The following is a 57,671-nucleotide window of genomic DNA, read 5'->3' on the forward strand; positions in this document are numbered from 1 at the left end:
CGCGTGGGCGTCGGGCAGACTTTCCCGGGCTGCCGCCGGGGCGCCGGCCGGCAGTCTCACCGTCGTGGCGTATACGAACGTGACCAGGCTGCCCAGCATTGCCACCGCGATCACCGAGCCCAATTCGTACGACACCTCCTCGACGGACGAGGCCATACCGGCCCGGCGGGCCGGGACGTTCCCGACGATCGCCGTCGAGGCGACCGCCATGACCGAGCCGAGCCCGGCCCCGGTGACCACCAGGCCGAAGACCAGCAGCGCGAAGCCGGCGGACAGACCCACCGCGACCAGAACCACCCCGCCCGTGGCCAGGGCCAGGCCCCCGGCGATCATCGGACGCAGACCCGTGCGGTGCAGGAACGCCCCGCCCAGCAGCGCCGTGGGCAACGAGCCGAGGGCGGCCGCGGCCACCAGCAGGCCCGCCGCCAACGGTGTGAACCCTTCGACCAGTTGGAACCGCTGGGTGGTGACCAACTGCAGACCGCCGACGGCGAACATCGACAGCCCGGCGGCCAGCACCCCCGCGGTGAACGCCGGGTTGCGGAAGATCGCGAAGTCGATCAGCGGGTGCGCGAGGCGCTGTTGGCGCCGGACGAACAGCCGGAAGCCGATGATCGACGTGATCGCCGCCACCGCGACCACTGCCGGGTTCGGCGGGCGGTGCCCGAGCTCCTTGATCGTGAAGACGGCGCCGACCAGGCCGGCCATCACCTGCACCGAGGACAGCAGATCCCAGGTCTTGCCGGGGTCCGGCTGGTCCCGCGGCGCGAGCGACAGCACCGCGACGACGGCCACGATCACCACCGGCACGTTGACCAGGAACACCGAACCCCACCAGAACGCTTTCAGCAGGGCGCCCCCGGCGATCGGGCCGAGCGCCATGCCGACGACCGACAGCGAGCCCCACACCGCGATCGCGAGGTTGCGCTCGCGTTCGACCAGGAACGTCACCCGGATCAGGGCCAGCGTGGCCGGCATCATCGCGGCCGCGCCGACCGCCAGCAGCGCCCGGGCCGCGATCAGCAGCCCCGCGCTGGGCGCGAACGCCGCGACCAGCGACGCGACGCCGAAAACGACGAGCCCGATCAGGAACATGCGGCGGTGCCCGACCCGGTCGCCGAGGGTTCCGCTGCCCAGCAGCAGACCGGCCATCACCAGCGGATAGGCGTTGATGATCCACAGACTCTGGGCGCCGCTCGCGCCGAGTTCCTCGGTCAGTGTCGGCAACGCCGTGTAGAGGATCGAGTTGTCCAGCGTGATCAGCAACAACCCCGCACCGATCGTGACCAGCACACCCCACCGCCGCGCCGCGGTCAGACCGGCGTCCCGCGTTCCCACAGCACTCATGCATTAACTGTACTGCTCGTATAGTTACGAGGTCGCCAGTGAAACAGATCACGGAGCGCTTGGAGAACGCTCTCCCAGTTGCTGCTCGATCGAAGCGGCACCGGCCGGTAATGCGGTGATTCGAGAGGGTTCCGGAACCGCGACTCACCGCGAGCTATTGACACGCGTGAAAGCACGGCGTAACACTCCAGCCATTCATGGAGAGCGCTTTCCCCGAGCGTCCCGACATCCCCAGGAGTTTCCGTGAACCCGGCTCACTCGCCGCCCCGCGTGTGGCGGCGCCTTGTCATCCCCGTCGTGCTCGGCCTCGCGGCCGCGTACCTGACCCTGGTCGCGCCGCACGGCGCGTATGCCGCTGACACCCTGTTGTCGCAGGGTAAACCCACCACCGCCTCGTCCAACGAGACCGCTGACACCGTGGCCGCCAACGCGACCGACGGCAATGCGGGCACCCGCTGGTCGAGTGTGTTCGCCGATCCGCAGTGGTTGCGGGTCGACCTCGGCGCCACCGCGACCATCACCTCGGTGGTGCTGCAATGGGAGGCCGCCTACGGGACGGCGTACCAAATTCAGACCTCACCCGACGGCAACGCCTGGACCTCGATCCACACCAGGACCAACGGCACCGGCGGCACCGAGACGCTGACCGTGAACGGCAGCGGCCGGTACGTGCGGCTGTACGGCACGGTCCGTAACGGCGGCTACGGCTACTCGCTGTGGGAGTTCAAGGTGTACGGCTCGTTCGGTGGCACCACGCCGACCGATCCGCCGCCGACCACCCAGCCGCCCGGCAACTTCACGACGGTGTGGGAGGACAAGTTCGACGGTCCGGCCGGCACCTCGCCCTCGGCCGCCAATTGGCTTCTGCGTACGGGAACGCAGTATCCCGGCGGGGCCGCGAACTGGGGCACCGGCGAGGTCGAGACGGCCAGCAACAGCACGGCCAACGTCTCGCTCGACGGCGCCGGGCGACTGAGCATCAAGGCCATCAAGGACGGCAGCGGCAACTGGACCTCCGGTCGCCTCGAGACCCAGCGCACCGACTTCGAGCCGCTGGCCGGGCAGCAGACCAAGTTCACCGCCGTGCTCAAGCAGCCCGACGTGGCCAACGCGCTCGGCTACTGGCCTGGCTTCCGGGCCACCGGTGCGGCGTACCGGGGCACCTACAACAACTGGCCCGGCGTCGGCGAGACCGACATCATGACCGGCGTCAACGGCCGCAGCCAGCTCGCGCAGACCCTGCACTGCGGCACCGCCCCCGACGGGGTGTGCGCCGAGTACAACGGGCGCTCGTCGGGCTTCGCCAGCTGCACCGGCTGCCAGACCGGCTACCACGAGTACACGCAGATCATCGACCGCACCAAGACCGACGAGGAGATCCGCTTCTACCTCGACGGGCGGCAGACCTGGGTCGTGCGGCAGTCGCAGGTCGGCGTCACGGCCTGGCGGGCGGCCGTGCACCACGGCTTCTTCCTGCGGCTCGACCTGGCCATCGGCGGTTCGCTGCCCAACGCGATCGCCGGGCGCACCACCCCGACGCCGGACACGACCTCGGGCGGCGTGCTCAGCGTGGACTCGGTCAGCGTGGCCCGCACGGCCACCGGCACGGTGCCGGCCGCGATGACCGACCCGGCCGCGCCGACGGCGCCGAACGTGGTGCGGGTCACCGGGACCCAGGGCAACTGGCAACTGCAGGTCAACGGAGCCCCGTACCAAGTGAAGGGTTTGACCTATGGGCCGCCGCAGGCGGCTGCGGACGGTTACATGCGTGACCTGAAGAACATGGGCGTCAACACGATCCGCACCTGGGGCGTGGACGACGCCAACACGCCGACGCTGCTCGACCGGGCGTCCCGGCAGGGCATCAAGGTGATCGTCGGGCACTGGCTCAACCAGGGCGCCGACTACGTCAACGACACCGCGTACAAGAACTCGGTCAAGGCCGAGATCGTGGCCCGGGTCAACACGCTGAAGAACAACCCGGGCGTCCTGATGTGGGACGTGGGCAACGAGGTCATCCTCACCATGCAGGACCACGGGCTGCCGGCGGCCGAGGTCGAGGCGCGCAGAATTGCGTACGCGAAATTCGTCAACGAGGTGGCCGTGGCCATCCACGCGGCCGATCCCAACCACCCAGTGACCTCGACCGACGCGTACACCGGGGCCTGGCCGTACTACAAGGCGCACGCGCCGGCGCTCGACCTGCTCGCGGTCAACTCGTACGGGGCGATCGGCAACATCTATCCGGACTGGCAGGCCGGCGGCTACACCAAGCCGTACATCATCACCGAGGCCGGTCCGGCCGGCGAGTGGGAGGTGCCCAACGACGTCAACGGGGTGCCGACCGAGCCCACCGACCTGCAGAAACGCGACCAGTACGCGAGCAGCTGGGCCGAGATCAACGCGCACCCGACGGTGGCGCTGGGGGCGACCGAGTTCCACTACGGGCTCGAGAACGACTTCGGTGGGGTGTGGCTCAACACGACCACCGGCGGGTGGCGGCGGCACGGCTACTACTCGCTGAGCCGGGCCTGGACCGGGCAGACGCCGGCCAACACGCCGCCGGAGATCACGGCCATGACCGTCTCCAACCAGACCGCCGTACCGGCCGGGGGTTCCCTGACCGTCGGGGTGACTGCCCGTGACCCTCAGGGCGACCTGATCCGCTACAACCTGATGTACTCCGACAAGTACGCGGGTGGTGGCACCGGGCTGACCAACGTCACCTTCAGTGACAACGGCAACGGCACGTTCACGGCCCAGGCCCCGCCGCGGCTCGGGGTGTGGAAGGTCTACGTGTACGCCTTCGACGGGCACGGCAACGTCGGCATCGAGCAGAAGTCGATCCGCGTGGTGGCGCCGCCCGAGACCGGGACCAATCTGTCGCGTGGCAAGACGACCACCGCCTCCACGTATCAGCCGACCGGCACGAACGGGCCGCAGCTTCCCTCGTACGCCACTGACGGTGACTATGGCACCCGGTGGGCCAGCGAGTGGGTCGGGGCGGCGTGGCTGCAGGTCGACCTGGGCTCGGTGCAGTCGTTCAACCACGTGCGGCTGGCCTGGGAGGCGGCGTACGCGACCGGCTACCAGATCCAGACCTCGAACGACGGCTCCAACTGGACCAACGTCTATGCCACGAGCAGCGGGGACGGTGGGTTCGACGAGCTCAGCGTGTCGGGTAGTGGACGGTATGTCCGCATGAACGGGCTGACCAGGGCCACCTCGTACGGGTACTCGCTCTACGAGTTCGGCGTCTACCGCCGCTGAACGCCCCTTGTAACGGGTGCCGTGGCCTCGGCCGCGGCGCCCGTTCGCGTGAGCCCGTACTTTGGCCCTTCTCGCGTCCCGCCCGGAGTTTTAGGGTCGTCGGCAAGGAGGTGACGAGATGGACAAGGTGATCCATTTCGAGGTGCCGTTCGAGGACGGCGAGCGGGCCACGGCGTTCTATGCCGAGGCCTTCGGCTGGCAGCTCAACTCGATGCCCGGCTATCAGTACTCGCTGGCCACGACCACGCCGACCGACGAGCAGGGCCGCCCCACCGAGGGCGGCATCAACGGCGGGATGCTGGCCCGGCAGGGGCCGATCACCGCGCCGGTCATCACGATCGGGGTCGACAGCATCGACGACGCGATCGCCCGGATCGAGAAGCTGGGCGGCCGGGTCGCGATCGGCCGCTCCCCGGTCGGCACGATGGGCTTCAGCGCCTACTTCCACGACACCGAGGGAAATCTCATCGGGCTGTGGGAGAGCGTCTAATTCCGTCGCCGGTGACGGGCGCGGGTGGCGCGAATAACAGAAACATTCGTCAATTTCGACTCATTGACACCGGCCGCGGTAAACGACGAGACTTTCGTACGTGAAAGCTTTTCCCTGTCTGCTGCTCGTCGGTGTGCTCGGGTTGGCGGGCTGCTCGGCGACGGGGAGCCGGCCGGCCGCGCCGCCGCCGGCCGGGGCCTCGGCGCCGGCGGCCCCGGTGGCCGCTTTCGGCGGCACCGACCTGGCCTGGATCGAGATCAACATCGCGATGGACGAGCAGTTGCTACCGCTGCTCACCCTCGTGCCCAAACGCACCACGACGCCCACCATGCTGGCCCTGGGGGTGCAGGTCAAGGCGTTCACCGAGGCCGAGCTGAGCATTCTGCGCCAGTTGCACGCGCGGGCCGGCCTGCCCGACGATAACCCCCACGAGGGCATGCCGATGCCCGGCATGGTCACGCCCGAGCAGGTGCGCGAGGCCGCCTCCCTGGCCGGCCCCGCCTTCGACGAGACGGTCACCGCGCACATCCGGGCCCATCTGGAACAGAGCCAGAGTCTGGCCCGCAGCGAGGACAAATCGGGGGTCGAGCCGCAGACCCGCGATTTAGCCCTGCAGATTCTGCGCACCCGCGACGTGGCACTGTCCACAATGCCGAGCGCACCCGCCGCCGAATGAAAGAACGGGCACCGTCGATAATGACGGCGCCCGATCCCGCCTATCCCGGCCGAGCGGGCAGTTCGATCGACATCACGCAGTTCTTCAGCCCTTTCGGCCGGACGTAGGTGAAGCCGAGCCGCTCGTAGAGCCGACGGGTGCCGTTGTAGAGGAACGACGACGACATCTTCTTCGTCTGGCCGGTCAGGTCGTGCGGATAGGCCTCGACCACGCCGCCACCAGCCCGTGCGATGAGGTCGAGCGCGCCCCGGATCGCGATCTCGGTGACACCGCGGCGGCGGTACCTCTTGTCGACGAAGACGCAGGTGATCCGGAAGTCGGGGTCACGGTCCTTCTCGGCGTCGTACTGCTTGCGATGGTGGATGGTGGGCAGCTCGGCCGGCGTGCCGTACTCCGCCCAGGCGACGGCCAACTCGCCGTCCATCACCAGCGCCGCGTGGGCGGCGCCGGCCTCGACGTACGCCTTCTTCAGTTCGCGGTTGGCCTCGGCCCCCTGCCCCCGCTCGGGGCCGTCGGGATGGAACCAGATGCACCAGCAGCCGCCGAAGATGCCGTTGTGCCGCTGCACGAGTGCGTCGAAGGCCGGCCAGGTCTCGGCCGTCAGAGGCCTGACCTCCAGCGTCGCATCGGTGCTCATGGGCCTACCGTAGAACGGGCGCCGCCCGTTGGACGACGCCCGTTCGTTCAGCGACTTGTCACGGCAGCTCGTAGTTCGCGTTCAGGGCGGCCCCCCGCTCGGGCTTGTAGAGGTCGAAGCCGCGCGGGTCGCACTGCAGGCCGCCGTTGATGCAGTGGCGGACCAGGGCGGCCAGCGTGGGCCCGTCGAACGCGTTGAACACGTCGTAGTGGAACGAGAAGCCCCGCCCGCTCGAGAAGCGGACGTTGGACATGTTCCCGCTGACCGGCCAGGCCATCTTGAACTCGATCATCGGAACAGCCACCGGGTGCGAGGTCGGACACACCCCCAGCACCGGGTACGCCATGTGGCTCTTGTGATCGGGGGTGTCCAGGTGCAGCCCGTTCCAGCAACTGGGGGCCTGGAACCGCACGTTGAGCTGGCTTCCGGCCGCGCAGTTGGCCGGGATGTCCCAGTTGAACGACAGGTCGCCACACTCGAAGCCCTCGACCGCGCCCGGGTGGTTGCGGAAGTCGTCGAGCGTGGCCGTCGGGCTGCCGACCAGGTAGCGCAGACCGGCCGGGAACGGCCGCACGCTGCGGTAGTCGATGACGCCCGACTTGTAGTAGATGACCTGACGGCCCACCGGCTGCACGGCGGTGTCACCGTTCAGCAGGGTCGGCATCCAGTAGCCGGTCTTGTCGCCGGGCGTGATGCACGAGGTGTTGCCGGCTTTGAGGCTGTTGTACGTCGTACCCGCGTTGGTCGTGGTGTTGCCCATGAACGTGTGCGAGTGCGAGGCGCCGGGCAGCCCGGGGAAGACGATCGGGTCGTCGTTGAGGTTGCTGCGGCTCACTGCGCAGTTCATCTGGAACTCGTGGTGGGTCGTGGGCGGGTTGGTGTCGGGCGGCGTCGCGGTCGACGGGATCACCCCGGTCACCGGCGGGTCGGCCAGGACATAACCCGGGCCGCCCGTCGGGGGCGTCGAGGTGAGCGTTCCGTAGACCTGGAACTCGTACAGCGAGTAGCCGTAGCCGGTGCCCCGCTGCGTTCCGTACATCCGGACGTAGCGACCGGAGCCGTTCACCGACAACGTCTGGGTGCCGCCGGTGGCCGTGGTCGTGCTGTAGACGTTCGTCCAGTTGTTGCCGTCGGCCGAGGTCTGGATCTGGAAGGCCTTGGCGTACGCCGCCTCCCAGGTCAGCTTGACCTGGCTGATGGTGGCCGTGCCGCCGAGGTCGACGCGCAGCCATTGCGGGTCGCTCCACACGCTGCCCCACCGGGTGGTGAGGTTGCCGTCGACCGCGCCGGCCGCCGGGGCGCCGCCGTTCTCGGTCGACGAGGCGAGCGTGGGGCGGCCCTGCGAGATCAGGGTGTCGGCGGCCTGAGCGGCGTGGACACCGGTGAGGACGGCGGTCGCGGTGAGGGCCGCGACCGCGCCCAGGGTCAGGATGCGCCTGGGTCGTAGGGGATTCACGAAGTCTCCTTCGGGGTTGGAGAGCGCTTTCCGAGTGTTACGCCGCGATGTCAAGGGCGTCAATACGTACGCGGGTTTCTGCTGGTTCCGGAACTTCGGTCCGCTCACTTCCCGCATGGAGGGAGAGCGCTCTCCCTCTGTGCTATAAAGACGTCCATGAGAACCGAGCGGCTCCCGACCCTCGAGGACGTGGCCCGCATCGCCGGGGTGTCCCGGGCCACCGTCTCCCGCGTCATCAACGGGATCCGCAACGTCGACCCCCAGCTCCACGAGGTCGTGTGGGACGCCGTGGGCCGCACCGGCTACGTGCCCAACCGGCTGGCCCGCTCGCTGGTCACCCGGCGCACGGGCACCGTGGCCCTGGTCGTCTCCGACTCCGAGTCGCACGACGACGACCCGTTCATGAGCCGGTTCTTCGCCGACCCGTACTTCGGCCGCGTCGTCGGCGGCCTGATGAGCGTGCTCCGCCAACAGGGCGTGCAGCTCGCCCTGCAGATCGTCGGCACCGACGAGGCCCGCAAACGCCTGGTCGGCGACCTGCGCAACGGCCAGGCCGACGGGGCGATCGTGCTCTCGCTGCCCGCGGTCGACCCGCTGCCCCGCATGCTCACCGAGGGCGGCGTGCCGGCCGTGCTGATCGGCCGCCCGGCCGAACCGGTCCCGATCGACTACGTCGACCTGGCCAACGACACCGGGGCCGCCCTGGCCGCCGAACACCTGCTGAACCGAGGCGCCCACCGCCTCGGCATGATCTCGGGCCCGGCCGACGTCCCGGCCAGCAGCGACCGCGTGGCCGGCTTCCGCCGCGCCCTGGCCCGCCGCGGCCACGGCTGGGTCCCGATCGAAACAGGAAACTTCACCCGCGACAGTGGCGAGACGGCGATGCGGGCCCTGCTGGCCGAGAACCCCCAGCTCGACGGGGTGTTCGTGGCCAACGACCTGATGGCGCTGGGCGCTCTGGCCGTGCTGCGCGAGGCCGGCCGCCGCGTGCCGAAGGATGTCGCCGTGGTCGGCTTCGACGACAGCAGCGCCGCGGTGGCGGCGTCGCCCGCTCTGACCACGGTGCGGCATCCGCTGGAAGACATGGCCGCCGAGGCCGCGCGCCTGCTACTGGCCCGCATCGAAGACCCGGCAATGCGCGTCTTCTCGGTCATCTACGAGCCGGCCCTGGTCGAGCGAGAATCGGCCTGACGGCGAACGATGTCCGGAGCTACTCCCCTTCGCGGACGATCTGGCGGACACGTTCCCGGCTGTAGCCGGTGGCGGCCACGATGTCCACCTGGCGCATCCCGACCCGGTCGGCGGCTCGGATCTCTTCGGCCAGCTCGCCGCGCGCCTGGTCCACTTTCTCGCGCGCGTCAGCCACGATCCGGGCGGCCCGCTCCTGCGCGCGCGGGACACCGTCCTCCGCCGCTCGCAGCTTGCGCACCGCCGCCTCCAGGTCAGCCATTCGGCCATCGTCCCGGGTAAGCCAGTAGGCCAAGTCGTTTGGATAGCTAAGTGGCCAAGTTATTATCTTACGGTTTGGCCAAATAGCAAGTTAGATAATTGGCGTACGGCTGACAGGCAAGCGGTTCGTCGACCGGGCTGGTCAGCCGTGCTGCACAGAAAGACCCGGCGTCATGGGCTGGCCGCCAGGAAGAGGAAGGCGGCCATCAGGGCCAGGTGGACGCCGCCCTGCAGGACGTTGGCTCGGCCGGGGACGATGGTCAGGGTGCCGACCACGACGGTCAGGCCCAGCAGCACCATCTGGGTGCCACCCAGGCCCAGCAGCAGCGGCCCCTCCAGCCAGATCATCGCGATCGCGATGGCCGGGATGGTCAGGCCGATGCTCGCCATCGCCGACCCCACGGCCAGGTTGAGGCTCGTCTGCACGCGGTCGCGGGCCGCCGCGCGCACCGCCGCGATCGTCTCCGGCAGCAGCACCAGCAGGGCGATCACCACGCCGACGACGCCGGGTGGGAGGCCGATCGATTCGACGCCGGACTCGATCGACGGGGACACGCCCTTGGCCAGGCCGACCACCGCGATCAGCGCGGCCATCAGCACCCCCAGGCTGGCCAGCGCGAGCCGTCCGCTCGGCGGGTCGAGGTGTTCCTCCTGGTCGATGACCTTGCCGCTCGAGGTGATGGGCAGGAAGTAGTCGCGGTGGCGCCGGGTCTGCACAGTCACGAACAGCCCGTACAAAGCGAGCGACGACACCGCCGCGAAGGCCAGTTGGGCCGGCGAGAACTGCGGGCCGGGGCGGCTGGTCGTGAAGCTGGGCACGACCAGGCTGAGCGTGGCGATGGTGGCGACCGTGGCGAAGGCGCCGCCGGTGCCCTCGGCGTTGAAGACCGCCACGTGCCGGCGCAGGGCTCCGACCAGCAGCGAGATGCCGAGCAGGCCGTTGCAGGTGATCATCACGGCGGCGAAGACGGTGTCGCGGGCCAGGGACTGGGTCTTCTCGCCGCCGCTGATCATCAGGGTGACGATCAGGGCGACCTCGATGATGGTGACCGCCACGGCCAGCACCAGGGAGCCGAACGGCTCGCCGACCCGGTGGGCGACCACCTCGGCATGGTGGACGGCGGCCAGCACGGCCCCGCCGAGCAGGCAGGCCGCGATCACGACCACGACCGACGGCAGGTCACGTCCCCAGGTCAGCACGAGGGCGACGAGGGCGACGATCGGAACGAACACCGTCCACTGCCGGAAGAAACTGACTACCATCAGGTCACTCTGTCAGACCTGACCGTGGTCAGTGCCCGAGTCCGGCTTCCCGCGCCCGCACGATCGCCTCGGACCGGTCGGCCACCTGCAGCTTGGCGAAGACATTGGACACGTTGTTGCGCACGGTCTTGGGCGACAGATAGAGCGCGGACGCGATCTGGCCGTTGGACCGGCCGGCCGCGAGCAGGTCGAGGATCTCCCGCTCGCGCGCCGTGAGCTGCGGAAACGCCTCGGTCGGGGCGGCCGGCCCGGCCGCGAAGAACTCGGCTATGCGCAGGGCCAGGGTGGCCCCGAAGACGGCTCCGCCGGCGGCCACGGTGGTGATCGCGCGGACGATCTCCTCCTGCTCGGCCCCCTTGACCAGGTAGCCGCGGGCGCCGGCCCGGACCGCGGCGAAGACTGTGCCGTCGTCCTCGGACATGGTGAGCACAACGATGCCGACCCCGGGCGCGTCGGTAGCCAGTTTGCGGGTGGCCTCGACGCCGTTGAGCCGGGGCATCTGCACGTCCATGACCACCACGTCGGGCTGCAGCCGGGTCGCGGCGGCCACCGCCTCGACGCCGTCGGCCGCGGTGCCGACCACCTCGAGCCCGTCGACCGTGGCCAGCAGCACGGCCAGCCCGTCGCGGTAGATGGGATGGTCGTCGGCGACGAGTACCCGGATCACACCAGCACCCCCATCGGCAGTCGGGCCCGCACGACCGTTCCGCGGCCGTCCGGGCACTCTATGCGGCAGTCCCCGCCCAGTTCGGCGGCGCGCTCACGCAGCGAGACGAGCCCGACCCCGCTGGGGGTGCCGGCCGCGATGCCCACGCCGTCGTCGGTCACCTCGACGAGCAGGGCGCCGTCCTCGGTCGTCAACCGCACCGTGGCCGTGGTCGCGCTCGCGTGCCGGGCCACGTTGGTCAGCGCCTCGGAGGCGATCCGGTAGGCGGCGACCTCGACCGCGGCGGGCAACCGGTCCAGTTCGTCATCACCCTCGACCGTGACGGTGAGGCCGGGTGCCCGCAGCCGGGCTGCTTGCTGGCGTACGGCACCGAGCAGTCCCACGTCGTCCAGTGCGGGCGGCCTCAGGTCGTGCACGAGACGGCGTACGTCGGCCACGGCTGACGTGACGTCCTCGCGGGCCTGACGCAGCAGCTTGTCGGCCTCGTCGGGTTTGCGTGCGGCCAGGTTGCGGGCGGTGTCGATGCGCAGCCCGACCCCGCCCAGCGTCGGGCCCAGGCCGTCGTGCAGGTCGCGGCGCAGGCGACGGCGTTCCTCCTCGCGGGCGGCGACGATCAGCTCGCGGCTGCGCTGCAGCTCCTGGGCCAGGTGGGCCGAGCGGGCGGCGATCGCGGCCTGCCGCACGACGTCGGCCAGCAGGCGCTCGTCGCGGGCCCGGTTGGCCAGGACGGCCCGCTTCGGCAGCACGACCCGGCCGATGGTCTCACCCCGGTACGTGATCGGCAGCGCGCGGGTCGGGCCGCCGGGCGCACCGAAACTGGCCACCACCTGCTCACCGCCGGGGCGATCAACTTCGACCACGACGTACGGAATTCTGAACGCCCCCGCCACCACCCGGGCCACCGCGAGAAGTTCGTCGGACGGCGAAGCCGACCGTTCCAGCTGTTCGGCCAGGCCGGCCACCACCTGGTACGGGTCGTCGCGGCGGCCCAGCACGAGCCGGCGCACCGCCCGCCACAGCCGGTGCCGCAGCGGCCCGTAACCGGCGGTGACGACGAGCATGGCGACCACGGCGGCGTCCCGTTCCGGCAGCTGACGGCCGAGCAGGGCGCCGGTCGCGCCGAGCACGCAGGCGTCGACGGCCAGGACGGTGACGGCCATCGCGCCGTAGAGAACAGTGCCGCCGAGCAGCCGGTCCACGTCGAGCAGGCGCGGACGGATCAGGGCGACGGCGATCGCGGCGCCGGTGAGCCCGACCGCGGGGCCGATGGCGATGCTGGTGAACCCGGGCAGGACCAGCGCCGACAGGAAGACCAGGACGTCGGCCAGCCCGGCCCAGAGCAGCCAGCGCAGCGCGAGCCGGTCGTCGCCGGTCGCGCCGCGGAACCGCCGCACCACCACCACGAACGACACGATCATGCCGAGCGGCAGCAGCACCCACAGAGTCGAGAGCAGCGGGACCCACACGCCGTCGGGCAACGGCAGCGAGGCGGGGTCGAGGTTCAGGCCGGCGAGCACGGGATTCGAGGGCTGGCCCGCCCGTTCGTCCGCGACCCAGGCGGGCACGACCAGGGTGGCGAGCGGGGCCAGAGAAGCAAGAGCCAGTCCCACGTACGCAATGAGCTTCCACCGCCCCTGCGGCAGGCGCCCACCGGGATAGAGCAGCAGCAACAGCGGCAGCCAGATGAGCAGCGCGGCGCCGAGCCGGTTGTAGATCCAGAACGCGGCCGACGCGCCGGGCCGATCGTTGAGGGTCGAGTAGGCGAGCCACGACGCGGCCGCGCCGTCGACGATCCAGTGCAGCCCGGAGCCGATGAGCACCCAGGTCACCGGGTGCCGGGGCAGGCGGCGCAGCATGATCGCGCCCGGGACGAGCAGGCCGAGCCCGGGCAGGCCGACCGTCCAGACCATCTCGGTGCCGGTCAGCTCGCGGTGCCGGCCCGGCACCCGCAGGTCGAGGACGGTCGCGGCCACCAGGACGGCCACGGCCACGCCGACCAGGGCGACCGCGGCGGCGGAGCGGCGTTGAACGGGGGTCACGGGCGTCATCGTCGCAGGTGAGGCGTCCCGCGGTCAGTGGGCGAATGTCCCGGATGACCCGGGACATCGACTTTCGGTGGGCGCTCGGTCACCGCACGAAGCAGGATAGGGACATGGCGTACGTGAACCCGCAGGGCGAATTCACCCGGGATCAGCGGTACATCGCGACCCGGATCACCGAGGACGGCCGCGACGGCTACCCGGTCGAACCCGGGCGTTATCGATTGGTGGTCGCCCGCGCCTGCCCGTGGGCCAACCGCGCCATCATCGTGCGGCGCCTGCTCGGCCTCGAGGACGTGCTCTCGATGGGCATCTGCGGGCCGACCCACGACGAGCGCAGCTGGACCTTCGACCTCGACCCGGGCGGGCGCGACCCCGTGCTCGGCATCGAGCGGCTGCAGGAGGCGTACTTCAAGCGCATCCCGGACTACGACAAGGGCATCACCGTGCCGGCGATGGTCGACGAGACGACCGGGCAGGTGGTCACCAACGACTTCGCGCAGATGACGATCGACCTGTCACTGGAGTGGACGCGCTACCACCGCGAGGGGGCGCCCCAGCTCTACCCGGAAGAGCTGCGCGACGAGATCGACAAGATCAACAAAGCGGTGTTCACGGAGGTCAACAACGGCGTCTACCGGGCGGGCTTCGCGGGCACCCAGGAGGCGTACGACAAGGCCTACGATCGGCTCTTCGCCCAGCTCGACCAGCTCTCGGAGCGGCTGGCCGGTCAGCGCTACCTGGTCGGCGACACGATCACCGAGGCCGACGTGCGGCTGTTCACGACGCTGGCCCGCTTCGACGCGGCGTACCACGGGCACTTCAAGTGCAACCGCAGCAAGCTGACCGAGATGCCGGTGCTGTGGGCCTATGCCCGCGACCTGTTCCAGACGCCGGGCTTCGGCGACACCACCGACTTCGTCCACATCAAGCAGCACTACTACATCGTTCACAAAGACATCAATCCGACCGGCATCGTGCCCAAGGGGCCCGACCTCCAGGGCTGGCTGACGCCGCACGACCGCGAGAAGCTGGGCGGCCGCCCGTTCGGCGACGGCACTCCCCCACCGCCGCCGAAACCGGCGGAACGGGTGCCCGCGGGACACGGCGCTGTTGCTTAACGGAAGTCGATGTTCTCGACGATGTGGTTCGGGAAGCCGACCCGGGCCGCGCGCAGCATGGCCTGGGCCAGCTTGTCGGTGGTGGTGACGTATTTGGGGGCGATGCGCTCGAGCAGCGGGACGATCGGGCCGACGGCGGTGTAGATCGTGTTGTACCAGCCGGTCTTGGAACGGACGCCGCGCGTGGGCTGGATCATGCCGGGGCGGAAGGCGTAGCCGTTGGGCAGCAGGGCGATGATGTCCTGCTCGGCGCGCCCCTTCACCCGCTGCCACATCTGCCGGCCCTGCAGGTTGGTGCCTGCGCCCGAGACGTACACAAATGTGGTTTGGGGGTTGATCTCGGCGAACGTGCGGGCGGCGGCCATCGGGTAGTCGTAGCTGACCCGGGTGTAGGCGGTCTCGTCCATGCCGACCGACGAGACGCCCAGGCAGTAGAGACAGGCGTCGGAGCCGCGCAGGTCGTCCTTGATCGGGCTCAGGTCGGTGAAGTCGTTCAGCTTCACCTCGCGCAGCTTGGGATGAGAAACCCCGGTTGGCGTACGGATGACCGCCAGCACCTCGTCGACGTCGGGCGCCAGCAGACTTTCGCGCAGCGCGCCCTGGCCGACCATGCCGGTCGCCCCGAAAACCACGACCTTCATAGTTCCCCCTCGGTGAGCTCGCCTCGATCATGTCATCGGGCCGCCGGGGCCCGGCAGAATTGTCGTACCCGCCGCCTAGGGTTTTCCCGTGACCGTTGAACGATGGCCGGCCGCCCAGGTCGAGACGCTCGCCCCCGATGCCCCGTCGGTCAAGGCCGCCCGCGGCCTGTCCGGCCCCGGGTCGTGGTCAGCCACCGGGCGGCTCGACGACATCCTGTGGGGACAGTGCCGCAGCTACCAGGTCTGCGTCGACCTGGCCGGGCCCGCGTTCAAGTGCAACTGCCCCAGCCGCAAGATTCCCTGCAAGCACGCGCTGGGCCTGCTGCTGCTCTGGTCCGAATCCGATGTGTCCGACGCCCCCGCGGCCGATTTCGCCCGCGAGTGGCAGGCCGCGCGGGCGGCCCGGGCTGCGGCCAAGCCCAAATCGGCCGCCACGGCTCCCGATCCGGCGGCCGCGGCCAAGCGGGTCGAGCAGCGCGCCGAGCGGGTCGCCGGCGGCCTGGCCGAGCTGCGCCGCTGGCTCGACGACCAGATCCGCCAGGGCCTGGCCGGCGCGCAGCGCGGCGGCCACCAGCCGTTCGAGGCCATGGCCGCCCGCCTGGTCGACGCGCAGGCGGGCACCGCGGCCGGGGCCGTGCGACGGCTCGGCTCGGTCGCCGGCGTCGGCCCGCACTGGGCCGACCGGCTGCTCGGCGAGCTCGCCCTGCTGCGCCTGCTCGTCTCCGGGTACGAGCGTCTGGCCGAGCTGCCGCCCGAACTGGCCGCCACCGTCCGCAGCCGCATCGGCTTCCCCATGCCGACCGACGAGGTGCTGGCCGGTCCCCGCGTCGCCGACCGGTGGCAGGTGCTGGGCCAGGTCGACTCCGACGAGGGCGCGCTGACCACCCGGCGCACCTGGCTGCGCGGCGCCGAGCAGGGCCGGTTCGCGCTCGTACTGTCGTTCGCCGCCCCCGGCCAGCCGCTGGTCTCCGACCTCGTCCCCGGCACCGAGTTCCGGGGTGAGCTGGCCTTCTATCCCGGCGCGGCCCCGCTGCGGGCGCTGGTGGCCGAGCGGGTCAGCGCGGCCGAGCCGTTCCGATCCCCCGACGGCGCCGTCCCGCCGGCCGAGGCACTGGCCTTCTACTCCACGACGATCACGGCCGAGCCCTGGCGCTACGACGCCCCGGTGCTGCTGTCCGGGGTCGCGCCGAGCGCCGACGGCTGGCTGGTCGACGAGTCCGGCGCCGGCCTGCCGCTCGCCCCCGGCCACCGCGAACCGTGGTGGCTGCTGGCCGCGGCGGGCGGCCGCCCCGCGACAGTGGCCGCCGAGTGGTCGCCGGTCGGCCTGCGCCCGCTCGCGGCCTGGGCCGAGGGCGCGTTCGTGACCGCCGGCCCCCAGGTGCCCGACCCGGGCGCGCCCCGCTCGGCCGAGCTTCCGCCCGAGCTGCTGGCGGCCGCCCTGGTCGGCACCAACCGGCGGCCCTGGGCGGGCGAGTCGTCGCTGCTCGACGCGGCCGCTGTGGCCCTCACCCGTCACCGGGCGGGCGTGCTGCCGGGCCTTGGGCACATCGCCGTGCCGGCCGCGCCCGACGAGACCACCGCTCCCCTGCCCGGCCCGGCCGGCCATCGCGTGCAGCGCATCCTGGCCGGGGCCGTGCCCGGCGGCGCCCAGCTCGCCCAAGAGCTGCTGGCCCAGTGGCTCGCCGCCGCGGCCGAGCGGGGCGGCCACGTGCCCGCGGTCGTGCTGCCCGCCCTGCTCGACGCGGGCCGCCGCAACTCGATCGTCCGCCCGGCCCTGGCCCGGGTGGCCGGCCGGCGCGGCTCCTGGCTGGCCGGCATGCGCGCCGACTGGCGCTGGCTGCGCGACGAGACGCCGGTGGCCGTGGTGCTGCCCGACTGGCACACCGGCAGCTCGGGCGAGCGGCTGGGCCACCTCACCGCGCTGCGCGCGACCGACCCCGGCCGGGCCCGTGAGCTGCTCGAGAGCACCTGGGCCCAGGAGTCCTCGGACGACCGCGCCCGGTTCCTGGGCGCGCTGGCCACCGGCCTCGGCCCGGCCGACGACCCGTTTCTCGAGCAGGCCCTCGACGACCGCCGCAAAGAGGTGCGCGAGGCCGCGCTCGGCCTGCTGCGCCAACTGCCCGGCTCCCAGCTGCGTGCCCGCATGAAAGAGCGCGCCCTGTCCCTGGTCCAGCGCGAGCGCCGGCTGCTGGGGGCCGACCGGCTCACCGTCACCCCACCCCAAGAGCTCGACGCCGTCCTGCGCCGCGACGGCGTGGCCGCCACACCCGCCCGCGGCATCGGGGTGAGCGCCTGGCTGCTCGAAGAGGTCGTCGCCGCGGCCCCGCTCGACACCTGGTCCGAGCCCGCGACGATGCTGCGGCTGGCCCGCAACAACGACTGGGAGGGTCCGCTGCTGCACGGCTGGGCCAAGGCCGCGGTGGTGCAAGAGGATCCGGCCTGGGCCGCCGCGCTGCTCCGCGAGTCGTCCGGCTCGCTGCGCGAATCCGTCCGGTGGGACCTGCATCTCGTGCTGCCGCCCGACGAGCTGGGCCGGCTCGCGGCCGACGCCCTGCGCCGCGACGACGGGCTGGCCACCCGGCTGCTGTCGCTGCACCCCGGCCACTGGCCCGAAGAGCTGTCGGTCGCCGTGCTCGAGACGATCGCCCACCGGGCCCGCACCGACCGCCACAGCTGGCAACTGGGCGAGCTGTGCCGCGCGGCCGCCCTGTCCATGCCCCCGGGCTACGCCGACCTCGTCGGCCGCCTGGCCGGCCAGCTCGACCAGGAACCGGCCGACGCCTCCCGGGTGCGCCCGGTGGCCGACCTGGCCCGCACCCTGACCTTCCGCTCCCAGATGCTCGACGAGCTCAAACCCGCCTGACCCGACCCCGATTTTTCTGTCAGAGGTGGGCGATAGCCTTCGGCTCTGGCGAAGACCAAGGAGCTTCACGTGACCGCACTGCGCCCGCACGCCGAGGATCAGTACGCCGAAGAGCTGGCCCTGCTGGCCGCGGCCGACGACCGTCCCCGCCCGCCCGGCTGGCGGCTCTCGCCCCAGGCCGTGGTGACCTATCTGCTGGGCGACGGCGCCAAGATCACGCCGAAGTACGTCGGCCCCCGCCGCCTCATGGAGGTCGCGGTCTCCACCCTCGTCACCGACCGCGCGCTGCTGCTGCTCGGCGTGCCCGGCACGGCCAAGACCTGGGTCTCCGAACACCTCGCGGCCGCCATCTCGGGCGACTCCACCCTGCTCGTGCAGGGCACCGCCGGCACGGCCGAAGAGGCCATCCGGTACGGGTGGAACTACGCCCGTCTGCTGGCCGAGGGCCCGACCGACGCCGCGATGGTGCCCAGCCCGATCATGCGGGCCATGCAGACCGGCACGATCGCCCGGCTCGAAGAGCTGACCCGCGTGCCCTCCGACGTGCAAGACGCGCTGATCACCATCCTGTCCGAGAAGACGCTGCCGGTGTCCGAGCTCAACACCGAGGTGCAGGCGCAGCGCGGCTTCAACCTGATCGCCACCGCCAACGACCGCGACCGCGGGGTCAACGAGCTGTCGAGCGCCCTGCGCCGCCGGTTCAACACCGTGGTGCTGCCCGTGCCCGCCTCGGCCGACGACGAGGTCGAGATCGTGGCCCGCCGGGTGGCCCAGCTCGGCCGCTCGCTCGAACTGCCCGAGGTGCCGGCCGCGCTCGAAGAGATCCGCCGCGTGGTCACGGTCTTCCGCGAGCTGCGCAGCGGCCTCACCGAGGACGGCCGCACCAAGCTCAAGTCGCCCACCGGCACCCTGTCCACGGCCGAGGCGATCTCGGTCATCACCAACGGCATGGCGCTGGCGGCCCACTTCGGCGACGGCCGGCTGCACCCGGGCGACGTGGCCGCGGGCATCCTGGGCGCGGTCGTCAAAGACCCGGTGTCCGACAGTGTGGTGTGGCGCGAATACCTCGAGACCGTGGTGCGCGAGCGCGCCGACTGGCGCGACTTCTACCGGGCCGCCCGCGATGCCTGAGCGGCTCTACGGCATCCGCCACCACGGGCCGGGCTCGGCCCGGGCGGTGGTGGCCGAGTTGGAGCGCCAGCCGCCCGAGGTGCTGCTGGTCGAGGGGCCGCCCGAGGCTGACTCGCTGGTGCGGTGGGTGGCCGACGCCGGGCTCGAGCCGCCGGTGGCGTTGCTGGGCTACGCGTCCGACGATCCGCGGCGGGCGGCGTTCTGGCCGTTCGCCGTCTTCTCGCCGGAGTGGCAGGCGATCCGCTGGGCGGTCGAGCGGGGGGTGCCGGTCCGCTTCTTCGACCTGCCGTTCGCCTACCGCCTGACCGGCGAGGCCCGCCCCGCACCCCGCCCGTCGCCGTCTTTACCGGGCGCGCCCGCCGCGGCCTCACCCGGCGGCCCCGATGCCCCGGCGCCGGGTCCGGGCGACTCCCGTTCGCAGGGCGGCGCTCCGGGCTCTGTGCCGTCCACTGCTCCGGACACCTTGCCGTCCGGGGGATTCGACTCGCACGGCGACACCCCGGGCACAGTGCCGTCCGGCGGACCTGACACCCAAGGCGACATCCCGGGTGCTGTGCCGTCCACCGCTCCCAGAGCCCTGCCGTCCGGCGGACCCGACTCGCGGAGCGGCATCCCGTCCGCCGGCCCAGACGCGACACCTCCAGGTGGTTCCGACACGCCCCACCCCGTCCCGTCCGACGGACCCGGCCGCGCTCCCAGCGCCGCTCACCCGGACAGCTCGACCCCTGCTCCCCACGCCGCTCACCCGGACAGCTCGATCCCTCCTCCCCACGCCGCTCACCCGGATGGCTCCGCCCCCGCTCCGGACGCCGCTCGCCCGGGCTTCGACGGCGCTCCGGGCGGCGTGGTGCCGGGCGACGGTGGAGCGGAAGAGCCGGCGGCGCCGGTGCGGCCGGTGGATCCGATCGGGGAGTTGGCGGCGGCGGCCGGGTATGACGATCCGGAGCGGTGGTGGGAGGACGTCGTCGAGCACCGCGGCATGCCGGCGTTCGAGGCCATTGCCGAGGCGATGACGGCCATCCGCGACACGTCGCCGGAGGACCCGGACGATCTGGTGCGCGAGGCGTACATGCGGACGGTGCTGCGCGAGGTGCGCAAGACCTATGACGACATCGCCGTCGTGTGCGGGGCCTGGCACGTGCCCGCGCTGACCCGCAAGGTCGCCGTCAAGGACGACACCGCGCTGCTCAAGGGGCGGAAGAAGGCCAAGGTCGACTTCACCTGGGTGCCCTGGACGTACGGGCGGCTGGCGTCCTGGTCCGGCTACGGCGCCGGGGTCAACTCGCCGGGCTGGTACCACCACCTGTTCACCTCGGCCGACGAGGTCGTGCCGCGCTGGCTGGTCGACGCGGCCGGCGTGCTGCGGGCCGAGGGGGTGCCCACGTCGTCGGCCCACGTCATCGAGGCCACCCGGCTGGCCGAGGCGCTGGCCACCCTGCGTGGGCGGCCCCTGGCCGGGCTGGCCGAGGTCACCGAGGCGGCCGAGTCGGTCATGTGCGACGGCGAACCGCTGCGGGTCGAGCTGATCACCCGCAAGCTCGTTGTCGGCGAGCGCCTCGGCGGGGTCCCGGACGACATGCCGGCCGTGCCCCTGGCCAAAGACCTGGCCGCCCAGCAGCGTACGACCCGGCTCAAGCCCGAGGCGCTGGAGCGCAACCTCGACCTCGACCTGCGCAAAGAGACCGACCTGCGGCGCAGTCGCCTGCTGCACCGGCTGCGCACGATCGGCGTCCCTTGGGGTGAGGGCACGACGACCCGGGGCAGCACCGGCACCTTCCGCGAGGAGTGGAAGCTGCGCTGGCAGCCCGAGTTCGCCATCCGGCTGGTCGAGGGCAGCATGTACGGCACCACGGTCGCCGCCGCCGCCACGGCCAAGGTGGTGCGGGCGGCCGACCAGGCCGAGACGCTGGCCGACGTCACCGCGCTGGTCGAGACGTGCCTGCTGGCCGACCTGGCCGACGCGTACCCGCGGGTGCTGGCCGCGCTCGACACCCGGGCCGCGCTCGACGCCGACGTGAACCACCTGATGGCGGCGATCCCGGCCCTGGCCCGCACGCTGCGGTACGGCGACGTCCGGCAGACCGACGTGGCCGGGCTGGCCGACGTGACGGCGAGCCTGCTGAGCCGGGTCTGCGCCGGCCTGCCGTCGGCGGTCGGCTCGCTGTCCGACGAGGCGGCCAAGGTGCTGCGCGACCGGGTCGACGGGGTGCACACCGCGGTCGGTCTGCTCGACGACGCCGACCTGCGGGAACGCTGGATGTCCACGCTGGCCTCACTGTCCGGGCGAGCCGACCTGCACGGCCTGCTGGCCGGGCGGCTGACCCGCCTGCTGCTCGACGCGGGCCGGCTCGACGGCGCCGAGGTGCGCCGCCGCCTGCGGCTGCCGCTGACCGTCGGCACGCCGCCGGCCCACGCCGCGGCCTGGGTCGAGGGCTTCCTGTCGGGCGGCGGCCTGCTGCTCGTGCACGACGACGCGCTGCTGTCGCTGCTCGACGACTGGCTGGCCGACATCCCGGCCGAAGCCTTCGACGACGTGCTGCCGCTGCTGCGCCGCACGTTCGGCGCGTTCGAAGCGGGCGAGCGCCGGGCCATCGGCGAACGCCTGGCCGGCCCCCGAGCCGCGGGCGACGAGACGGCAGGCGACGGCCTCGGCTTCGACCCGGCCCGGGCCGACCTGGTGCTACCCACCCTGACCGCCCTGCTGGGCCGCCCGATCACCGCCACCGGGGAGGCACGATGAACGGCAGCGACGCCGCACGCCGCGCACGCCCTGTGAGCGGCCAACGCCTTGTGGGCGACCACCTTGTCAGCGACCAACGCCGGGTGGGCGACCAACGCTTTGTGAGCGGCCAACGCTTTGTGAGCGACCACCAGCCCGTGCGGCACGGCCACCAGCTCGTGCGGAACGAACGCGCTGGGGGCGGGCAAAGGGCCGTGCGCTGCGAAGACCTGACGGGCGGGGGACGCGATGAGTGACGAAGTGACTGACGCGGCAGCGCAGGAGCGGTTGCGGCGCTGGCGGATGGTGCTCGGCGGGGCGGCCGAGAAGTCGCTGGGCAAGGCCGAGGGGCGGGACGGCGCGATGGATTCGGCGCTGGCCGCGCTCTACGAGGGCGGGGCCGGGGACGGGGGCGAGGAGCGCAGCAACCGGCGGTCGGCAGGGCTGGGCGGGTCGGCGCCCAAGGTGGCGCGGTGGCTGGGTGACATCCGGGAGTACTTCCCGAGCACGGTCGTGCAGGTCATGCAGCAGGACGCGATCGAGCGGCTCGACCTGTCCCGGCTGCTGCTCGAACCCGAGATGCTCAGCGCCGTCGAGCCCGACGTGCATCTGGTCGGCACGCTGCTCTCGCTCAACCGGGTCATGCCCGAGAAGACCAAGGACGCGGCCCGCCAGGTCGTGCGGACCGTGGTCGAGCAGTTGGAGAAGCGGATCGAGCAGAAGACCCGGGCCGCGATCAGCGGGGCGCTCAACCGGGCGGCGCGGATCAACCGGCCCAAGCACGCCGACATCGACTGGAACCGCACCGTGCGGGCCAACCTCAAGCACTACCAGGCCGAGCACCGCACGGTGATCCCCGAGCGGCTGATCGGCTACGGGCGGCGGACCACGGCCGTCCAGCGCGACGTCGTGCTCTGCGTCGACCAGTCCGGGTCGATGGCGGCGTCGGTGGTGTTCTCGGGCGTGTTCTCGGCCGTTCTCGCTTCGATGAAATCCCTGCGCACGTCATTGGTCGTCTTCGACACGGCCGTGGTCGACCTGACCGAGCAGCTCGACGACCCGGTCGAGGTCTTGTTCGGGACGCAGCTGGGTGGCGGCACCGACATCAACCGGGCCATCGCGTACAGCCAGCAGTTGATCACCAGGCCGAGGGACAGCATCTTCGTGCTGATCAGCGACCTGTACGAGGGTGGCATCCGGGAACAGATGCTCCGGCGGGTGGCCGAGATGACCGCGGCCGGGGTGCAGGTCGTGGTGCTGCTGGCGCTGTCCGACGAAGGGGCGCCGGCCTACGACCACGACAACGCGGCGGCGCTGGCGGCATTGGGGGTGCCGGCCTTCGCGTGCACGCCGGACGCTTTCCCCGACCTGATGGCGGCCGCAATCGAACGCCGGGACCTGCAGACGTTCGTCGCGGCCCACCAGAACGAGGCCCAAGGGAAGCGACTCTGACACGAGAAAGCCGGCGGTGAGTCGTTCGCGGACCTCAGCTCGATCCCCGAACCGGGCTTCCGGCCGCACCCAGACGACGCGCTGGAGGCGGTTGTAAGCGACCCCATGACGCGACGTGGGCTTCGGGCATCGCCCGCTGCACCAGCACGAGGCACCTGAGCTGGTCGTGAGCGGTCATTGACGCGAACTTCGCCGCCGCACCCGGAACAGGGCGGCGACGGCTGTTGAGCGGACACATGACCGACGCGGGCCTCGGGCTCGCCCGCTGCACCAGCACGAGGCACCTGATCTGGTCGCGAGCGGTCATAAACGCAAGCTTCGCCGCCGCACCCGGAACAGTGCGGCGAAGGCTGTTGTGAGTGGGCGCTGATGTAACTAGCGTTGGCAGCATGAGTGCTTACCTGAGCAACCCGCAGATCTGGCAGGAAAGCTGGGACCGGCAGCAGCAGGCGTTCCTGCCCGACCGGGAGGAGCGGTTCGCCGCGATGCTGTCGGCGGTGGCCGCGACTACCGACGGGCCGGCGCCGCGGGTGCTCGACCTGGCCGGCGGCACCGGCACGATCTCGCTGCGGACGCTGGCCCGGTTCCCGCAGGCCCAGGTCACCGTGCTCGACCAGGACCCGGTGCTCATGGCCATCGCGACGGCGTCGCTGCGCGACCGCGGCGAGGTGGTCGACGCCGACCTGGGCGACCCGGGCTGGCGGGCCAAGCTGTCGTCCGACGGCTTCGACGCGGTACTCACCGCGACGGCCCTGCACTGGCTGCCGGCCGAGCGGGTGGCCACGCTGTACGGCGAGATCCGCGAGGTGCTGCGGCCGGGCGGCATCTTCGTGAACGCCGACCACATGCCGGAGGATTCGCTGCCGTCCCTGTCCGAGCGGCTGCGCGACCACGCGCGGGCCGAGCGCGAGGCACGGTACGCGGCGGGCGCCGCCACCGGCTGGGGCGAGTGGTGGGAGAAGGCGGCAGCCGACGAGTTCCTCGCGCCGCGGGCCGTCGAGCGAGAACAGATCTACCCGAAGACCCGCCACGGCCAGGAGTGGAACCCGCCCGCCCTGTGGCACGTCGACGCCCTGCGGGTGGCCGGTTACACCGAGGCCGGCGTCCTGTGGCGCGGCGGCACCGACGCCGCCGTCGTCGGCCTGCGCTGACCCCACCGCCTTCCGCCTGCGCCAACCCGCGGTAACCGGCCTGACCAGGCGCAGCTGTCGGCCGGCCCGCAAGACGAACCGTTTCGTCTCGCGCTGACACCGCTGCTGCCCGCCTACGAGACGAACCGTTTCGTCTCGCGCAGACGCCGCCGTCTGCCGACCCGCGGAACGAACCGTTTCGTCTCGCGCTGACACCGCCGCCGGCCGACCGCGGAACGAACCGTTTCGTCTTGCGCTGACGCCGCTGTTGCCGGTCTGTGCCGGGCGCCGGCCCGACGACGGCTGGCCCTTGATGACGCGTGCGCGGGAGAACTGGTCTGCGTGGGGTTGTGGCAGTGGTTACGTCGTCGTGTGTCTTTGCATAGCAACGGGCTGCGCAGAGCTACGGGAGGAATACGGTTACGCCATGCCATTGACTGGGGAGTACGCGCCGAGCACGTCGGACTGGGCGCGCAAGCAGGCCGAAAAGATCGAGGGCACCGCGGGGGCCGAGGGCAATGACCTGCAGGGGTATCCGGTGGTGCTGCTGACCTCGGTGGGGGCCAGGAGCGGGAAACTGCGCAAGACGCCGCTGATGCGGGTCGAGCACGAGGGTGAGTACGCCGTGGTGGGCTCGCTCGGTGGGGCGCCCAAGAATCCGGTCTGGGTCTACAACCTGCGCAAGAACCCGCACGTCGAGCTGCGCGACGAGACCGTGGAGCACGACTACGTCGCCCGCGAGGTCGAGGGGGACGAGCGGGCCGTCTGGTGGGAGCGTGCGGTGGCGGCGTTCCCGAACTACGCCTCGTACCAGAAGAAGACCGAGCGTCTCATCCCCGTCTTCATCCTCACGCGCCTGCCCGAGTAGGGCGGGGCGCCGGGGAGCGCAGCACCACCGCAGGCCGAAGCGAAGCCACCACGAGCCGGCCCACCACGGCCCCAGGCCGAAAGCAACACCACCACACGCCGAAGCGAAGCCGCCGCGGGCCGGAACAGAGCGGCGGCCGGAGGTAGCAGCCGAGCCGGTTGCCGCGGGCGGCGGAGCACGCGTGGGGCGGGTGGTTGTGGGGCGGTTCGGCAGATCGTCGCGGAAAAGCGGGTGCCATCCGGCCGTCCACGGCCGATCATCGTTGTATGCGTACTCCCCACCAGGCGGTCGAGCGGCTCGGCGGCCGGCACGCGGACGCGGCGACCACCGCGCCCGTGTCGGCCACCCTGCCGCTGGCCGGCGCGGTGGACGACGGCGACCGTCTGGTCGATGTGGTGGATCTGTTGGCCCTCGACGCTTTTGTCACGGGCCGTGAGCCGTACGGGCGCAGCAAGTATCTCGAGAACGTCCGCTCCGACGCTCCGCTGATGACCGACGACGCCCGCATCGTGCGCGACGCCGTCGACGAGGACGGGCAGGGTCGCCTGGCGGTCGGCGAAGGCTGGACACTGCACGTCACCCGGTGGAAGCAGAGCCGCCGGGCCCGGGTCACCGTCACCGCCGTCAACGCCGAGCTGGCCGAGTCCGTGCTCGAGGCGGCCACCCGCGACGCGGTCGAGGAACCCCGGCCCACGCCGGACAACGTGCCCATCGGGTTCTGGCATTTCGGGCAGCACGGCCCGCGCCGGGCCGCGCGCGAGATCGACGCCGCGCCATGGGAGGCGATCCGGGCCAACTACAGCAGCGTCGTCGCGTCCACCCTCGAACGCCTGATGGGCCTGACCGCCGAGTCGATCAGCGGGCGCCTGCTGCTGTTGCACGGCGAGCCGGGCACCGGCAAGACGACCGCGCTGCGGGCGCTGGCCCAGCAGTGGCGCTCGTGGTGCCAGGTCGACTGTGTGCTCGACCCGGAGCGTCTGTTCAACGACCCGGCGTACCTGATGAGTGTGGCCCTCGGCAGTGACGACGAGAACGAGCCGCGCTGGCGCCTGCTGATGCTCGAGGACTGCGACGAGCTGATCAGCGGTGAGGCCAAGGCGAGTGCCGGCCAGTCGCTGTCGCGGCTGCTCAACCTGACCGACGGCCTGCTCGGCCAGGGCCGCAACGCGCTGATCGCGATCACGACCAACGAGGACCTGGCGTCACTGCACCCCGCGGTCGTGCGGCCGGGGCGGTGCCTGGCCAGCATCGAGGTCGGCCGGCTGCCGTACGCCGAGGCCGTCGCCTGGCTGGGCCGGGCCCAGGGCATCGGCGCTCGGGGGGCCACGCTGGCCGAGCTTTACGCGCTCAAGACCGGCAGCGAACCGGTCACCGTGCCGCGGGCCGAGCCCAACACCGGCATGTATCTGTAATAAGAAAGCCTAACCTAATAAATGCGCCTGCCGTTGCTGACCGCAACGGCAGGCGCAAATACTGAAAGTCGATCAGGCCTTTTCGTAGGTCATGCAGTCGGCCTTGTCGCCCGACTCGCCCACGACGATGGCCGAAGCCTTGCACTCGAGGTTCTCGTTGTGCTTGCAGTCGGAGCGCTTACATGCCCCGACCTGCGCCGCCGCCTTGCCGGTGCCACCCTTGTCGCCCGACACGTAGGTGTCGCACTCGGCCGAGATCGCGCTGCCGATGGTGACCGCGAAGGCGGTGCACCCACCGTTGTTGTAGCCGCAGCTGGTCGCGGTGCACGACTGAACGCGGGGCATTTCCAGCATCTGAGTCATGGGATCGTCGCCTCCATTTTCGTCAACCCGTCAGCTCGACCATAAACCATTTCCCGGAAATGCCGAAACTACACCACGAATTTATTTGATTAGGTTAGGCGCACCTAATAATTGCCATTCACAAGCTTTTTGTCGGCGGCCGAGGGCCCGTACGACTCGACCGTGACCGGGGCGGACAGAAGATCCTCGATGGCTCCGGCCCAATCATCCGGTCGCCGCAGGATGTCCGGTTCGGCCCGGTTCAGGCGAGCGGTGAGCTCGGCCTGGTAGTCGAGATCACGCGCCGGCCCGGGTTCGATCCGGGTCCACGGTTCGCCGTCGACGGTGTACGACTCGCAGATCCGCAACTCCGGGCAGCGGTCCGGGACGTCGAGGTGGGTGACCGCCAGTTCGTCGACCCCGCCCGCCACCTCGGCCGCGTAGCGGTGAGCGACCGCGTCGAAGTGCCCGACCCGGAAGGCGCCCTGCCACTCCCCCGTCGCGTTGTGCCCCTCGGGCAGGTCGAGCGCCGGGTCCTCGGTCACGAACGGGCCCGCGCCGTGCCGGGTCGTGTACGTGCGCACCACCCCGAGCCGCCGGAACGAGCCGGTCAGCGCGGCCACGTTGTCGAAGGTCGTCGTCGACCAGGTCGTGTGCGGGTGCCAGCCCCGCCACTCGTCGAGGAGCACGCCCTGCGCCCCTTCGAACACGCACGGCCCCTCGCGCAACAGCTTCGGCTCGTGCCCGGAGACGATCGACACCGTGCGGCCGAAGGCCAGGAACGCGTCCACGACGTCGTCGAGCGGCACGCCGGCCGGCCCCAGATCCGATTCCACCGCGGCCAGCCGGGCGCGTAACGCCGTACGGGAAAGGGTGTCACCGACGCGGGGGGCGTTGTCGTGACTCAGCGCGTACGCCATGGTCTCGCCCACGCCCATGCCGCACGATCCGTGACGGCCGGCCCCGCGGGAGATCTCCCGCCGCTGGTTGGCGGCCCGGTGCCAGGGCGTGGCCAGCAACGCGTCCCCGTCCACGGTGAGCAGGTCGAACGGGTTGCCCAGGGCCGCCGCCTCGGCCGCCAGCGCGAGCGGGTCGACCACCACGAACCGGGTCAGGTGGGTCGGCACCCCCCGCAGCGTGCCCGACCCGAACTGCGCGAACGTGTGCTGCCGCCCGTCCTCGGTGACCACGTTGTGTGCGGCCTGCGCACCCCCGTTGAAGCGCAGCACCGCGCGCACAGTCGAGGCCGAGCACAGAGCGTCCACGACCGTGCCCTTGCCGGCGTCCCCGTAACCGAGGTCGACGACCGCGACGTGCTCGCTCACAGCCGCTCGTTCCCCGAGCCGGTGGTGCCGACCGGCAGCGTGCCCCGCCGCACGACGCCCCCACGCTGCAGCGGAGCCAGCGCCTTGCCGACCGTGGTCCGGTGCGTGGAGCCCTCCTCGACCAGGTCGTCGAGCCCCGCGTCGAGGTCGATCGTGCCCTCGCCGAGACCGACCGTGAGCGCGATCGTCTCGCACACCGCGTCCAGGTCGTCGAGCTCGAGCACGTTCTGTCCGAGCAGCTCCCGCCACCGCTTCAGCACGTCACGGTTGCCGCCGTGACCGGCCGCGGTCGGCAGCAGGTAGTACACGTCGAACGTACGGGTCAATTCGGCCACGATGGCCTCGGTGCTGATCTTCTCGGCTTTGGAAGAGCCGAGGAACTTGGCAACCTCGCGCGGCTTGACCTTGTCGTACGGCATCTCGTCGCCGATCAGGAACAGGTAGCCGCGCCGGCCGCGCTTCTCGAACGAGTCGAGCGCGGTGTGCCGGGCCATGAAGTACATGGCCAGCTCGTACGACTCCATCATCTGCCCGCCGCCCCCGCCCTCGAGCACGATGCGGGCCAGGTCCTCGTCCATCCGGTTGTCCGACTCGAACTGCCCGATCTGCAGCGGCACCCGGTCGCACGTGGCGTCACCGACCGCGCCGAACAGGATGTGCGGGTCGGTGGCGTACGACTTGCGGGTCAGCAGCCCCAGCAGTTGCGGCAGCTTGGTCTGCAGCACCCGCGGCACCCCACCCATCGAGCCCGTGACGTCGAAAAGCACGGCGATCGGCGTACTGAAAGGGTGTTCGGCACTGTCGCGGCTCTCCCGCTTGCCGACTCCCTTGGGGTCGAGCGCCGCGTGGGCCTGGCGCGCCCCGCTGTCGCTGTAGGCGAAGGCGCTCGTGCCGGTGGCCCGGCGGTAGTTGTCGGCGGCGGTGTACACGTCGGTCGACCAGCGTCCGCTTCCCATGTCTGTCTCCTCAGATCGTGAAGGGCCGGAAGGTCCGCGGCCCGTACAGGTTGTCCAGGACTTCGTCGAGCTCACCGAGCAGCCGCCACGCGTCCTGCGGCCGCATGCGCGGCTTGTCGTAGGTGCAGCCGGCGGCGAACTGCTTCAGAGCTCTTGGTGGCTCTTGCATCAGCCGCATGATCAACTTGGTGGCCATGTAGATGTCGGTGGCCGGGGTCGTGCGCTTCTCGAGCAGCACTTCCGGCGGGTAGTGGTCGCGGTGCCCGGCGACGATCGCCTTGACGTGCGGCCCCGAGTAACACCAGTCGACGAGGGCGAGGCCGTGCTGCTCGGGCTCAATCAACACGTGTTCTTCCAATACGGCGCCGTGCACCACACCCGCGCGGTGCGCCCAGCCGAGCCCGACCAGCAACCGCCGCCACATCCACGCCGCGTCGCGCGGATCGATCTTTTTACGGAGGTGGCTGAGAGGCACAAAACCGACAAGCCGTTCGAGTACGTTGACCCGCCGCCGCTTACGCTCCACGTCCTCGTGCACGTAGCTGTCGATCAGCTTCGGCGCGTAAGGCCGATACTTCGGATCGCCCTTCTCCCGCAACGCCGTCAGGGCGGCCGCCTCGGCCCCCATCAGGTCGCTGTCGGCCGGGCTGCGCGGAATCTTGAGCAGCCCTTTGTCACCGGTGACGAGGTCGGCGATGTCCCCCACGGCGACTCGCCGGCTCCGCTCCTCGTAGAGCTTCGACAGCTGCGCGAAAGCCCGATTGGCGGCCGCGCTCTGCGCGTCGGTCACGGCGTCCGGGTGTACGGCCTTGGCGTACGCGCGGTAGGCCGCCTCCCCGTCGCCCAAGTCGGTAAAGCTTCCGGCCCGCTCGATCCGCGCCACCGCCTCGGCGAACCTCATCGCACACCGTCCTCACGGGTCGGCCGCAGCAGCGCCGGGTGCAGCAGTCGCGCGTCGCCGGCCCGGTAAAGCTTCGGCTTGGGCCCGCCCCGCTCCCCGCCCCGCGTCGACGTCTGCCCCGTACCCTCGACGAACCCGGGAACGGACAGCACCTTGCGATGAAAGTTGCCGGCGTGCAGATCCTCGCCCCACACCGCCGCGTAGATCGCCCGCAGCTCCGAGATGGTGAACTCGTCCCCCGCGAACGCGGTGGCCAGCGGCGTGTACTCGAGCTTGGCCCGCGCCCGCTCGAGCCCGTCGGACAGGATCACGTCGTGGTCGAAGGCCAGAGCAGCTGCCTCGTCGACCGGCATCCAGTAAGCACCGGCCGCGTCGCCGCCGGCGCTGGGGTCGGGCAGGCTGGGCGCGAAAGCCAGATAGGCCACCGAGAAGACCCGCAGGCGCGGGTCACGCCCGGGATCGCCGTAGGTCTTGAGCTGCTCGAGGTGAACCCGCTCGAGCTGCCCCTCACCCGGTGTCAGCCCCGTCTCCTCAGCCAGCTCCCGCCGCGCCGCGGCGTCAGGCCCCTCGTCCGCGCGAACGAACCCACCCGGCAGCGCCCGATGCCCGGCGAAGGGGTGCTCGGCCCGCTCGACCAGCAGCACGCAGAGGCGCCCGTCGCGGATGGTCAGCGCGACCACGTCAACCGTGACGGCCACGGCCGGGTAGGCGGTCGCGTCGTACCCCGCCAGGAACTCCGCCTCACCGTTCACCGCAGTTTTCCTCTCTATGAGATTAACTCGAACTGAGAACAACCTAGAACGATCCGGCGCGACGGTCAACCCCACTATCGGATTCAGCAGGCCCTCCGGGCCGATTCAGGCATCTTCGCTATACCGGCATTTACGAGTAAATGCCACGTTACGCTCCGGAACGAGACGGCCCGCCGTCCTCGACACGCGCGGGCTCACCCATTCCCAGAAGCGGTTCGCAGAACCGTAGGAGGACCTCGCATGCGCAAGTCCCAAACTTCGAGCGGCTCCCGTTCGCTCCGAGCTGGCGTAGCGGTGGCGGCATCCGCCGCCGTGGTCGTTGCCGGCATTGCGGCACCCGCCTATGCCGCCAATACCGCGGTCACGGCCAACCCGGCCGTTGGACCCGTCGGTGGTGGCTTCACCACCACCCTGAGCGGCACCGGTGCGTTCCCGGCGGCCTCGGCGTCAGTTCTGGCTGGTCGCACAACGACCTCCACCACCTGCCCGACGACCTACGGCACCAGCGGCACCACGGTGACCGCCACGCGGACGAACGACAACGCGGCCGACGCGACAGTGGCCGACCAGACCCTGGCTGCCGGCACCTACCGCCTCTGCATCTATGGCGTGGCGGCCGGTCAGACCGTGGTCTCGGCCTCGCCGCTGGTGGCCACGTCCGACGCGATCACCGTGAGCGTCGCGAACACCAGGCCGGTCCTGAGCAGCACCGCCGGCCCGATCGCCGGCGGAAACGCGGTCAACTTCACCGGAACCGGCAGCTTCATCGGGACGGCGTCGACGGTCGGCGCGATCTTCACGACAGCCACCTGCCCGACGACGTACAACGTGGCTCCCGCCGGCAACTTCGCGGCCACGGCCACGAAGTCGAGCACGAGCGCCGCCGCCGTCACGGTGCCCGCCGGCCTTTCCCTCGGCAGCGCCTACAACGTCTGCCTCTACAACGGCACAGCTACGAACTCGGCGCTTCTAGGTTCCAGCAGCGCCACCTACTCGGTGCTGCCGCCCGCGACGCTGAGCCCGCGGTCGGGTAGTTCCGGGGTCGCCTCGACCATCACGGTCCAGACGACTGCGGCCAACACCTTCCCGGCATCGCCGACGCCCGGTGTCACCCTGACCACCGTCACGTGCCCGGCAACCTACGCCGTGGGCAGCGGCGCGGCGCCGTACGCGGCGACCGTCCGTCGCATCAGTGGAACCAAGCTGGCCGCGACTCTCCCGGTGACCAGCATCGCGACCACGCCCGGCCAGGCCACCACGGACTGGAACGTCTGCGTTTACGGCGAGGCCACCGCGCTCTCTCCGCTCCTGGTCGCTCCGGTCGCGTACACCGTGGCGCCGGTGCTGGCCATCACCGCGCCAACGCCCGCGACAGGCCCTGCCCAGGGTGGTACCGAGGTCGCCATCACCGGCACCGGATTCCCGTTCCCGCTCGGTAACGCCCTGCTGACCGTCTCGATCGGCGGCTCCGCCCTGACCGACGTCCGCACCACCTCCGCCACCCGTCTGGTCGGCACCACGACGGCCCGGGCGGCCGGTCCGGCTGACATCAGCATCACGACGGCGGCGGGCACCGTAACCACCAGCAACACCCCGTTCACGTTCAACTACGGCATCAACATCGCCCCGAACTGGGCCGCACCCGGCGCGACCAACATCACGCTCGATGTGCTGGGGGCCGGCTTCGGCGCCCTGGACTTCGAGGACTTCCCGGCAAGTGGCGCGCCGACTGCCGACAAGGCCCACGTGCTGCTGGTGGACAACAGCTGGTTCGCCAACAACACCGGCGCGCCGGACGAAGCGTTCAGCGACGGCGGCGTAGTCAGCGAGTGCACCGGGGTGACCAAGATCGGTCTCAATGAGATCATCTGCGACCTCGACCTCACCAAGGATGTCGACGCGACCGGCAACCTGGTCGCCGGAGCTGTGCCGGCCGGCACCTACACGGTCGTAGTGGTCAACGACACCGACACCCTCGACGCGACCAAGCACTCCACGATCTCGAGCGCTGCGACCTTCACCGTGGCCGCCAACTAAGTGATCGAACAGCAGTAGAACGGCCCGGAGCTGAGCTCCGGGCCGTTCTCGTTGCCGCCATGACTTCAACCCATCTCGGACCACTTCTTGTCGATCGCGTCGACCGCCTTGTCGCGGGACGGCTTGCCGTCGAGGTCGACCACCATGGCCACCACGCTCTTGTTCGCGGTGACCCGCCAGCACATCAACAGATTGTCTTTCTTCGCGGGCACGGCCTGAGCGCTGAACTGGAAGGTTTGCGAGCACGGCACACCGCGATGCCGCCCCACGCCACCCGACACATTCGCCAATCGCCCCTGCCCCGTCAGGTCTCCCCGGGCCGCCGTCACCGTGAGGGTGCCCCCCTTGGTCCGCGTCTCCTGAGTAGTGACGGCAAGCCGCTGGCCGGCGCTAGTCATCTGCTGCTCGACCGCGCCCTGGACCGGAACCCCGTCCTCAGCCATCTTCCGGCGGGCGTCCTCGATCTTCTTGCGGACCTCCGCAGGTACGGAGGGCATCACCGTGGCCGGGGACGCCTTCGGCGAGGAGCTGGGCGTCTCCTCCGTCGGTGAAGCCCTTTTGACATCTGGCTCCGTCCCGCCGAACCGCGACTCCGCCGCCTCCGGCGTCAACGCCACCCGGCCCTCCGCCGGAATGTTCTCGTCGCCGGCCCGGTCGGCCACGAGGAATGCACCGGTGCCCAGCACCGTCGCGAGGCCTACGGCACCGACGGCCAGTTTCCTCTTCCGAAAGGAGACGGGTCTCGTCGTGGCGGAGATGGTGTCGTCGCGCTGCCGACCGTCCTCGGTCATGTCGTAGTCCCCCATGTCGATGGCTTGGCCGCCGAGAGACGACGGCTCTCCCACTCCATGGTCGAGGAAATCCGGACTTTTCATTACGAAACAGCCGGACTGCGGCTGTGACCTGCGGCGCGTCCGGTCACGCAACCGAGCTGCACCGGGCATTTGCCTGACGAAATCGCGGCACCGGCCGACCGTTCTGCTCGACCACAATCGGGGAGGACGACCATGAAGAAGCACCTGCGCCGTTACGCGGTGGGCGCGCTGGCCATCGGCGCGATCGCCGGCAGCGCTGCGATCGCCCTGCCCGGCAACGTCACCGCCGTGAGCGAGTGGCAGCCCGCTACGTCGTACACGCCGACCACGTACAACCTGGCCGAAGCGCCCGAGCGGCTGCTCCCGGCCGCGGTATCGGCGCAGAAGCCCGTACGCGTGGTGACCACGACCCTCGACGCCGACGGACGGCCGGTCATCAAGGTCACGACTGCGACCAGCAAGTCGGCCGCGGCCAAGGCCGTCAAGGCCGGGCAGTCGGCTCCGAACGCGGTCGGCGTCGAGCTGGACGCCGTCGCCACCGCCACCGAGGTGCCCGCCGGCTCGGACACGTACCGCAGCCAGCAGTGGGACTTCTCGAAGATCCGCGTGGCCGACGCCTGGACGAAGTCGACCGGGGCCGGCGTCACCGTCGCCGTGCTCGACACCGGCGTCGACGCCCAGCACCCCGACCTGGCGGCCAACGTGCTCACCGGCTTCGACGCGACCACCGACAAGGCGGGCGTCAGCACCGACGCCAACGGGCACGGCACGCACGTCGCGGGCACGATCGCCGCGGTCACCGGCAACGGCAAGGGGATCAGCGCCGTCGCTCCCAACACCAAGATCCTTCCCGTACGCGTTCTGGCCGCCAACGGCTCGGGCAACATGTCCGACGTCGCCGAGGGCATCGTGTGGGCGGCCGACCACGGCGCCACCGTCATCAACATGTCGCTCGGCTCGACCTCCAAGGTCACCGCCGTCACCAACGCCATCACGTACGCCCGCAGCAAGGGCGTCACGATCGTCGCCGCGGCCGGCAACGAGCGCGCCAAGAACAGCCCGACCAGCTACCCGGCCGCCGACGCCGGCGTGATCGCGGTCGCCGCCACCGACTCGTCCGACAAGGTCGCCACGTACTCGAACGCCGGCGCCTACGTCGACGTGGCCGCCCCCGGCTCCGGCATCCTCAGCACCTACCCGACCGCGCTCGGCGGCAAGACCGGCTACGCCACGATGAACGGCACCTCGATGGCGTCCCCGCACGTGGCCGCGGTGGTCGCGCTCCTCGAGGCGTACCAGCCCACGCTGACCCCCGACCAGATCGAGACCACCCTCAAGAACACGGCGGTCGACCTCGGCGCCAAGGGCCGCGACGACGACTTCGGCGCGGGCCGTATCGACCCCGTCGCCGCCCTCACCGCCCTCACCCCGGCGACCACCGCCCCCACGAGCCCGGCCACCACAAGCCCGACCCCGTCGGCCACCAAGCCCGCGACCAGCACGCCCACCCCGACCCCGTCGGCGACCAAGCCCACGACCACCACCCCGACCCCGACGCCGACGCCGACCAAGACGGCCCCCGCCAAGCTCACCCCGACGGTCACGGTCGCCACCTCGACGACCTCACCCGCCAAGGGCGGCACCGCCTCGATCACCTACACCGTGGTCACCGCGCCCGGCAGCCCGTGGGCGAACAAGTCGGTGCGGATCGCCCTGGCCAACGCCAGTATGAACAACTGGAGCTACACGACCGCGAAGACCAACGCCGACGGCCGCATCGCCTTCACGGTCACGGCCAACGCCAGCTTCGACGTGAAGCTCGTCGTCGCCGCCACCGACACCTCGGTCGAGACCACCTCGTCGGTCACGACCTTCACCGTACGATCCCAGACCGCCGCCAAGGCCAAGCTCGCGCCGAAGCCGGCCACCGTCCGCTGACCCAGCCCGACCAGGACCCCGGAGCCCCCGCTCCGGGGTCCTGCCCATCCCAAGCCACCCACCCCGCAACGACGAGACGAAACGTTGCGTCTCGCGGCAAAGGCGTAAGAGGGCAGCGCTGGTCTCCGCTGAGGCGACCACGCCGAGACGAAACGTTTCGTCTCGGCGTGGTCAGCCGCGACGAAACGTGTCGTTCCGGCCCGGGCTGGCCGAGAGCGGACGAGCCGTTTCCCCTCGCGGTCGCCGGCCGAGACGAGCCGTGTCGTTCTGGCCCGGACTGGCCGAGAGCGGACGAAACCGTTTCGTCTCGCGATGGCCGGCCGAGACGGGACGTATCGTTCCGGCGCGGGCTGGCCGAGATGAAACGAGCCGTTTCGTCTCGCGGTCAAGCCCGGCCGCGGCGAGACGAAACGTTTCGCCTTGCGTCAGCCTTCAGCGGGCTCAAGCCAGACATGTCGTGGCGGGGTGTGAGCGGGGTAAGCCGAGTAGTCAGCTGAGGCGGTTCCATTCGCGGCGGATGGCGGCGACGCTGTCGCCCGAGGAGGGGCGGCCCTGGTCGGCGACGGCGACCGTGACGACGCTGCGGCTGGCCGAGGTGCGCCAGCAGATCAGCATTGATGGCACCACGCGGGCCTGCTCGCCCGTGGCCGCGCGCACCGTCTTGGTGCAGCGCGCCCCACCCACCAACCACCCCGTGTCCCCCGCTATGGCCAGCTCCGGCCGCCCGGTCAGGTCGTACTCGGCCGACGTCACCCGGATCCGGCCGCTGCCGGTGGACTCGCTGTGCTCGTTGAGCGTGGACGCCACCGCCAGCCCGGTCGACTCCGACGGTGCGGACACCGACGGGGACGGTGGTGGCGGGGTCGGGCTGGCCTCCTGCCGCGCGCCCGACCGGCTGACCCGCCCCGGCGACGCGGCCGCGACCGGTGAGGCCGGGGTGGCCGGCGTAGACGACACCGTCGGTGATGGCGACACCGGCGCGATCACCCGAGGCTCCCGGATCGCCGTGTTGCGCGACAGATCAACCAACTGACTCTGCACCACGAAGAATGCGGCCCCGCCCAGCGCCGCCAGCCCGGCCAGCCCCACACCCAACTGCTTGCGCCGCTGGTGGCGCCGTTCCCGCGCCAGCGAACGGTAGATGCCGTTCTCGTCCTGCACGGTCACCGGCGCGTGTTCCCCCCGTCCCATGCCCCGATCGTGCCACCGACACGGACAAAGCGCTCTAAAACCACCGGAACCAAGCTGCACCGCTTCGCTTCCCGGCCTGCCAACCGGGGCTGACGAATCCTCTGACATGAACAAGCAGATGCGTCGCTACGTTGTGGGTGCCGTCGTCCTGAGCGCGGTCGCGTTCACGCTCCCGGTTCACACCCCGATGATCGCGGTCAGCAGCGGCAACCCGGCCGCCACCAACGACCCGAACGTGACGACCCCGCGGGCCGCCCGCGCATACGGTCAAAAGGCCCCCCGCGCCTCCGGTCAAAAGGCGGACCGGCACTCGATCACCCGCAACCTCACGGCGGCCCCCCAGCATCTGCTTCCGCCGGTCGTTTCCAAGGCCCTTCCCGTACGCGTAGTCAGCACCACCGTGGGCCGGGGCGGCCGCCCGGTGGTGTCGGCCCGTACCGTCACCGACCGCAGCCGAGCCGAAAGACTGGTCACCGACGGGCAGCGCGCACCCGGCGCGGTCAGTGTCGAGCTCGACGCCCCGGTCAGCATCGCCCAGGCCGACCCGTTCCTGCCTGCGCAGTGGGACCTGGCCCGCACCCGGGTCGACGGCGCCTGGCCGCGCTCGACCGGGGCCGGCGTCACCGTCGCGGTCGTGGACAGCGGCGTCGACGCCTCCCACCCCGACCTGGCCGGTCAGGTGCTGCCCGGCGCCGACTTCATCACCGGCACCGAGGGCGTTTCGGTCGACCCGCACGGGCACGGCACGCACGTGGCCGGCACGATCGCCGCGCTCACTGGCAACGGCACCGGCGTGGCCGGCATGGCCCCGCACGCCCGCATCCTGCCGGTCCGGGTGCTCGGCGCCAATGGCTCGGGCTACATGTCGGACGTGGCCAACGGCATCACCTGGGCCGTCGACCACGGCGCCGACGTCGTCAACATGTCGATCAGTTCGTCCTGGCAGGTCGCCGCGGTCAGCAACGCCATCTCGTACGCCCGGGACAAGGGCGTCGTGGTGGTCGCGGCGGCCGGCAATTCGCGCGCCGCGGGCAGCCCGGTCCTGTTCCCGGCGGCCGACGAGGGCGTCATCGCCGTCGCCGCCACCAACCCGGACGACTCCGTGGCCGGCTATTCGAACCGCGGCGGCTACGTCGACGTGGCTGCCCCCGGCACCGGCATCCTCAGCACGTACCCGGGCGACCGCTACATCCGCATGAACGGCACCTCGATGGCCGCCCCGCACGTCGCCGCCGTGGCCGCCCTGCTGAAGGGGGGCGACCGCGCCCTGACCCCGGAGCGGATCGAGACCGCCCTGACCTCGTCCGCCGCCGACCTGGGCGCCCCGGGCCGCGACGACGACTTCGGCGCCGGTCTGCTCGACGCGGCCGCCGCCCTGGCCACCCTGACCCCGCCGGCCCCGGCCACGACCGCGCCCACCACGGCTCCGGCCACGGCCCCCATCACCGTCCCGGCCACGACGCCGCCGACCACGATCCCGGCCACGCCCAGCCCGACGGTCACCGAGACCACCCCGGCCCCGGCGCCCACGACCGAGGTACCGGCGCCGGCGCCGACGCCCAGCGCCACCCCGTCCGCCACGCCGGCCAAGCCGATCATCCGCCTCGTCCGCCCCGGCTCGGGCAAGCTCACGGTCGCCATCGTCGGCGTTCAGGGCGTGCCGGTGGAGGTCCAGCAGTGGAACGGCCCGGACTGGGTGACCGTCCGCACCTACCCGGCCACCACTATTGCCCGATTCGTCGATCTTGTTCCCGGCTTCGATCACCGCGTCGTCGTGGCGGGCGCCACAAGCGACGTGATCCGGCTCTAGGCGCTGTCGGAGGCGAAGATCATCCGGTTTACTCATCACTCATGGGCATCATTTCCAGGGGATTCGGCGGCCGGCGGCGTGAGTCGGTGCCCGGCCTGCCGCCCGGCCAGTACCTCACCCACGATTTCCCGGTGCTTTCCGCCGGGCCGACCCCGCGCATCCCGCTCGATCGCTGGCGCTTCACCGTCACCACGGAGACCGGCGACAAGACGAGTTGGAACTGGACGGAGTTCCAGGCGCTGCCGGCCGAGGACGTCACGGTCGACATCCACTGCGTCACCAAGTGGTCCAAGCTGGGCTCCACCTGGCGTGGCGTCTCGCTCGACACGCTGCTGGCCGACGTCGAGTCGGCCGCCGACTACACCATGGTCCACAGCTTCGGCGGGTACACCACCAACGTGCCGATGGAAGATCTGCTCGACGGCAAGGCCTGGGTGGCGTACAAGTTCGATGGTGAGGATCTCGAGCCCGAGCACGGCGGCCCGGCCCGGCTCCTCATCCCGCACCTGTATTTCTGGAAATCGGCGAAGTGGGTCAACGGCATTCAGCTGATGCCCGAGGATGAGCCTGGTTTCTGGGAGGCCGCCGGCTATCACATGTACGGAGACCCATGGCGCGAACAGCGGTATCAGGGCGACTGATCTGGCGGGCGGCGACGGTTGCCGCCGCCCACCAGGAATCGCCGACAGCACGGACGCTCGTGCTCGACGTTCCGGACTGGCCGGGTCACCTGCCCGGCCAGCACGTCGACGTGCGCCTGACGGCCGAGGACGGCTATCGCGCGCAGCGGAGCTACTCGATCGCCTCGGCCTGGCCCCACCCCGAGGGCAAGGTCGAGCTGACGGTCCAGCGGCTCGACGACGGCGAGGTCTCGCCCTACCTGACCGACACTGTCGAGGCGGGCGACCGGATCGAGTTGCGCGGGCCGGTCGGCGGCTGGTTCGTCTGGCGCGACCAGCAGCCGGCGCCGGTGCTGCTGATCGGCGGCGGTTCAGGGGTGGTGCCGTTGATGGCGATGGTGCGGGCCCGGGCCATGGCCGGCACGAAGCAGCCGTTCCGGCTGATCTATTCGGTGCGTACGCCGGAGGATCTGCTCTACGCCGACGAGTTGCGCCGCCGGGTCCGGGACGACGCCGGCCTCGACGTGCACTACGTCTACACGCGGAAAACGCCGGACAACTGGCCCGCACCCCCGAAGAGGATCGACGTGGCCGCCCTGAACACGTACGGTTGGCCGCCGGACTTCGCACCCGACTGTTTCGTGTGCGGTCCGACGACGTTCGTCGAGACGGCCGCGGACATCCTGGTCGCACTCGGCCACGACCCGCGCCGGATCCGCACCGAACGCTTCGGAGGAACGTCGTGACACAACCCGGCGAGACGGGCGCCGCGCTCGACGGCAACGCCATGGCCGGCGACCTGCGTGAGATCTTCGCGGTCGACGTGACAGCGGCCCGGTACATGTGTGCGGGCTGCACCCACACCGACGCCGTGGCCACGCTGATGGTGTGGCAGCACTCGCCCGGTCTGGTGGCGCGCTGCCCGCACTGCTCGGATGTGGTGTTGCGAGTCGTGCGGGCGCCCGACCGGGTCTATCTCGACCTGCGGGGCAGCGTACGCCTCGAAGTGCCGCTCGAAGGCAGCTGACCTTGACCCGCCCGGCGGCGCCGGAGGACCCGTTGCTGGCCCAGGCCGGCGACTGGTCCGCGACCATCGGCGCCGCCCAGGACGAACTGATCCGCACCGCGCCCGAGTGCGTGCTGGTCATCCAGGGCGGCCCCGGCACCGGCAAGACCGACACCGCGCTGCGCCGGGTGGCCTGGTTGATCAGCGAGCCCGACCTCGCCCTGAGCGCGTCCGGAGTGCTGGTGGTGGGCCCGTCGCACGCGTTCGCCCGGCGCACCCGGGCCCGGCTCGACGGCTGGGGGCACGAGGGGGTCGCGCACAGCTCGATCGACGGGCTGCTGCCCAAGGCGGTCACCGGCCGCCCCGAGGCGCCGCACGTGATCCGGCTCAAGGGCGAGGCGCGGATGGCCGGGCTGCTGCAGCGGGCGATCGAGAAGCACCGGGCGCGGGAGCGGGCCATCCCGCCCGTGCTCATGATCCGGGGACGGGTGGTGCAGCTCGACCCGGCCACGATCGAGCGGGTGATCACCACGGCCAAGGCCAGCGAGGCCCCGGCCGGCGACCGGCGACGCCTGCTGCGGGCCGCGCTCGTAGCCGGTACGCAGGATCCGCGGTTGATTCTGGAAGCGGCCGACATGCTGGCCGACCGGTTGTGGCCCGAGTTCGAGGCGACCACGTTCCTGTCCGAGTTGTTCGGCTCCCGGTTGCGGCTGACCGCGGCGGCCGAGGGCGAGTTCACCGACCGCGAGATCGACGCCCTGTTCCGGATGACCGGTGAGGAGCCGCCGTTCAGCGAGGCCGACCTGCCCCTGCTGGATGAGGCCGAACACGTGTCGGGGGTCGAGCCGCAGACGTACGCCCATGTGGTGGTCGACGAGGCGCAAGACCTCTCGCCGATGCAGTTGCGGGCGATCTCGCGCCGCTCGGCCAACGGTTCGCTGACCGTGATCGGCGACATGGCCCAGTCGACCGGCCCGTGGGCCCGCGACGACTGGCACGACGTGCTCGCGCACCTGCCCTCGGAGATGCCGCACGTGCACCGCGAGCTGCACTTCGGCTATCGCATCCCGCGTCAGATCTTCGACCTCGCGGCCGAGTTGCTGCCGACCGCGGCGCCCACCGTGCAGCCACCGACGACCGTGCGGGAGGGGCCGGCCGACCCGGTGATCGCGCCGGTCGAACCGGCCGGGCGGGCGGCGGTCGTGGTGACGGCGGCGGCCGATCACGCGGCCGACGGGCGTTCGGTCGCGGTGATCTGCCCGGCCCGGTGCCGCGACGAGATCGAGGCGGCGCTGCGGGCCGAGGAGCTTTCCTGGGGTACGGCTCCGGGCGACGAGCGGGGGCCGGCGATCACGCTGCTGAGCCCGCACGAGGCCAAGGGTCTGGAGTTCGACGCCGCGATCGTGGTCGAGCCGGGGTTCATCGTCGACGACGACCCCCGCGGGCACCGGCTGCTCTACACGGCGCTGACCCGGGCCACCGGCCACCTGCATCTGGTCGGCGCCCCCGAGGACCTACCGGCCGATTTCGGTACGCAGCCCGACGCGGAACCCGAGGCCGAGCCCGCGCCCGTGTCCGCCCCGCCCGCGCCCCCGGTCGTGCCGGAAGCGCTGCCCATGCCGGACGACCCGGTGCTGCGCGAGCGGATCGACATGGTCGCGCACAACATGGCCGAGACGCTGCTGGCCAACCTCACCCCGGAGCTGTGGCCGGTCGCGCTCGACCGCCTGATCGAGCTGATCAGCCCCGACCCGGAGTAGCGGCTCAGGACCGGAAGCTACCCCGCAGGCGCTGGGCCAGCGTGACCGGGGCGGGCGGCGCGGGCGGCCCGGGCCGGGGTCGCGACGGGATCGACCGGCCCACCGGGCGGTCGTAGTCGGCGGTGGCGATGGCCTCGATGATCTGGCCGTCGCCGAAGTTCTCGGAATCGGGGATCGAGGGCACGAACCCGACAAGCACACCGTTACGCATGATCTGGGCCTCGAGCCCGGCTGTGCCGTCGTTGTCCCAGATCGCCTCGCGGCCGTCGGGCAGCATGACCCGGATGCCGTACTGGGTGATGCCGGCCTGCGGCAGTTTCACATGGGCGAAGACATTGCGCGCCCGCAGCGTGTCGACGATCCGCCGTGCCCGTTCTTCTTCCATGGGGCGACGCTAGTCGCGCGGCCTGACAGCAGCCTGAAGATCGCCTGTGGCACTCGTGTGAATGGGTGCTCACCGTCCGATATCGACGCTGGTCACATCGACGTACGTTACTCCCCTGTAACAGGAATGTCACCGTGTTTCTTTTCTCGGCACCCTGAATTACCGTTCAGTAACCGGAGCGCTCCGGCTTCCTCTCCCACCACGGACCGGAGGCCACTCGATGGGCAGGCGTCTATCCCTTCTCGGCTGTCTCATAACTACGTCCCTGCTCTCGCTGGCCGTGGCCGCCCCCGCCGCCGCGGCCGTCGATCCCGCCGTCACCGACTACGTCGCGCTCGGCGACTCCTACTCCTCGGGCGTCGGCGCGCCCGGCCAGAGCGTGTTCTGCCTGCGCAGCAAGCAGGGCTACCCCGGCCAGTGGGCGGCCCGCAACCAGCCCAAGTCGTTCACCGACCTCAGCTGCGGCGGCGCCGTGACCAGCGACGTCCGCAACCTGCAGGTCCCGTTCCTGAGCAGCGGGGCCGAGCTGATCAGCATCACCATCGGCGGCAACGACGCGGGCTTCGCGCCGACCGTGATCGGCTGCCAGGTCGGCACCGACGCGGCCTGCCTGGCCAAGGTCGCCACGGCCCGTACGGACATAACCGGGACCCTGCCCGGCAAGCTCGATGCGACGTACGCGGCGATCAAGCGCAAGGCCCCACGGGCCGAGGTCGTGGTGCTGGGCTATCCGATCCTGTTCGACACGGCGTCGGCGTCGTGCGGGCTCACCGGCATGAGCCTGACCAAACGCCGCGCTCTCAACGAGGGCGCGCAGGTGCTCAACGACGTCATCCAGGCGCGAGCACAGGCCGCGGGGTTCACGTTCTCCGACGTACGCGATGAATTCGCCGGCCACGGCATCTGTTCCTCGAGCCCGTACCTGAACGGCCTCACGGTCGTCCCGCCGCAGAACTCCTTCCACCCCAACGTCAACGGCTACACGTACGGGTATCTGCCGGCCCTCGCGAGCGCGCTGTAGTCCCCCGGTCCCGGGCGGATGCCACCGGCCGGCACCCGTCCGGGACCACCCGACCGCCCCGACGACCGGGATCGTCTGCAGGCATGGCAAGCGTCTTCGTTCTCCTGCTCCTGCTCGACCTCGCGCTGGTGATCATCGCCCTGGTCGACTGCCTCCGCTTCAAGGAGGACGAGATCCGGACCGCGCCCTGGGCCGCCTGGATGTTCGCGATCCTGCTGGTCAGTCCGTTCGGCGCCATCGCCTGGTTCGTCAAGGGCCGCCCGGTCCCGAAGGTCGCGCTGCGCCCGCGCCCGGTCTTCGTCGCCCCGGACGACAACCCCGACTTCCTCAAATCGCTCTCGGCCGCCATCCGCGACCGCGACGACAACCGCTGACCCGGGCGTGGCCAGGCGGTCGTGGCAGTTCCGGTTCTTCGAACTGTTGCCGGTTAGTTAAAGAGCTTAATAAACTCCGGGGCGGATAGCGGTTGATCTATCTCTCAGGAGGACTGGTGAAGCGACCACTCACCGCGGCGCTGGCTGTCGCATCGACGGCTCTGACGCTGGTGGCGGCGCAACCCGCAACCGCGGGTGGGGCGAGAGCGACGGTGACCGGCACCTACTCGGCCGGGGCGGCCGACGCATGGAAGGCCCTGCCGTCGACGCGGGTCGGGGACGGCGCGGGCCGGGCGGTCGACGCCACGGTGGTCGTCGACCCGTCGCAGCAACGGCAGCGGTACAGCGGCATCGGCATGTCGATCGACGAGACCAGCGTCTCCAACCTGTGGAAACTGACGAAGGCAGAGCGCGAGAAGGCCGTACGCCTGCTGGTCGACCCGAAGCACGGCGCGGGCTTCGACCGGTTCCGGCTCACCATCGGCAGCCCCGACCTGATCGAGCATCTGCCCTTCTGGTCGTACGACGAACTGCCGCCCGGGGTCTCCGAGGACTTCGCGCTGAAGCACTTCTCGATCCAGCGGGACATCGACCTGCACATGGTCGAGGCGGTCAAGCTGATCCAGAAGTACAACCCGGACGCCACGTTCTTCGCCTCGGCCTGGAGCGCGCCGGCCTGGATGAAGACCAACAACCGGTTCACCGGCGAGGTCGCGCTCAAGCCGGGCAGCACCACCGAGCACTACCAGGTGGGCCGGCTGCGCGACGACTGCATCGACGTGTTCGCCCGGTACTACGTGAAGTACCTGCAGGCGTACGCGAAGCAGGGGGTTCGGGTCGATGCTCTGACCCTGCTCAACGAGCCCGGGATGGACGTCGTCTACCCGGCCATGGACATCAGTGTCGATCAGCAGCAGAAGCTGGCCGTCGCGATCAAGCGCGAGCTTCGCAAGAGCAAGCTGGACACGAAGCTCTACGTGCACGACTTCAACTTCTGGGACTGGCGCGACCCGAACAGCACGGCCACCAAGAACTACTACCGGATCATGAACGACCCGGCCACCCGGAAGGCGGCCGACGGCATCGCCTTCCACCCGTACTGGGGTGATCCGGCCGTGATGCGCGACGCCTACAACGAGTTCGGCAAGCCCGTGCACATGACCGAGACGAGCGATCTCAACCCGGCCACCGTGCTCAACTACTTCCGGTTGAACGCCAGCAGTTACACGATGTGGGCGCAGGCCACCGACCAGACCGGCGGCACGCTGCACTGGACCGACAAGCGCGACAACAACGTGGACTGGGAAGAGATCGGCCGCACGACCAAGTGGCCCGACCGCCTGGTCAAGGTCAACACCGACACCAAGACCTTTTCCGTACGCGATGAGCTCTATCCGCTGGGGCAGTTCGCCCGCTACCTGTCCCCGTCGGACGTGCGCGTCGAGTCGAGCGCGGCGGCCGCCGGCGTCAGCAACGTCGTCTACCGCAACGGCGACAAGTTCACCGCCGTGCTGGCCAACGGCACGGCGGCCGACAAGTCGGTGCGGGTCAAGCTCGGCAGCGAGTCCTTTGTGGTCCGCGTGCCGGCCAACGCGTACGCCACGTACCGCTGGAAGGCCGATCCCCCGCGCCGCGACCACGCGCCGGTGCTCCGGGCGGTGCCGCCGCTGACCGTCGACCAGTACGCGACCACGCTGTTCCGCCTGTCGGCGACCGACCGTGACCGCGACCGGCTCAGCTTCTACGCGACCGACCTGCCGGCCGGCGTCTCCCTGGACGCGACGACCGGCGTGGTCACGCTGAGTCCGACCGTGGCCGGGGCCCAGAAGCTGACCTTCCACGTGACCGACGGCGCGGCCCGCGACACCGTGACCGTCGACGTGAACGTCACCCCGCAGGGCGCGCCGATCGGCGTGCGGGTCGAGGCCGAGTCGTACGCCGCCCAGAACGGCTGGACCGAGGGCGGAGCCAACTTCGTCGAGAGCAACGCCGGGGCCAGCGGCGGCAAGAACATCGGCTGGACCGCCGCCGGCAACTGGCTGAGCTACCGCGTGAACGTCGCGCAGCCCGGAACGTACGACCTGGAACTGCGCGTAGCCAACGGCACGGGCGCGGTGGCGGCGGACGCCATCACGTTCCGCGATGCGGCCGGCGACAAGCTGGCCACGGTGTCAGTGCCGGCCACGGGCGGCTGGGCGACCTACCAGTCGGTGCACGTGCCGGTGACGCTGGCCGCGGGCGACCAGCTGGTCACGGTTTTCTGCGAGACCGGCGGCTTCAACCTGGACTATGTGACGTTGAGCTGAGCCGTCACGGGTGCCGCTGCCACGGCGGCGGCACCCGTACCGCGGCCATGCCCGCCGCGGCCGCCGACTGCATGCCGAAGTCGGTGTCCTCGAAGACCAGGCAGCGCTCGGGCGCCACGTTCAGCAGCTTGGCCGCGGCCAGAAAACACTCCGGATCAGGCTTGCCGTTGAGGTAGTCCCCCGCACACACCATGACCTCGAACCGGTCGAGCAGCCCCAGCGTCGTCAACGACGCCGTCACCGACTCCCGGCTGCTCCCGCTGACAACAGCGAACGGCACCTTCCCGTACGCATCCTCGATGTGTTCCAACACCTCGGGCACAGCCGCCACGGTCGGCAACAGCTCCTGGAAGATCTGCTCCCGGCGCTTGTCCACGACGTCGACCGGCATGGCCAGCCCCTGCCGCACGTTCAGATCCTCGATCACCGACGTCGGCGTGCGCCCTCCCCACGCATAGAACAACTCTTCCGGGAACTCGGCGCCCCACTCCTCCAGAGCCAGCTGCCAGGCCCGGAAGTGAATGGGCATCGAGTCGGCGATAGTGCCGTCACAGTCGAACAGGTACGCGTCGAACTCGCCCGCAGGCAGCGGCAACATCACAGTGACCAGGATAATCACGCTCATTGTCCGATTACCGGGTACGCCGTTCGTCGGAGACGTGGGACTCACTCACCGGGTCCCCCGTCCGCGACCCGGAGGCTTTCCGTGACCGCCAGCCAGCGCGCCACCACTTCGACCCACGACCGGTGGGCCGTCACCGCCGTGTTCCTGCTCAACGGCCTGACCCTGGCCACTTGGATCGTGCGCGCCCCCTCGTTCAAGGCCGCCCACGATCTGAGCGACACCCGGTTCGGCCTGTCCGGGCTGCTCTTCGCGGCCGCCGCGCTCGCCTGCATGCAGTCGATCGGCCCGCTGGTGGCCCGAGTGGGCACCCGCCCGATCCTGCGGGCCGCCTTGGTGGTGATGCCGCTCCTGCTGGCCGGCCTGTCCGTCGCGCCCACCGAGGCCTGGTTCCTGACCGGCGCCGCCGTGCTCGGAGGAGCCCACGGCGCCACCGACGCGGCGATGAACGCGAGCGCGGTCGCGGTCGAACGGCAGGCCGGACGGCCGATCCTCAACAGCTGTCACGCCGCCTGGAGCATCAGCGCGGTGATCGCGTCGCTGTCCACGGCCGCCCTGGCCCACCTCGGCGTCGGCCTGACCGCCCATCTGCTCACGGCGGGTGCCGTGCTGCTGGCAGCCGGCCTGGTCACAGCCGGCCGGCTGCCGGACAACGGACGAGCCACGACCGAGCCGGCCTCGGTGCGCGCGGGCTGGACCCGCCCCCTGGTCCTGCTCGGACTGACCGCCACCGCGCTGATGATCTGCGAGGGTGCGGCCCTCGGCTGGGGCGGCATCTTCCTGCACGAGGAACGCGGCGCCACCTTGAGCCTGGCCGCAGTGGCCATCACCGCCTACACGGCCAGCCAGACCCTCGGCCGCCTGACCGGCGACCGCCTGGCCGAACGACACGGCGCCAACCGCCTGTTCCGAACCGGCGCGATGCTGGCGGCCGCCGGCTTCTGCATAGCCGTCCTGACCCCGAACCCCGGCCTGGCCGCGGGCGGCTTCGCCCTGGCCGGCCTGGGCTCATCAGTGCTGGTGCCACTGACCTTCAGCGCCGTCGGCCGCCTCCCCGGCGCCTCCACCGCCGCCCTCGTCTCCCGCCTGACCACCTTCACCTACACCGGGATCCTGCTCGGCCCAGCCCTGATCGGCTGGATCGCCGGCCACATCGGCCTGGCCACCACCATGACCGCCGTCATCCCGCTGCTACTGCTCGTAACCCTGGCCCCCCGCCCACGACAGTGAGGGGTGGCCGGCTCATCGAGCCGACCACCCCTGACAATCAGTCGAGCAGGGCCGTCACCGTGCCCGCGGCGACCGTGCGGTTGCCCTCGCGGACGGCGAAGCCCGCGCCCACCTCGAGCGCGACCGGCTTGCCCAGCGTCACCGCGACCTTGTCCAGCGTGTCGCCCGGCATGACCAGGTCGACGCCGCCGAGGTCCAGGCCGCCGGACACGTCGGTGGTGTGGAAGAAGAACTGCGGGCGGTAGTCCGTCGCGAACGGCGTGTGCCGGCCACCCTCCTCCTTCGTCAACGCATACATCCGCGCCTCGAACTTCTGGTGCGGCGTGACGCTGCCGGGCACGGCCACGACCTGGCCGCGCTGCACCTGCTCGCGCTTGATGCCGCGCAGCAGGATGGCCGCGTTGTCGCCGGCCTCGGCCGTCTCGAGCGACTTGCCGAACGTCTCGAGCCCGGTCGCCACGGTGGCGATGGTCGGGCCGAGACCCACGACCTCGACCGGGTCGCCGACGCGCAGCGTGCCCCGCTCGATCTTGCCGGTGACCACGGTGCCGCGGCCGCTGATGGTGAGCACGTTCTCGATCGGCATCAGGAACGGCTCGCCCAGCTCACGCTGCGGCACGGGCACGTAGTCGTCGACCGCGTCGAGCAGGTCCACGACGGACTGCACCCACTTCGGGTCGTCCTCGAGGGCCTTGAGCGCGCTGACCCGGACGACCGGAACCTCGTCGCCGGGGAAGCCGTACTCGCTCAGCAACTCGCGGACCTCGAGCTCGACCAGGTCGAGCAGCTCCGGGTCGTCGACCGCGTCGCTCTTGTTGAGCGCCACCACCAGGTACGGCACGCCGACCCGCTGGGCCAGCAGCACGTGCTCGCGGGTCTGCGGCATCGAGCCGTCCTGGGCCGACACGACCAGGATGGCCCCGTCGACCTGCGCCGCCCCCGTGATCATGTTCTTCACGTAGTCGGCGTGGCCCGGCATGTCCACGTGCGCGTAGTGCCGGGTCGGCGTCTCGTACTCGACGTGCGCGATGGTGATGGTGATGCCGCGGGCGGCCTCCTCCGGGGCCTTGTCGATGCCCTCGAACGCCACGTACCGGTTGGAGGCCGGGTCGCGGTCGGCGAGAACCTTCGTGATCGCGGCGGTCAGGGTCGTCTTCCCGTGGTCGACGTGCCCCATCGTGCCGATGTTGACGTGCGGCTTGGTCCGGATGAACTGGCTCTTGGCCATGATCTGATCAATCCCTCACTGGATGTAAGGCATTCTGGGGAGTGCGCGCCCCGCCTGCCGAGCGGGGAGCGCCAGAACCGCGCATGAAGCGACCACCCTTCCCCGGGGTTCTGCTGCGGCTGGGGAAGGGTCAGATTCGCGTATCGGAGAGCACGCACACGGGAGCCGCCCCTTGGGGCAGCTGCAGACCGAGTGCGTACATGCGGATCACGGTAGGCGGTAACGCCGCACCGCGCGATCTAATTCCAGGCGAAGGTGGCGCTCTTGGCCTCGCTGGTCAAGGTGCGGCCGTTGCGGTCGTAGCTGAAGTTCATGACCACGGCGTAGGTGTGACCGCGGGGCGGGCTGGCCGCGGCCGGGCCGCAGGTGCGGTTGGCGGCGTCGCCCTCGAAGATCAGGTTGTCGCAGGTCTTGGTGGCGCCGACGGTGCGGCCCGAGTCGGCGTCCTTGAGCGCGACCGTGATGCGGCCCTGACCGCCGCCGGGGGCGGTCACCGTGGCCTGGTAGCGGACGTCACGGCCGAGCATGTGGCAGGGCTGGACGCGGGCTGCGGTCCTGGTCCGGAAGTCGATCGCGAAGCTCTGGTTGCACTGCCACGGGCCGTACGGCTGGGCTTCGGGGCGCGGCGAACGGGTCGGTGGGCGCTTGGTGGGTGGTTGCGCGGCCCGGGTGCGTACGACCGGAGAAGCCGGCGCCGGAACGGCCTTTCGTGGGGCCGGGGGCGTGTGGGCGGCCGCCGGCCGGGCCGCGTTGCGATTGGCCGAGACGTTCGTGCGGCGCTGGGCCACGGTTGACGGGACGGCCGACGGCAGCGGAGCGACAGTTGCCGGCGGAGCGGCCAGGTCCCGGGTCTCGCCGTTGTCGCGGCCCATGTTCCAGGCCGTCGTGGCCGTGGCCGAGGCGACCATCGCGGCCGCGATCACCACGAGCGTGGCGCCGGGGCGGGCCCAGCGCCAGCCGGGGACGGCGTTGCGCTTCCCGGGATGCCGCTGCGGGGGAACGATCGAGGGAGCGACCTTCGGCTTCGATGACACCAGCCAGTCGTCCACCGACACGGAGGCCAGCGGCAGCGAGTGCAGCACGGGCGCGGAACGCGGCGGTTCGACCAGGGCGTCGGCCGGGGCCGGCAGCGCCGGGGCGCCGTCGAAGCGGCGGGCGATGTCGGACAGGTCGGCCACCAGTTCGGCCGCGGTCGGGCGGCGGCGCGGCTTGTGCGCCATGCATGCCGTGATCACGTCCCACACCGGGTCGGGCAGGCCCGTACGGCGGACGGGGTTGCCCTCGAGGTGCTGGCGCATCAGGTCCGGGATCGAGTCGCTCACGTACGGCGGCCGGCCGCTGACCAGCTCGTAGAGGAGCACGCCGAGCGCGTACACGTCAGTGGCCGGGCTGGCCGTCGCGCCGTGGAAGGCCTCGGGCGACATGTAGTGCGGGGTGCCGACGACCGCGCTCGGGGTGGTCATGCTGGGCGTGTTCAGGATGCGGGCGACCCCGAAGTCGGTCAGCCGGGTGTCGAGCCGGCCGTCGACGGTCGCCAGCAGGATGTTGTCGGGCTTGAGATCGCGGTGCACCACGCCCAGGTCGTGCGCCTCGGCCAGCGCGGCCGCCACCTGCGCGGTGAGCCGGGCCGCCTCGCCCGGGGCCACGGTCGGCTCGGTGCGCAGCAGGTCGCGCAGGCTGCCCCCGCTGACCAGGTCCATCACCAGGCCGATGGTCTCGCCCACGCTGAACAGGTCGTGCACGCGCACCACGTTGCGGTGGCGCAGCATGCGCAGGATCGTGCGCTCCTGCACGAACCGGGTGACCAGCCGGGGCTGCTGCAACAGGCTCTCGTGCAACAGCTTCACGGCGACGGACTTGCCGGTGGCCCGGTCGAGCGCCTCCCACACGGTGCCGGTGGCACCCTGCCCGAGCGGGCGCTGGAGCACGTACGAGCTGCCGACGCATCGTCCGCTCAGGTCCATGGTCGACGTGCCGTGCGTGTCGGCGCGTGATCCAACACTCGACCGGTCCCGCGTGCCATGCTGAGTCACTGGTGGTCCTCCCGAAGCCCCATCCGACCACCCCGCCCGCCACCCCAAAGCGGACTAAAGTCGGCTGTACGCCGGAATACTGCTGTTTGTCCGCTTCGGAGCGCAACCCCCTCCGCCCGAGTTCGCACCTTTGGTCGGAGTCGCGGAAACGCCGTTACTTGGACGTGGCGGCCTCGTTCGTCGCAGTACCGGAGAGCGTCCGGATCGCCCCGAGCAGCGTCGATCGGGTGAACGGCTTCTCGATCAGCATGCTGTTGTCGTCGAGGTGCAGCTGGGGGCCGAGCGACGCCGCCGTGTAGCCGGACATGTAGAGCACCGGCAGGTGTGGCTGGTGCGTCCGCAGCGCCGCCGCCAGCTCGGGCCCGGTCATCGTCGGCATGACCACGTCGGTGATCAGCAGGTCCGGGTGGGCGCCCGCGGCCACCTGGCTCACCGCCTGCAGCGTGTCGGTGGCGACCGTGATGGCGTACCCGGCCGGCTCGATCAGGCGCTGCACGAGCTGCGCCACCTCGGGCTGGTCCTCGACGATCAGCACCCGGCCGATCACCGCCGGCGCGCCCTGGCGGCCCGACGCGGCCAGCGGCTTGTCCTCGGCCGCGGGCAGGTACAGGTGGACCGTCGTGCCCATCCGCGGCTCGGACTCGAGCTCGATGTGCCCGCCCAGCCCCTGCACGATGCCGGCCGTGGTGGCCAGGCCCAGGCCGGCCGCGGTGGGACGGGTGGTGAAGAACGGCTCGAGCGCGCGCTGGCGCACCTCGTCGGTCATGCCGACGCCGGTGTCGGTGATGACGATGTGCACGAGCCGGCCCGGCGGCACACCCTCGGGACCCTTGCCCGCCTCGACCAGCTCGTTCATCGCGGCCACCCGCAGCATGCCGCCGTGCAGCATGGCGTCGCGGGCGTTGGCGGCCAGGTTGACGAGCGCCTGCTCGAGCGGGCCTCGTTCGGCCTTGACCGCCCACACGTCGGGGCCGAACGCCAGGTCGAGGCCGATGTGTTCGCCCAGCGTACGGGAAAATAGGCTTTGGACGTCGGTCAGCAGATCCGGGATCGGAATGATCTCGGGGCGGTTGCCGTCGCTGCGGCCGAACGCGAGCAGCTGGTGGGTCAGCGAGCGCCCGGTGCCCACCGCGTCCAGGATGTCGGTGGCGAGCCGGTGGTGCTCACTGCCCTCCTCGGCCGAGTGCGTGATCATCTCGGCCGAGCCACCGACCACGGTCAGCAGGTTGTTGAAGTCGTGCGAGATGCCGCCGATGAGCTGGCCCAGGCTGTCCAGCCGGCGCAGGTGGTCGAGCTGGCGCTTGAGACCGCGGGCGTCGATGTGGTCGGTGGTGTCGGTGACCATGCAGACCACGCCGGTGAACTCGCCGTGATCGCCCATCAGCGGCATCATGCTGATCCGGACGCTGCGCTGCGATCCGTCGGCCCGCATGAGCCGGGTGCCACCGACCGTGGAGCGGCCCTCGCGGCACTCGTTGATCCGCCGGTTCAGCTCCTTCTGGCCCTGGTCGTTGAGGAAGCCCCGCAGCGAGACGCCGACCAGCTGCGAGCGGGGCATGCCCAGGACGACCCCGATGGGCTCGTTGGCGTACGTCACCACCGCGTCCGGATCGAGCTGGAGCACCCCCTCGGGGATGGTCTCGAGCACCCGGCGGTAGCGCTCCTCGCTGGCCCGCAGCCGCTCCAGGGCCCGCGCGCTCGAACAGGCCAGGGCCAGCTCACCGGCGATGTCGCGGGCCAGCTCGACCTCGGCCGTCGAATAGAACGAGCCGGGCGTCTCGCGGGTCAGCACCAGATACCCCGCGTACGTGTTGTCGACGATCACCGGGCACAGCACGGCCGAGTGGATCTCGTGCTCCTCGCCCGCCAGCGGCTCGACGCCGTCCCCGGCCAGCACGATGGGCCGGCGGCTGGCCGCCAGCGCGGTCGAGAAGTCGTCGTCGGGCAGCTGGTCGACGTGGTCGAGCACGCGCGACAGCGAGGCCGACCGCCCGTCGTCGACGTGGTGGTAGGTGATCGAGTCGTACCGGCCGTCGTCCCGCAGCAGCTGCACGCCGGCGCCGTCACCGATCATGTCGGCGGCGGCGCGGGCTGCTGTGGACTGCACGGCGGCAGGTTCGTGCGAGACCCGGCTCAGTGCCAGGGCGAGATCGGCGAGCGCGTACCGGAGGGGGTAAGCCATGACACCCATGACGACATGATCCGCGTCTTACGAGGTGCGTGGTGCCGGTTCGCCAGGTTTGCAACCATTCATCTGATGATCTCGGGGAGCACTGTCGCGGCCGGCCCGCGCAGGTTGACCGCGCAGAACGGGTCGAGCGGCGTCGGCTGCGGGTTGACCTGAATGACGGTACCGCCCAGCTTCGCCGTCACCTGCGGGATCTCGGCGGCCGGATGGACCACCCCCGACGTACCCACAGTGACCAGCACATCGGCGTTGGCGGCGGCCTCGACCGCCTTCTCCAACGCGTCCACCGGCAACGATTCACCGAACCAGACCACCCCCGGGCGTACGAGGGACTGGCAGTGCTCACAAGAAGGCGGGGTTCTCGGCCCTTCGGTCCCCGCCCCGCCAACTGCAGGCGCGCCCGCCGCCCGGCCGCACCCGGAACAGCGCGGGGTGAAAAGCGAGCCGTGCAGGTGGATCGGGTTCTTGGAGCCGGCCCGCTCGTGCAGGTCGTCGACGTTCTGCGTGATCACGACGGCGTCCCGCCGCGCGACCGCCTCGTGCCCCGCGTTCGGCCCCACCCGCTCGACCAGTTCGCGCCGCCACTCGTACCAGCCCCACACCAGCGCCGGATCCTGCTCGAACGCCTCGGGGGTGGCCAGCGCCTGGGCGTCGTACCGCGCCCACAACCCGGTCAGCGCGTCCCGGAACGTGGGCACACCGCTCTCGGCCGACATGCCGGCCCCGGTGAGGACGACGAGCCGCTCGGCGCCGGCGATCAGAGCCGCGGCTGCTCGCAACTGGGCCGGTTCGCTCAGGGGTTCCATGATCCGAGTGTGCCCGGGCCCCCACCCCGTTTCGCAACTGCTATTGACAACCATCGATTCTGTGGCACGGTGTTACGACACCCGCCGGTGTATGTGATTCGGGAGTTGAGGGCAGCTCCCGCCGGTTCCCCCTGGCCTGTCCACCGGGCCACCGACCATGCGGAGCAATGCCCTCATGAAACGAAGAGTTCTCTTCAGCGCGGCCGCCGGCCTGCTGCTCGCCGCCCTCACCGTCCTGTTCGCGCCGGTCTCCCCCGCGAACGCGCACGGCAACGTCACCGGCCCCTCCTCGCGCAACTACGGCTGCTTCGAGCGCTGGGGCAGCAAGTTCCAGGACCCGGCCATGGCCACCGAGGACCCCATGTGCTGGCAGGCCTGGCAGGCCAACCCGAGCGCCATGTGGAACTGGAACGGCCTGTTCCGCGAGAACGTCGCCGGCAACCACCAGGGCGCGATCCCGGACGGCCAGCTCTGCAGCGGCGGTCGTACCGAAAGCGGCCGTTACAACGCCATGGACACCATCGGCGACTGGAAAGCGACCAACGTCGGCAACAGCTTCAACGTCAAGCTGTTCGACGGCGCCCGGCACGGCGCCGACTACATCTGGGTGTACGTCTCGAAGCCCGGCTTCAACCCGACCACCCAGGCCCTGAAGTGGTCGGACCTCGACCGCGTCTCGCAGATCGGCAACACGCCGGCCGCGCAGTGGACCCAGCGCTCCGACGGTGTCGAGATCGACATCCCGGTGTCGGTCTCGGGCCGCAGCGGACGGGCCATGGTCTACACGATCTGGCAGGCCAGCCACCTCGACCAGTCCTACTACTTCTGCAGCGACGTGAACTTCGGCGGCACCACCACACCCCCGACCACGCCGCCGACGACTCCCCCGACGACCCCGCCCACCACGCCGCCGACCACCCCGCCGACCACTCCCCCGGCTTCCGGGGCGTGCTCCGCGACGTACGCGACCAGCAGCCAGTGGTCGGGCGGCTTCCAGGGCGAGGTCAAGGTGACCGCGGGCGCGGCCGCCATCAAGGGCTGGACGGTGACCCTGACCTACGGCAGCGCACCGTCAGTGAGTCAGTCCTGGAACTCCACGGTCACCGCGAGCGGCAACGCGCTGGTCGCCAAGAACGTGGCCTACAACGGTGCTTTGCCCGCCGCGGGCACGGCCGGCTTCGGCTTCATCGGCTCCGGCACGGCCTCGACCCCGACGGTGACCTGCGCCGCCACCACCTGACCACCGCCGGCCTATAGCGCCGGACATTCCCAGCCGTTACAGTCGTATGGGAGCGCTCCCAACATACGTCCCCGCGAAAGGAGCCCAGCTCAACCCGGCGGAAGACCCTGAACGAACGGGGGACGGAGTCCTGCCCTCCCCGTCCCCCGTCCCACCCCTGGCCGAATTCCTACGACGCCGGTCCTGGCTTCGACCCGGCGGCATCTCCCGCGATTTCTGCGGCGCTGTTCGACCCGGCGGTAGGTCCCCCAAGGCCGCCAGGAGGCTGACGCGCGCCTTCAACGGTGGCGTGGTCACCATCCTCACCGGCGCTGTCATGCGCTTTGACGCGGCATTGCCGAACACCGAGGTGAGGCTCGGGAACTGTTCGACATCCTCACCCGGCACGGCCGGATCCTGGCCGTGGCCGACCGCCGCTCGGGCACCAGCATCCGCGAGGAACACTCGCCCAAGGGCGGCAATGAGCAGCTGAAATGCGCGTTCCTCCGGTCCGCGTTCGCGGCGCTGTCCGATCCGCCCAGCCGGGCCTGCTACGACCGCGAACGGGCTGAAGGCAGGAAACACAACGCAGCCCCTGTCTGCCTGGCACGGCGCCGCGTCGACGTCCTGCACGCCATGCTCCGCACCTCAACGCCCCATCAGCACAAACCAGCGGAAAAGCTCGCCCTCGCAGGGACACCCCCGGGGCCATCCCGAACCCCCTCCCTCCCGGGGCAGGGATGAGCCTAGGACTTGATCAGCGGAGGGCTGAAGTTGTCCACAATCCGGTGCTGTCCACAGGGTGGGCGGGTCAGGGGTGTGGTGGCGGGGGTGTGGCGGCTACCGTCGCGAGCAGGTGGAAGGCCTGGGCTTCGGGGGAGGTGCCGGGGTGGTCGAAGGTTGGTGTGCCGCAGGCGTTCTGCACCAGGCCGTGGTTGTCGACCTCGGCGGTGGCGGCGGCCAGCAGGTCGTGGCCCAGTGTGGCGTACTCGGGTGGCAGCCAGCCGTCGGTGGCGCCGGTCAGGGCGGCGTAGGCGAACATCTGCGCGGCGTTCGACTCGCGGAACGTGGCCGGGTCGTCGAGCACGTCGTGGAACAGGCCGTCGGGGCGGCGCAGGGGCAGGCACGCGTCGAGCACCTCGCGTGCGTGGGCGGGCAGGTCGGTCTCCAGCAGGGCGGGGGCCAGGCGTACGGCGCGGGCGATACCGGCTACGACCCAGCCGTTTCCGCCGCCCCAATGGGCCGGGCGAACCGGCGAGATCGCCGAGTAGAGGCCGTCGCGGCACAGATGTCGCCGATGGCCGTGGACCTGGCGTACGGCCTCGTCCAGCTCGCCGCTCAGCGCCAGGAACGGCACCACCATGTAGACCGTGTCCGCCCATACCTGGGACGAGCCGAGCACGTGGCAAATCGTTCCGTCGGTCGTACGCGGGGCAGCGCCGAGCAGGAAGTCGAGCTGGCGCCGGGCGGCGTCCGTGAAGCCGGCCCGGACGACCGCCTCCCCGCACGCCGCGCCGTTGACCGCGTTGTCGTCGGGGCCACCCAGCCGCCCGTCCGGCGCCTGTCGCGCCACCGCCGACTCGGCCATCAGGTGGGCCAGGTCGTCGCGCCCCAGGTCGAGGGCCGCTTGTGAGGCGACTCCCTGCTCCCAGCTCTGCCGCTGCATCGCGAGCAGCGCATCGAGCACCCGCCCCACCCGATCGGCACCCCCGCCCGTACCGAAAGAGGCGCCCGGACGGGAGGAGGCGCCCGGACCGGAAGCAGCGCCCGGACCAGAGGGAATGTCAGGCGTCATGGAACAGGGCGCTGACCGACTCGCCGTTGTGGATGCGGCGCATCGCTTCGGCCAGGGCCGGGGCGACCGACAGGATGGTCAGCTTCTCGGTGTGGTTGGTGGCCGGGATCGGGACCGTGTTGGTACAGACGATCTCTTCGATCTCTTTCTCGGCCGAGAGGCGCTGCACCGCGTCGGCCGCGAACAAGCCGTGGGTGCAAGCCACCCGTACGCTGCGGGCGTTGCGCTCCCGCAGCCGGTCGAGGAGTTCGAAGACCGTGCTGCCCTTGGCGATCTCGTCGTCCAGCACGATCACGTCCTTGTCGGCCACGTCGCCGATCACCGTGCTGATGACCACCTTGTCGTCGGCGTAGCGCTGCTTGGCGCCGGCCGCGACGCCG

Annotated in this window: 47 protein-coding genes and 1 pseudogene (2 of these 48 only partly in view); 25 read left to right on the forward strand and 23 right to left on the reverse strand. The window is 71.0% G+C overall.

The window, feature by feature from the left end; translation table 11 throughout:
- Positions 1-1,347 carry the 5' portion of an MFS transporter gene (locus tag M1L60_RS21390; RefSeq protein WP_253239230.1) on the reverse strand. Its footprint begins 174 nt before the window's first position, so the window shows 1,347 of its 1,521 coding nt (coding positions 1-1,347); its start codon is at positions 1,345-1,347; its stop codon lies beyond the left edge, outside the window.
- Between the two features lie 243 nt (positions 1,348-1,590).
- Here M1L60_RS21390 and M1L60_RS21395 point away from each other — a divergent pair, with 243 nt between their 5' ends.
- From M1L60_RS21395 to M1L60_RS21405, 3 genes are all read left to right on the forward strand, one after another.
- Positions 1,591-4,617, forward strand: coding sequence for a discoidin domain-containing protein (locus M1L60_RS21395; RefSeq protein WP_253239231.1), 3,027 nt, complete (start codon positions 1,591-1,593; stop codon positions 4,615-4,617).
- Positions 4,618-4,735: 118 nt separating this feature from the next.
- Positions 4,736-5,107 (forward strand): VOC family protein, encoded by a 372-nt coding sequence (locus M1L60_RS21400; RefSeq protein ID WP_253239232.1) that lies wholly within the window; start codon positions 4,736-4,738, stop codon positions 5,105-5,107.
- A 100-nt stretch (positions 5,108-5,207) separates the two neighbouring features.
- The gene (locus M1L60_RS21405) at positions 5,208-5,783 is read left to right on the forward strand and encodes a DUF305 domain-containing protein (RefSeq protein WP_253239233.1); all 576 of its coding nucleotides are present in this window, start codon (positions 5,208-5,210) and stop codon (positions 5,781-5,783) included.
- A gap of 40 nt (positions 5,784-5,823) precedes the next feature.
- On the opposite strand, the gene M1L60_RS21410 is transcribed toward M1L60_RS21405, so the two are convergent.
- Together M1L60_RS21410 and M1L60_RS21415 are read right to left on the reverse strand one after the other, a co-directional pair.
- Complete coding sequence (locus M1L60_RS21410) at positions 5,824-6,420, reverse strand: GNAT family N-acetyltransferase (RefSeq protein ID WP_253239234.1); 597 nt, start codon at positions 6,418-6,420, stop codon at positions 5,824-5,826.
- Positions 6,421-6,478: 58 nt separating this feature from the next.
- On the reverse strand, positions 6,479-7,876 hold the full coding sequence (locus tag M1L60_RS21415; protein WP_438862140.1) for a DUF1996 domain-containing protein: 1,398 nt from the start codon (positions 7,874-7,876) through the stop codon (positions 6,479-6,481).
- Between the two features lie 156 nt (positions 7,877-8,032).
- Between M1L60_RS21415 and M1L60_RS21420 the strand changes: the two genes are divergently transcribed.
- On the forward strand, positions 8,033-9,067 hold the full coding sequence (locus M1L60_RS21420; protein ID WP_253239235.1) for a LacI family DNA-binding transcriptional regulator: 1,035 nt from the start codon (positions 8,033-8,035) through the stop codon (positions 9,065-9,067).
- Between the two features lie 19 nt (positions 9,068-9,086).
- Here the strand turns inward: M1L60_RS21420 and M1L60_RS21425 are convergent, their stop codons facing one another.
- The 4 genes from M1L60_RS21425 to M1L60_RS47905 form a co-directional block, all read right to left on the reverse strand.
- Complete coding sequence (locus tag M1L60_RS21425; RefSeq protein WP_253239236.1) at positions 9,087-9,326, reverse strand: hypothetical protein; 240 nt, start codon at positions 9,324-9,326, stop codon at positions 9,087-9,089.
- A gap of 170 nt (positions 9,327-9,496) precedes the next feature.
- Positions 9,497-10,588 (reverse strand): calcium:cation antiporter, encoded by a 1,092-nt coding sequence (locus M1L60_RS21430; RefSeq protein WP_253239237.1) that lies wholly within the window; start codon positions 10,586-10,588, stop codon positions 9,497-9,499.
- Positions 10,589-10,616: 28 nt separating this feature from the next.
- Complete coding sequence (locus M1L60_RS21435) at positions 10,617-11,255, reverse strand: response regulator (RefSeq protein ID WP_253239238.1); 639 nt, start codon at positions 11,253-11,255, stop codon at positions 10,617-10,619.
- Entirely contained in the window at positions 11,252-13,294 is a 2,043-nt protein-coding gene (locus M1L60_RS47905; protein ID WP_253239239.1) for a sensor histidine kinase, read from the reverse strand. Before M1L60_RS47905 ends, M1L60_RS21435 begins: the two co-directional genes overlap by 4 nt.
- A gap of 113 nt (positions 13,295-13,407) precedes the next feature.
- On the opposite strand from M1L60_RS47905, the gene M1L60_RS21445 reads away from it, so the two are divergent.
- Positions 13,408-14,415 (forward strand): glutathione S-transferase family protein, encoded by a 1,008-nt coding sequence (locus tag M1L60_RS21445; RefSeq protein WP_253239240.1) that lies wholly within the window; start codon positions 13,408-13,410, stop codon positions 14,413-14,415.
- Here M1L60_RS21445 and M1L60_RS21450 read toward each other — a convergent pair.
- Complete coding sequence (locus M1L60_RS21450; protein ID WP_253239241.1) at positions 14,412-15,056, reverse strand: Rossmann-fold NAD(P)-binding domain-containing protein; 645 nt, start codon at positions 15,054-15,056, stop codon at positions 14,412-14,414. The genes M1L60_RS21445 and M1L60_RS21450 overlap by 4 nt on opposite strands.
- A gap of 88 nt (positions 15,057-15,144) precedes the next feature.
- Here M1L60_RS21450 and M1L60_RS21455 point away from each other — a divergent pair, with 88 nt between their 5' ends.
- From M1L60_RS21455 to M1L60_RS21485, 7 genes are all read left to right on the forward strand, one after another.
- Positions 15,145-17,919: an SWIM zinc finger family protein gene (locus tag M1L60_RS21455; RefSeq protein WP_253239242.1), complete on the forward strand. Its 2,775-nt coding sequence runs from the start codon at positions 15,145-15,147 to the stop codon at positions 17,917-17,919.
- Between the two features lie 69 nt (positions 17,920-17,988).
- Positions 17,989-19,050 (forward strand): ATP-binding protein, encoded by a 1,062-nt coding sequence (locus tag M1L60_RS21460; protein WP_253239243.1) that lies wholly within the window; start codon positions 17,989-17,991, stop codon positions 19,048-19,050.
- Positions 19,043-21,790, forward strand: coding sequence for a DUF5682 family protein (locus tag M1L60_RS21465; RefSeq protein ID WP_253239244.1), 2,748 nt, complete (start codon positions 19,043-19,045; stop codon positions 21,788-21,790). Before M1L60_RS21460 ends, M1L60_RS21465 begins: the two co-directional genes overlap by 8 nt.
- 228 nt (positions 21,791-22,018) lie before the next feature.
- Positions 22,019-23,221, forward strand: a complete 1,203-nt coding sequence (locus tag M1L60_RS21470; RefSeq protein WP_253239245.1) for a VWA domain-containing protein — start codon at positions 22,019-22,021, stop codon at positions 23,219-23,221.
- 389 nt (positions 23,222-23,610) lie between these two features.
- Positions 23,611-24,372, forward strand: a complete 762-nt coding sequence (locus M1L60_RS21475) for a class I SAM-dependent methyltransferase (RefSeq protein WP_253239246.1) — start codon at positions 23,611-23,613, stop codon at positions 24,370-24,372.
- A gap of 406 nt (positions 24,373-24,778) precedes the next feature.
- Positions 24,779-25,219, forward strand: a complete 441-nt coding sequence (locus M1L60_RS21480) for a nitroreductase family deazaflavin-dependent oxidoreductase (protein ID WP_253239247.1) — start codon at positions 24,779-24,781, stop codon at positions 25,217-25,219.
- Positions 25,220-25,485: 266 nt separating this feature from the next.
- A complete protein-coding gene (locus M1L60_RS21485; protein WP_253239248.1) occupies positions 25,486-26,631 on the forward strand; it encodes a DUF5925 domain-containing protein in 1,146 nt (381 codons plus the stop codon).
- Positions 26,632-26,703: 72 nt separating this feature from the next.
- Here M1L60_RS21485 and M1L60_RS21490 read toward each other — a convergent pair whose 3' ends face one another.
- From M1L60_RS21490 to M1L60_RS21510, 5 genes are all read right to left on the reverse strand, one after another.
- Entirely contained in the window at positions 26,704-26,994 is a 291-nt protein-coding gene (locus tag M1L60_RS21490) for a DUF1540 domain-containing protein (RefSeq protein ID WP_253239249.1), read from the reverse strand.
- A 104-nt stretch (positions 26,995-27,098) separates the two neighbouring features.
- The gene (locus M1L60_RS21495; protein WP_253239250.1) at positions 27,099-28,298 is read right to left on the reverse strand and encodes an adenylosuccinate synthetase; all 1,200 of its coding nucleotides are present in this window, start codon (positions 28,296-28,298) and stop codon (positions 27,099-27,101) included.
- Positions 28,295-29,254 carry a hypothetical protein gene (locus tag M1L60_RS21500; protein WP_253239251.1) on the reverse strand — a complete coding sequence of 320 codons (960 nt, stop codon included), beginning with the start codon at positions 29,252-29,254 and terminating at the stop codon, positions 28,295-28,297. The genes M1L60_RS21495 and M1L60_RS21500 overlap by 4 nt, the downstream gene beginning before the upstream one ends.
- Before the next feature lie 10 nt (positions 29,255-29,264).
- The gene (locus M1L60_RS21505) at positions 29,265-30,155 is read right to left on the reverse strand and encodes a molecular chaperone DnaJ (protein WP_253239252.1); all 891 of its coding nucleotides are present in this window, start codon (positions 30,153-30,155) and stop codon (positions 29,265-29,267) included.
- Positions 30,152-30,907, reverse strand: coding sequence for an NUDIX hydrolase (locus M1L60_RS21510; protein WP_253239253.1), 756 nt, complete (start codon positions 30,905-30,907; stop codon positions 30,152-30,154). The genes M1L60_RS21505 and M1L60_RS21510 overlap by 4 nt, the downstream gene beginning before the upstream one ends.
- A gap of 294 nt (positions 30,908-31,201) precedes the next feature.
- Between M1L60_RS21510 and M1L60_RS21515 the strand changes: the two genes are divergently transcribed.
- Positions 31,202-32,944, forward strand: a complete 1,743-nt coding sequence (locus tag M1L60_RS21515) for an IPT/TIG domain-containing protein (protein ID WP_253239254.1) — start codon at positions 31,202-31,204, stop codon at positions 32,942-32,944.
- Positions 32,945-33,009: 65 nt separating this feature from the next.
- On the opposite strand, the gene M1L60_RS21520 is transcribed toward M1L60_RS21515, so the two are convergent.
- On the reverse strand, positions 33,010-33,735 hold the full coding sequence (locus tag M1L60_RS21520) for a hypothetical protein (RefSeq protein ID WP_253239255.1): 726 nt from the start codon (positions 33,733-33,735) through the stop codon (positions 33,010-33,012).
- A gap of 216 nt (positions 33,736-33,951) precedes the next feature.
- On the opposite strand from M1L60_RS21520, the gene M1L60_RS21525 reads away from it, so the two are divergent.
- Positions 33,952-35,697 carry a S8 family peptidase gene (locus tag M1L60_RS21525; protein ID WP_253239256.1) on the forward strand — a complete coding sequence of 582 codons (1,746 nt, stop codon included), beginning with the start codon at positions 33,952-33,954 and terminating at the stop codon, positions 35,695-35,697.
- Between the two features lie 489 nt (positions 35,698-36,186).
- Here the strand turns inward: M1L60_RS21525 and M1L60_RS21530 are convergent, their stop codons facing one another.
- Positions 36,187-36,888, reverse strand: coding sequence for a hypothetical protein (locus M1L60_RS21530; protein ID WP_253239257.1), 702 nt, complete (start codon positions 36,886-36,888; stop codon positions 36,187-36,189).
- Between the two features lie 118 nt (positions 36,889-37,006).
- Here M1L60_RS21530 and M1L60_RS21535 point away from each other — a divergent pair, with 118 nt between their 5' ends.
- Genes M1L60_RS21535 through M1L60_RS21555 form a run of 5 tightly spaced genes read left to right on the forward strand, consistent with a single transcriptional unit; the run spans position 37,007 to position 42,084 of the window.
- Entirely contained in the window at positions 37,007-38,698 is a 1,692-nt protein-coding gene (locus M1L60_RS21535; RefSeq protein WP_253239258.1) for a S8 family serine peptidase, read from the forward strand.
- A 41-nt stretch (positions 38,699-38,739) separates the two neighbouring features.
- Positions 38,740-39,339 (forward strand): sulfite oxidase-like oxidoreductase, encoded by a 600-nt coding sequence (locus tag M1L60_RS21540; protein ID WP_253239259.1) that lies wholly within the window; start codon positions 38,740-38,742, stop codon positions 39,337-39,339.
- Positions 39,309-40,064 carry a ferredoxin reductase gene (locus tag M1L60_RS21545; RefSeq protein ID WP_253239260.1) on the forward strand — a complete coding sequence of 252 codons (756 nt, stop codon included), beginning with the start codon at positions 39,309-39,311 and terminating at the stop codon, positions 40,062-40,064. The genes M1L60_RS21540 and M1L60_RS21545 overlap by 31 nt, the downstream gene beginning before the upstream one ends.
- Positions 40,061-40,345 (forward strand): DUF6510 family protein, encoded by a 285-nt coding sequence (locus tag M1L60_RS21550; RefSeq protein ID WP_308208516.1) that lies wholly within the window; start codon positions 40,061-40,063, stop codon positions 40,343-40,345. The genes M1L60_RS21545 and M1L60_RS21550 overlap by 4 nt, the downstream gene beginning before the upstream one ends.
- Positions 40,346-40,347: 2 nt before the next feature.
- Positions 40,348-42,084: a UvrD-helicase domain-containing protein gene (locus M1L60_RS21555; protein WP_253239261.1), complete on the forward strand. Its 1,737-nt coding sequence runs from the start codon at positions 40,348-40,350 to the stop codon at positions 42,082-42,084.
- Between the two features lie 4 nt (positions 42,085-42,088).
- Here M1L60_RS21555 and M1L60_RS21560 read toward each other — a convergent pair whose 3' ends face one another.
- Positions 42,089-42,469: a hypothetical protein gene (locus tag M1L60_RS21560; RefSeq protein WP_253239262.1), complete on the reverse strand. Its 381-nt coding sequence runs from the start codon at positions 42,467-42,469 to the stop codon at positions 42,089-42,091.
- A gap of 220 nt (positions 42,470-42,689) precedes the next feature.
- On the opposite strand from M1L60_RS21560, the gene M1L60_RS21565 reads away from it, so the two are divergent.
- From M1L60_RS21565 to M1L60_RS21575, 3 genes are all read left to right on the forward strand, one after another.
- Positions 42,690-43,490, forward strand: a complete 801-nt coding sequence (locus tag M1L60_RS21565) for an SGNH/GDSL hydrolase family protein (protein WP_253239263.1) — start codon at positions 42,690-42,692, stop codon at positions 43,488-43,490.
- 83 nt (positions 43,491-43,573) lie between these two features.
- Positions 43,574-43,864: a PLD nuclease N-terminal domain-containing protein gene (locus M1L60_RS21570; RefSeq protein ID WP_253239264.1), complete on the forward strand. Its 291-nt coding sequence runs from the start codon at positions 43,574-43,576 to the stop codon at positions 43,862-43,864.
- A gap of 116 nt (positions 43,865-43,980) precedes the next feature.
- The gene (locus tag M1L60_RS21575; protein ID WP_253239265.1) at positions 43,981-46,170 is read left to right on the forward strand and encodes a carbohydrate-binding protein; all 2,190 of its coding nucleotides are present in this window, start codon (positions 43,981-43,983) and stop codon (positions 46,168-46,170) included.
- A gap of 4 nt (positions 46,171-46,174) precedes the next feature.
- Here the strand turns inward: M1L60_RS21575 and M1L60_RS21580 are convergent, their stop codons facing one another.
- The gene (locus tag M1L60_RS21580) at positions 46,175-46,795 is read right to left on the reverse strand and encodes an HAD family hydrolase (protein WP_253239266.1); all 621 of its coding nucleotides are present in this window, start codon (positions 46,793-46,795) and stop codon (positions 46,175-46,177) included.
- Positions 46,796-46,876: 81 nt separating this feature from the next.
- Between M1L60_RS21580 and M1L60_RS47910 the strand changes: the two genes are divergently transcribed.
- Positions 46,877-48,022 (forward strand): MFS transporter, encoded by a 1,146-nt coding sequence (locus M1L60_RS47910; RefSeq protein ID WP_253239267.1) that lies wholly within the window; start codon positions 46,877-46,879, stop codon positions 48,020-48,022.
- A gap of 37 nt (positions 48,023-48,059) precedes the next feature.
- Here M1L60_RS47910 and tuf read toward each other — a convergent pair whose 3' ends face one another.
- The 4 genes from tuf to M1L60_RS21605 form a co-directional block, all read right to left on the reverse strand.
- On the reverse strand, positions 48,060-49,250 hold the full coding sequence (gene tuf / locus M1L60_RS21590) for an elongation factor Tu (RefSeq protein WP_253239268.1): 1,191 nt from the start codon (positions 49,248-49,250) through the stop codon (positions 48,060-48,062).
- A 239-nt stretch (positions 49,251-49,489) separates the two neighbouring features.
- Positions 49,490-51,283: a serine/threonine-protein kinase gene (locus tag M1L60_RS21595; RefSeq protein WP_253239269.1), complete on the reverse strand. Its 1,794-nt coding sequence runs from the start codon at positions 51,281-51,283 to the stop codon at positions 49,490-49,492.
- A gap of 154 nt (positions 51,284-51,437) precedes the next feature.
- Positions 51,438-53,465, reverse strand: coding sequence for a hybrid sensor histidine kinase/response regulator (locus M1L60_RS21600; protein ID WP_253239270.1), 2,028 nt, complete (start codon positions 53,463-53,465; stop codon positions 51,438-51,440).
- A gap of 68 nt (positions 53,466-53,533) precedes the next feature.
- Positions 53,534-54,277, reverse strand: coding sequence for an SIR2 family NAD-dependent protein deacylase (locus M1L60_RS21605; RefSeq protein WP_253239271.1), 744 nt, complete (start codon positions 54,275-54,277; stop codon positions 53,534-53,536).
- Positions 54,278-54,452: 175 nt separating this feature from the next.
- On the opposite strand from M1L60_RS21605, the gene M1L60_RS21610 reads away from it, so the two are divergent.
- Both M1L60_RS21610 and M1L60_RS21615 read left to right on the forward strand, forming a co-directional pair.
- Positions 54,453-55,517 carry a lytic polysaccharide monooxygenase auxiliary activity family 9 protein gene (locus M1L60_RS21610; RefSeq protein WP_253239272.1) on the forward strand — a complete coding sequence of 355 codons (1,065 nt, stop codon included), beginning with the start codon at positions 54,453-54,455 and terminating at the stop codon, positions 55,515-55,517.
- 408 nt (positions 55,518-55,925) lie between these two features.
- Positions 55,926-56,240 (forward strand): annotated as a pseudogene (locus M1L60_RS21615) (hypothetical protein); the annotation flags it as partial.
- Between the two features lie 67 nt (positions 56,241-56,307).
- Here the strand turns inward: M1L60_RS21615 and M1L60_RS21620 are convergent.
- Together M1L60_RS21620 and M1L60_RS21625 are read right to left on the reverse strand one after the other, a co-directional pair.
- A complete protein-coding gene (locus M1L60_RS21620; RefSeq protein ID WP_253239273.1) occupies positions 56,308-57,183 on the reverse strand; it encodes a glycoside hydrolase family 88 protein in 876 nt (291 codons plus the stop codon).
- Positions 57,184-57,280: 97 nt separating this feature from the next.
- Positions 57,281-57,671: the 3' portion of a ribose-phosphate diphosphokinase gene (locus M1L60_RS21625; protein ID WP_253239274.1), read on the reverse strand. 554 nt of this gene lie beyond the right edge of the window; the window shows 391 of its 945 coding nt (coding positions 555-945); its start codon lies beyond the right edge, outside the window — the gene reads right to left on this strand; its stop codon occupies positions 57,281-57,283.

It is taken from the genome of Paractinoplanes aksuensis (assembly GCF_024137025.1).
Taxonomy (GTDB): Bacteria; Actinomycetota; Actinomycetes; order Mycobacteriales; family Micromonosporaceae; genus Actinoplanes; species Actinoplanes aksuensis.

Bases quoted from the DNA above. Each gene is read 5' to 3' on its own strand.
- M1L60_RS21525 (WP_253239256.1), top strand. From the start codon at position 33,952: ATGAAGAAGCACCTGCGCCGTTACGCGGTGGGCGCGCTGGCCATCGGC.
- M1L60_RS21520 (WP_253239255.1), bottom strand. From the start codon at position 33,735: ATGACCGAGGACGGTCGGCAGCGCGACGACACCATCTCCGCCACGACG.
- M1L60_RS21540 (WP_253239259.1), top strand. From the start codon at position 38,740: ATGGGCATCATTTCCAGGGGATTCGGCGGCCGGCGGCGTGAGTCGGTG.
- M1L60_RS21610 (WP_253239272.1), top strand. From the start codon at position 54,453: ATGAAACGAAGAGTTCTCTTCAGCGCGGCCGCCGGCCTGCTGCTCGCC.
- M1L60_RS21420 (WP_253239235.1), top strand. From the start codon at position 8,033: ATGAGAACCGAGCGGCTCCCGACCCTCGAGGACGTGGCCCGCATCGCC.
- M1L60_RS21560 (WP_253239262.1), bottom strand. From the start codon at position 42,469: ATGGAAGAAGAACGGGCACGGCGGATCGTCGACACGCTGCGGGCGCGC.
- M1L60_RS21465 (WP_253239244.1), top strand. From the start codon at position 19,043: ATGCCTGAGCGGCTCTACGGCATCCGCCACCACGGGCCGGGCTCGGCC.
- M1L60_RS21505 (WP_253239252.1), bottom strand. From the start codon at position 30,155: ATGAGGTTCGCCGAGGCGGTGGCGCGGATCGAGCGGGCCGGAAGCTTT.
- M1L60_RS21565 (WP_253239263.1), top strand. From the start codon at position 42,690: ATGGGCAGGCGTCTATCCCTTCTCGGCTGTCTCATAACTACGTCCCTG.
- M1L60_RS21470 (WP_253239245.1), top strand. From the start codon at position 22,019: ATGAGTGACGAAGTGACTGACGCGGCAGCGCAGGAGCGGTTGCGGCGC.
- M1L60_RS21430 (WP_253239237.1), bottom strand. From the start codon at position 10,588: ATGGTAGTCAGTTTCTTCCGGCAGTGGACGGTGTTCGTTCCGATCGTC.
- M1L60_RS21600 (WP_253239270.1), bottom strand. From the start codon at position 53,465: ATGGCTTACCCCCTCCGGTACGCGCTCGCCGATCTCGCCCTGGCACTG.
- tuf (WP_253239268.1), bottom strand. From the start codon at position 49,250: ATGGCCAAGAGCCAGTTCATCCGGACCAAGCCGCACGTCAACATCGGC.
- M1L60_RS21410 (WP_253239234.1), bottom strand. From the start codon at position 6,420: ATGAGCACCGATGCGACGCTGGAGGTCAGGCCTCTGACGGCCGAGACC.
- M1L60_RS21500 (WP_253239251.1), bottom strand. From the start codon at position 29,254: ATGGGAAGCGGACGCTGGTCGACCGACGTGTACACCGCCGCCGACAAC.
- M1L60_RS21490 (WP_253239249.1), bottom strand. From the start codon at position 26,994: ATGACTCAGATGCTGGAAATGCCCCGCGTTCAGTCGTGCACCGCGACC.
- M1L60_RS21485 (WP_253239248.1), top strand. From the start codon at position 25,486: ATGCGTACTCCCCACCAGGCGGTCGAGCGGCTCGGCGGCCGGCACGCG.
- M1L60_RS21450 (WP_253239241.1), bottom strand. From the start codon at position 15,056: ATGAAGGTCGTGGTTTTCGGGGCGACCGGCATGGTCGGCCAGGGCGCG.
- M1L60_RS21480 (WP_253239247.1), top strand. From the start codon at position 24,779: ATGCCATTGACTGGGGAGTACGCGCCGAGCACGTCGGACTGGGCGCGC.
- M1L60_RS21570 (WP_253239264.1), top strand. From the start codon at position 43,574: ATGGCAAGCGTCTTCGTTCTCCTGCTCCTGCTCGACCTCGCGCTGGTG.
- M1L60_RS21530 (WP_253239257.1), bottom strand. From the start codon at position 36,888: ATGGGACGGGGGGAACACGCGCCGGTGACCGTGCAGGACGAGAACGGC.
- M1L60_RS21400 (WP_253239232.1), top strand. From the start codon at position 4,736: ATGGACAAGGTGATCCATTTCGAGGTGCCGTTCGAGGACGGCGAGCGG.
- M1L60_RS21545 (WP_253239260.1), top strand. From the start codon at position 39,309: ATGGCGCGAACAGCGGTATCAGGGCGACTGATCTGGCGGGCGGCGACG.
- M1L60_RS21535 (WP_253239258.1), top strand. From the start codon at position 37,007: ATGCGTCGCTACGTTGTGGGTGCCGTCGTCCTGAGCGCGGTCGCGTTC.
- M1L60_RS21445 (WP_253239240.1), top strand. From the start codon at position 13,408: ATGGCGTACGTGAACCCGCAGGGCGAATTCACCCGGGATCAGCGGTAC.
- M1L60_RS21580 (WP_253239266.1), bottom strand. From the start codon at position 46,795: ATGAGCGTGATTATCCTGGTCACTGTGATGTTGCCGCTGCCTGCGGGC.
- M1L60_RS21605 (WP_253239271.1), bottom strand. From the start codon at position 54,277: ATGGAACCCCTGAGCGAACCGGCCCAGTTGCGAGCAGCCGCGGCTCTG.
- M1L60_RS21425 (WP_253239236.1), bottom strand. From the start codon at position 9,326: ATGGCTGACCTGGAGGCGGCGGTGCGCAAGCTGCGAGCGGCGGAGGAC.
- M1L60_RS21475 (WP_253239246.1), top strand. From the start codon at position 23,611: ATGAGTGCTTACCTGAGCAACCCGCAGATCTGGCAGGAAAGCTGGGAC.